Annotated in this window: 41 protein-coding genes and 1 pseudogene; 26 read left to right on the top strand and 16 right to left on the bottom strand. The window is 42.7% G+C overall.

What is annotated here, in order from left to right; all coding sequences use genetic code 11:
• Together AAC033_RS07955 and AAC033_RS07950 are read left to right on the top strand one after the other, a co-directional pair.
• Nucleotides 1–181, top strand: a 181-nt coding sequence (locus tag AAC033_RS07955; RefSeq protein WP_339736831.1) for a hypothetical protein, incomplete at its 5' end; no start/stop codon positions are given.
• 103 nt (nt 182–284) lie between these two features.
• A complete protein-coding gene (locus AAC033_RS07950) occupies nt 285–446 on the top strand; it encodes a hypothetical protein (protein WP_339736829.1) in 162 nt (53 codons plus the stop codon).
• Between the two features lie 345 nt (nt 447–791).
• Here the strand turns inward: AAC033_RS07950 and AAC033_RS07945 are convergent, their stop codons facing one another.
• From AAC033_RS07945 to AAC033_RS07925, 5 genes are all read right to left on the bottom strand, one after another.
• Entirely contained in the window at nt 792–1,256 is a 465-nt protein-coding gene (locus AAC033_RS07945) for a hypothetical protein (RefSeq protein ID WP_339736827.1), read from the bottom strand.
• A gap of 181 nt (nt 1,257–1,437) precedes the next feature.
• A complete protein-coding gene (gene metF, locus AAC033_RS07940; RefSeq protein ID WP_339736825.1) occupies nt 1,438–2,391 on the bottom strand; it encodes a methylenetetrahydrofolate reductase [NAD(P)H] in 954 nt (317 codons plus the stop codon).
• 21 nt (nt 2,392–2,412) lie between these two features.
• Nucleotides 2,413–3,561, bottom strand: coding sequence for an ATP-binding protein (locus tag AAC033_RS07935; RefSeq protein ID WP_339736823.1), 1,149 nt, complete (start codon nt 3,559–3,561; stop codon nt 2,413–2,415).
• Between the two features lie 254 nt (nt 3,562–3,815).
• On the bottom strand, nt 3,816–7,493 hold the full coding sequence (gene metH, locus AAC033_RS07930) for a methionine synthase (protein ID WP_339736821.1): 3,678 nt from the start codon (nt 7,491–7,493) through the stop codon (nt 3,816–3,818).
• Between the two features lie 54 nt (nt 7,494–7,547).
• The gene (locus AAC033_RS07925) at nt 7,548–8,291 is read right to left on the bottom strand and encodes a UPF0280 family protein (RefSeq protein ID WP_339736819.1); all 744 of its coding nucleotides are present in this window, start codon (nt 8,289–8,291) and stop codon (nt 7,548–7,550) included.
• A gap of 467 nt (nt 8,292–8,758) precedes the next feature.
• On the opposite strand from AAC033_RS07925, the gene AAC033_RS07920 reads away from it, so the two are divergent.
• From AAC033_RS07920 to selD, 3 genes are read left to right on the top strand one after another with little or no spacing between them, the layout of a single operon-like run.
• Nucleotides 8,759–9,541, top strand: coding sequence for a DUF1080 domain-containing protein (locus AAC033_RS07920; protein WP_339736817.1), 783 nt, complete (start codon nt 8,759–8,761; stop codon nt 9,539–9,541).
• A 42-nt stretch (nt 9,542–9,583) separates the two neighbouring features.
• Entirely contained in the window at nt 9,584–10,702 is a 1,119-nt protein-coding gene (gene mnmH, locus AAC033_RS07915; RefSeq protein WP_339736816.1) for a tRNA 2-selenouridine(34) synthase MnmH, read from the top strand.
• Nucleotides 10,641–11,705, top strand: a complete 1,065-nt coding sequence (gene selD, locus AAC033_RS07910) for a selenide, water dikinase SelD (protein WP_339736815.1) — start codon at nt 10,641–10,643, stop codon at nt 11,703–11,705. The genes mnmH and selD overlap by 62 nt, the downstream gene beginning before the upstream one ends.
• 41 nt (nt 11,706–11,746) lie before the next feature.
• Here the strand turns inward: selD and AAC033_RS07905 are convergent, their stop codons facing one another.
• The gene (locus AAC033_RS07905) at nt 11,747–13,153 is read right to left on the bottom strand and encodes a radical SAM protein (RefSeq protein ID WP_339736814.1); all 1,407 of its coding nucleotides are present in this window, start codon (nt 13,151–13,153) and stop codon (nt 11,747–11,749) included.
• A gap of 133 nt (nt 13,154–13,286) precedes the next feature.
• Between AAC033_RS07905 and fumC the strand changes: the two genes are divergently transcribed.
• The 3 genes from fumC to tdh all read left to right on the top strand — a co-directional run bounded on the left by fumC (nt 13,287) and on the right by tdh (nt 17,421).
• Nucleotides 13,287–14,687, top strand: a complete 1,401-nt coding sequence (fumC, locus tag AAC033_RS07900) for a class II fumarate hydratase (RefSeq protein ID WP_339736813.1) — start codon at nt 13,287–13,289, stop codon at nt 14,685–14,687.
• 164 nt (nt 14,688–14,851) lie between these two features.
• Entirely contained in the window at nt 14,852–16,324 is a 1,473-nt protein-coding gene (gene cysS, locus AAC033_RS07895; protein ID WP_339736812.1) for a cysteine--tRNA ligase, read from the top strand.
• 68 nt (nt 16,325–16,392) lie between these two features.
• Complete coding sequence (gene tdh / locus AAC033_RS07890) at nt 16,393–17,421, top strand: L-threonine 3-dehydrogenase (protein ID WP_339736811.1); 1,029 nt, start codon at nt 16,393–16,395, stop codon at nt 17,419–17,421.
• A gap of 91 nt (nt 17,422–17,512) precedes the next feature.
• Here tdh and AAC033_RS07885 read toward each other — a convergent pair whose 3' ends face one another.
• The gene (locus AAC033_RS07885) at nt 17,513–18,280 is read right to left on the bottom strand and encodes an exodeoxyribonuclease III (RefSeq protein WP_339736810.1); all 768 of its coding nucleotides are present in this window, start codon (nt 18,278–18,280) and stop codon (nt 17,513–17,515) included.
• A 70-nt stretch (nt 18,281–18,350) separates the two neighbouring features.
• Between AAC033_RS07885 and rsgA the strand changes: the two genes are divergently transcribed.
• Nucleotides 18,351–19,298: a ribosome small subunit-dependent GTPase A gene (gene rsgA / locus AAC033_RS07880; protein WP_339736809.1), complete on the top strand. Its 948-nt coding sequence runs from the start codon at nt 18,351–18,353 to the stop codon at nt 19,296–19,298.
• A gap of 64 nt (nt 19,299–19,362) precedes the next feature.
• Here the strand turns inward: rsgA and uvrC are convergent, their stop codons facing one another.
• The 6 genes from uvrC to AAC033_RS07850 all read right to left on the bottom strand — a co-directional run bounded on the left by uvrC (nt 19,363) and on the right by AAC033_RS07850 (nt 27,855).
• Nucleotides 19,363–21,183 (bottom strand): excinuclease ABC subunit UvrC, encoded by a 1,821-nt coding sequence (gene uvrC, locus AAC033_RS07875; RefSeq protein ID WP_339736808.1) that lies wholly within the window; start codon nt 21,181–21,183, stop codon nt 19,363–19,365.
• A 14-nt stretch (nt 21,184–21,197) separates the two neighbouring features.
• Nucleotides 21,198–21,716, bottom strand: a complete 519-nt coding sequence (locus tag AAC033_RS07870; RefSeq protein ID WP_339736807.1) for an adenine phosphoribosyltransferase — start codon at nt 21,714–21,716, stop codon at nt 21,198–21,200.
• A 33-nt stretch (nt 21,717–21,749) separates the two neighbouring features.
• The gene (mnmG, locus tag AAC033_RS07865; protein ID WP_339736806.1) at nt 21,750–23,633 is read right to left on the bottom strand and encodes a tRNA uridine-5-carboxymethylaminomethyl(34) synthesis enzyme MnmG; all 1,884 of its coding nucleotides are present in this window, start codon (nt 23,631–23,633) and stop codon (nt 21,750–21,752) included.
• A 139-nt stretch (nt 23,634–23,772) separates the two neighbouring features.
• Entirely contained in the window at nt 23,773–24,186 is a 414-nt protein-coding gene (gene ybeY / locus AAC033_RS07860) for an rRNA maturation RNase YbeY (protein WP_339736805.1), read from the bottom strand.
• Nucleotides 24,164–24,583 carry an ATP-binding protein gene (locus tag AAC033_RS07855; protein WP_339736804.1) on the bottom strand — a complete coding sequence of 140 codons (420 nt, stop codon included), beginning with the start codon at nt 24,581–24,583 and terminating at the stop codon, nt 24,164–24,166. The genes ybeY and AAC033_RS07855 overlap by 23 nt, the downstream gene beginning before the upstream one ends.
• Complete coding sequence (locus AAC033_RS07850) at nt 24,580–27,855, bottom strand: hypothetical protein (protein ID WP_339736803.1); 3,276 nt, start codon at nt 27,853–27,855, stop codon at nt 24,580–24,582. Before AAC033_RS07850 ends, AAC033_RS07855 begins: the two co-directional genes overlap by 4 nt.
• Before the next feature lie 522 nt (nt 27,856–28,377).
• Between AAC033_RS07850 and AAC033_RS07845 the strand changes: the two genes are divergently transcribed.
• Together AAC033_RS07845 and ruvB are read left to right on the top strand one after the other, a co-directional pair.
• Nucleotides 28,378–28,767 (top strand): response regulator, encoded by a 390-nt coding sequence (locus tag AAC033_RS07845; protein WP_339736802.1) that lies wholly within the window; start codon nt 28,378–28,380, stop codon nt 28,765–28,767.
• Nucleotides 28,768–28,827: 60 nt separating this feature from the next.
• Nucleotides 28,828–29,856 (top strand): Holliday junction branch migration DNA helicase RuvB, encoded by a 1,029-nt coding sequence (ruvB, locus tag AAC033_RS07840; RefSeq protein WP_339736801.1) that lies wholly within the window; start codon nt 28,828–28,830, stop codon nt 29,854–29,856.
• On the opposite strand, the gene AAC033_RS07835 is transcribed toward ruvB, so the two are convergent.
• Nucleotides 29,843–30,916 carry a glutaminyl-peptide cyclotransferase gene (locus AAC033_RS07835; RefSeq protein ID WP_339736800.1) on the bottom strand — a complete coding sequence of 358 codons (1,074 nt, stop codon included), beginning with the start codon at nt 30,914–30,916 and terminating at the stop codon, nt 29,843–29,845. The two genes, ruvB and AAC033_RS07835, sit on opposite strands and share 14 nt — an antisense overlap.
• Before the next feature lie 123 nt (nt 30,917–31,039).
• Here AAC033_RS07835 and AAC033_RS07830 point away from each other — a divergent pair, with 123 nt between their 5' ends.
• From AAC033_RS07830 to AAC033_RS07790, 9 genes are all read left to right on the top strand, one after another.
• Nucleotides 31,040–32,506, top strand: a complete 1,467-nt coding sequence (locus AAC033_RS07830; protein WP_339736799.1) for a polysaccharide biosynthesis C-terminal domain-containing protein — start codon at nt 31,040–31,042, stop codon at nt 32,504–32,506.
• A gap of 52 nt (nt 32,507–32,558) precedes the next feature.
• Entirely contained in the window at nt 32,559–32,999 is a 441-nt protein-coding gene (gene rpiB / locus AAC033_RS07825) for a ribose 5-phosphate isomerase B (protein WP_339736798.1), read from the top strand.
• Between the two features lie 3 nt (nt 33,000–33,002).
• Nucleotides 33,003–34,373, top strand: coding sequence for a lactate utilization protein B (locus AAC033_RS07820; protein WP_339736797.1), 1,371 nt, complete (start codon nt 33,003–33,005; stop codon nt 34,371–34,373).
• Between the two features lie 3 nt (nt 34,374–34,376).
• On the top strand, nt 34,377–34,823 hold the full coding sequence (locus tag AAC033_RS07815) for an Rrf2 family transcriptional regulator (RefSeq protein ID WP_339736796.1): 447 nt from the start codon (nt 34,377–34,379) through the stop codon (nt 34,821–34,823).
• A 51-nt stretch (nt 34,824–34,874) separates the two neighbouring features.
• Nucleotides 34,875–36,005 carry a radical SAM family heme chaperone HemW gene (hemW, locus tag AAC033_RS07810; RefSeq protein ID WP_339736795.1) on the top strand — a complete coding sequence of 377 codons (1,131 nt, stop codon included), beginning with the start codon at nt 34,875–34,877 and terminating at the stop codon, nt 36,003–36,005.
• Nucleotides 36,006–36,087: 82 nt separating this feature from the next.
• Nucleotides 36,088–36,522 (top strand): dUTP diphosphatase, encoded by a 435-nt coding sequence (dut, locus tag AAC033_RS07805; RefSeq protein WP_339736794.1) that lies wholly within the window; start codon nt 36,088–36,090, stop codon nt 36,520–36,522.
• 10 nt (nt 36,523–36,532) lie between these two features.
• Nucleotides 36,533–38,293 carry a tetratricopeptide repeat protein gene (locus AAC033_RS07800; protein ID WP_339736793.1) on the top strand — a complete coding sequence of 587 codons (1,761 nt, stop codon included), beginning with the start codon at nt 36,533–36,535 and terminating at the stop codon, nt 38,291–38,293.
• A gap of 77 nt (nt 38,294–38,370) precedes the next feature.
• Entirely contained in the window at nt 38,371–39,165 is a 795-nt protein-coding gene (locus AAC033_RS07795; protein ID WP_339736792.1) for a DUF4292 domain-containing protein, read from the top strand.
• An 11-nt stretch (nt 39,166–39,176) separates the two neighbouring features.
• Nucleotides 39,177–40,352 (top strand): peptidoglycan DD-metalloendopeptidase family protein, encoded by a 1,176-nt coding sequence (locus AAC033_RS07790; RefSeq protein ID WP_339736791.1) that lies wholly within the window; start codon nt 39,177–39,179, stop codon nt 40,350–40,352.
• A 29-nt stretch (nt 40,353–40,381) separates the two neighbouring features.
• Here AAC033_RS07790 and AAC033_RS07785 read toward each other — a convergent pair whose 3' ends face one another.
• Nucleotides 40,382–41,083 (bottom strand): Crp/Fnr family transcriptional regulator, encoded by a 702-nt coding sequence (locus AAC033_RS07785; RefSeq protein ID WP_339736790.1) that lies wholly within the window; start codon nt 41,081–41,083, stop codon nt 40,382–40,384.
• A gap of 152 nt (nt 41,084–41,235) precedes the next feature.
• Between AAC033_RS07785 and AAC033_RS07780 the strand changes: the two genes are divergently transcribed.
• The 4 genes from AAC033_RS07780 (at nt 41,236) to AAC033_RS07765 (ending at nt 43,945) form a co-directional block, all read left to right on the top strand.
• On the top strand, nt 41,236–41,652 hold the full coding sequence (locus tag AAC033_RS07780) for an OsmC family protein (RefSeq protein WP_339736789.1): 417 nt from the start codon (nt 41,236–41,238) through the stop codon (nt 41,650–41,652).
• 6 nt (nt 41,653–41,658) lie between these two features.
• Nucleotides 41,659–42,537 (top strand): helix-turn-helix domain-containing protein, encoded by an 879-nt coding sequence (locus AAC033_RS07775; RefSeq protein ID WP_339736788.1) that lies wholly within the window; start codon nt 41,659–41,661, stop codon nt 42,535–42,537.
• A gap of 80 nt (nt 42,538–42,617) precedes the next feature.
• Nucleotides 42,618–43,208, top strand: a complete 591-nt coding sequence (locus AAC033_RS07770; protein WP_339736787.1) for a YceI family protein — start codon at nt 42,618–42,620, stop codon at nt 43,206–43,208.
• A 20-nt stretch (nt 43,209–43,228) separates the two neighbouring features.
• Complete coding sequence (locus AAC033_RS07765; RefSeq protein WP_339736786.1) at nt 43,229–43,945, top strand: pirin family protein; 717 nt, start codon at nt 43,229–43,231, stop codon at nt 43,943–43,945.
• Nucleotides 43,946–43,994: 49 nt separating this feature from the next.
• Here AAC033_RS07765 and AAC033_RS07760 read toward each other — a convergent pair whose 3' ends face one another.
• Nucleotides 43,995–45,146, bottom strand: a complete 1,152-nt coding sequence (locus AAC033_RS07760) for a hypothetical protein (RefSeq protein WP_339736785.1) — start codon at nt 45,144–45,146, stop codon at nt 43,995–43,997.
• A 319-nt stretch (nt 45,147–45,465) separates the two neighbouring features.
• On the opposite strand from AAC033_RS07760, the gene AAC033_RS07755 reads away from it, so the two are divergent.
• Both AAC033_RS07755 and AAC033_RS07750 read left to right on the top strand, forming a co-directional pair.
• The gene (locus AAC033_RS07755; RefSeq protein WP_339736784.1) at nt 45,466–46,485 is read left to right on the top strand and encodes a PmoA family protein; all 1,020 of its coding nucleotides are present in this window, start codon (nt 45,466–45,468) and stop codon (nt 46,483–46,485) included.
• A gap of 29 nt (nt 46,486–46,514) precedes the next feature.
• Nucleotides 46,515–46,714 (top strand): annotated as a pseudogene (locus AAC033_RS07750) (hypothetical protein); the annotation flags it as partial.

Below are 46,714 nucleotides of genomic sequence, written 5' to 3'. Positions count from 1 at the left end.
GCTCGACCGGACAAACGAATATTTTCGTCTGGCGGCCTGCGATATGCAGGAACAAACAAAACTACCCTTAAGCAAGATTGCAGAAATTATGGGCCTTTCGGCGAGCAGTTTCCCACAATTCTCTCAAGCTTACCAGCACATCGAATCGTATCGCTGTGGCAGCCTTAAACAAAAAAACTAGAACGGGAGATACCACTTTCCATAAGCCTAATTGCTTAAAAACACCACCGAAAACAGAATACTCCTTAAATTCAACTCTTCGTCGGAAAAAATGGAATGACCCCATGATAACACCGTTTGTTACCAATTGCATCGACTATTTGGTAAAACCATTAACGAAAGAGCGGTTTGGTAAAACCATTGCCAAATTGGACCAGCGGAACGAAAACAGTTCAAAAATTGACACGGCCAAAACTGCGCCTATTCACAGAGATGAAAAAACATGAATTAGCTTTTATTCATATTACCAAAGGATTTACTATAAATCATATTGAAATGACAATCCGGCTAGATGCACCTGGATTTAATTCAACATGCTAACTAATCGAGTAGGAAGCCGCTGACTAAAAACAAAGGGAGAACCCTACGTCAATGGCACCAAAATAAGATCGGAGTCCTGGTCAACAGCCCGTAGATTTTCAACCAAAGGTTACAAGTCTTTATCAGCGGAGTTTATCGGCACATCGTGATAGTCCCATTTGATACGATCAATGCTTCTAAGTATAAAGTCCAGCGCGCGAAAGGCCAACATATATCGCAAATCAAATTTAATAAACCGTCGTATTCGGATGTTATTTTTTGGAGACTGCAATCATCTCAATATGTGCAACCTGCCCCTCCGATACATAACTATCAATGATTAATTCTGATCGATCCAGCTTGATGATCTCCCACCGTACTCCCGTAAAATCATAAGGTCCCAGAGATTTCACAGGAGAGATCTCCACAGAACTAAATTCTTGTGGAGGGAGGAAGATGTTATTTCCTTCGATGAAATAAGAATGCGTAATGGTGTCTATTTTTACGGGAACATTAACATTATCGATAACATCATAGGTGTATCCAATCACTGTAAGTAGATTATGATCGAAATGATATTGGAAGGTATCAACAGTCAGATCTTGTCTACTATAATCACGATACACAGGTGCAGCATAGTAGTAATGATCTAATAAGGATGTATCGAACACTTCTTCATCTTTACATCCAAAACAGCATATGATAGTAATGATTATTATTCCAAGGAGTTTCTTCATAGCAACGAATTCTTATTTCTAAAATTTCAAGAACGAACCTATTCCTACAATTACATCCAAAGATATAGCAATTCAAGTATCTAACGCCCCTAAAACTCCAAATAGAATACGCTTTATCATCAACAAAAAATCCGGCCCAAAAGACCGGATTCCTATTTTGTCATCTTTATTTTCTCACCTTTTAAAACACCGCTTTTACTATTTTCCGGGCATTGTCGGACACACCGTAGGTGTACATATGCAGGCTGGGCACATTGTGGGCTACCAGGTCCTTGGACTGGTAAATGGCCCATTCCGTTCCCACCACTTTGGCCTCCTGGTCGTCCTTGCATTTGTTCAGTTCGGTTGTCAGTTCCTGTGGCAAATCAATGCTGAAAATCTTGGGTAAAACCGTCAGCTGGTTCTTCAGGTTGATGGGTTTTATTCCAGGGATAATGGGCACAGAAATTCCGGCAGCCCGGCATTTATCTACAAAATTGTAGTACACCTCGTTGTTGAAAAACATTTGGGTGACAATGTAATCGGCTCCGGAATCCACCTTTCGTTTCAGAAACATCATGTCGGTATCGAAATTGGGGCATTCGAAATGCTTCTCCGGATAACCGGCCACACCAATGCAGAAGTCTAATGGCGCGTTGTTTTTCAGGTCGGGTTCCAGGTAAATACCTTTGCGCAGGTTCACAATCTGCTCCACCAACTGGTTGGCATTGGCATGCCCGTCGGGATTGGGACGGAACATGTTGTCGGTTTTCAGCCCATCGCCACGCAAAGCCAACACATTGCTGATCCCCATAAAATTGAGGTCAATCAGCACGTGTTCGGTTTCGCTTTTTGAAAAGCCGCCACACAAAATATGTGGCACCACAGGAATGCCGTATTTGTGCTGAATAGCCGCTGCAATGGCCACCGTACCCGGGCGCTTCCGGACGATCCGCTTTTCAATGGTTCCATCGGACAGTTCCTTAAAAACCATCTCATCGCGGTGGGTGGTGATGTTGATATACTTGGGATCGAATTCGATCAAACTTTCAATGGTCCGATAAATATTACCAGCATCATTCCCCTTCAAAGGAGGAAGCAATTCAAACGAAAAAACCGTTTTATCACTGTTGTTGATGATGTCAATTACTTTCATATTCTAATTCTTCATTGTCATTTAATTTTCAAAATCAATAGCTGTCAGTTGACTAACAGGCAAGAGCTTTATTTTTTCTTCCAGATCCAATCGATGTTTTCCCTGGTAGATGAGATACAAAACATCCAATTTTAAATCACTGATGGCCTGCCGCATGGATCGGGTAACCTGTGGCATGTCCGAGTATTTAATTTCAAAGCCATGCCGTTTTCCGTTCTTAAACACCAGCAGATCCAACTCAATTCCGGTGTGGGTACGCCAATAGTAATAATCGCGCGTGTTCATCTTTTGCAGAATCTGCTCAATAATAAAACCTTCCCACGAAGCTCCCACCTTGACATGATTCTGCACCTCGCTATTTGGCAAAGAAAGCAAAGCATGTAAAATACCGCTGTCGCGAATATAGATTTTAGGGGCTTTCACTTGCCGCTTTTTCAGGTTTTCGTGCCATGGCTGAATTTGCCTAACCAAATAGGTTCCCGACAAAATATCCAAGTACTTTTTTACCGTTGGTTCCGAAACGCCCATCGACCGTGCAAACTCCGAGCCTTTCCATATTTGCCCATGATAATGGGCCAGCATCACCCAAAAACGTCGCAAAGTCGCCGGTGGTATATTGAATCCCAACAAATTGATGTCACGCTCCAAAAAGGTACGGATAAAATCTGCTCTCCATTGGAAACTCAAGTCATCAGTTTCAGCCAAATAAGAGCGTGGAAAACCGCCGCGCAACCACAACGGCTGAAGATTCTCTGATCCTGTTTCTTCCAATTTAAAACCAGTCAAATCGATAAAACCAATTCGTCCAGCCAAGCTTTCCCACGTGTTCTTGATCAAATCAGGCGAAGCACTTCCGAGCAACAAAAACTTTCGTCCAGCTTTTTTTTGGGCTGCCAGCACACGCAAAATCGGAAACAATTCGGGCATCCGTTGTGCTTCGTCAATGACAACCAAGCCTTTTTGCTGTTCCAAAAATGCTTTTGGTGAAACAGATACTAGCTCAAAATCAGCCGGATCTTCTAGATCAATGAGTACCGAAGCGTATGATTCAGCAATCTTTCGGGCAATGGTGGTCTTCCCACATTGGCGTGGCCCCAAAATCGTTGTTATCGGATTATTCTGGATTGAATCTCTGATCTGCTGCTCAAAAACTTCCCGGTTTAAATACATTTTCCTGCTTATTTAAGCTACAAAAATAGTTCAAAACATTGAAATCCTAAAGTTCAAGTTTAGCTTTTCAATGTTTTTTCTCTCATATATCATGAAATCCTAAAATCTGAGTTTAGATTTTCCTTGTTTCCCCTGACGAATTCTTCATTATCATTTAATTTCTGTTCGTCATTGCGCGTGAAGCGAAGCAACCTGTTTGACGGTTTCTGGCAGATTGCTTCGTCGTACCTCCTCGCAATGACGGCTCATTTTACTTACACCCCTTTATAATTCAAATTGACCGGTAGAAATTGTTCCACTAAATCAACAGTCACCCCTTTGCGGCGCGCATAATCTTCTACCTGATCTTTGCCAATCTTTTCCAAACTGAAATAGCGCGACTCAGGATGGGCGAAAAACTGTCCGCACACTGCGGCCGTCGGATACATGGCAAAGTGCTCAGTCAGCGTAATCCCTATTTTTTCGGCACCCAAGACATCGAACAAGTTTCGCTTCTCGTGGTGCTCGGGGCAAGCCGGATAGCCCATCGCCGGGCGGATACCCTGATACTTCACTTTCAGAATGTCGTCCCAGCTCAGGTTTTCATCCGGCGCGTAAGCCCAGTATTCCTGACGCACTTTCTCGTGCAGCAATTCGGCAAAAGCCTCCGACAAGCGATCGGCAATGGCTTCGAGCATAATGGCTTTGTAATCATCGTGGTCGGCTTTATATTCGGCCATCCATTTCTCAATGCCTATTCCCGAAGTCACCGCAAAAGCCCCGCAATAGTCGGTTTTATTGATCTCCTTGGGTGCCACAAAATCGGACAGACAGAAGTTGGGCGAACCTTCGCGCTTCTTTTCCTGCTGGCGCAAATGATAAAAGCGGCCCAATTCCTTTTGGCGGGCTTCATCGTCAAACAACACAATGTCGTCGCCATCGGCATGTGCCGGCCAAATACCGTAAATACCATTAGCTTGAATCATCTTCTTTTCAACAATTTCATCCAGCAGCTTCTGGGCATCTTCATACACTTTCCGCGCTTGTTCACCCTGGCGTTGGTCTTCCAGAATATCGGGGAACCGGCCTTTCAGCTCCCAAACAAAGAAGAAAAAGTTCCAGTCGATGTACTTCCGAAGCTCTTCAATCGGATAGTCAATCAACTCGAAAATGCCGGTTTCCCTGGGCTTGTAGATTTCATCCCGATCCCAGTCAATCCGAAATTTATTGGCACGGGCCTCTTCCAGTGTCAAATATTCCTTCTGCTTCTTTTGTCCGTGAAACTGGCGAATCTTCGCGTATTCATCTTTCACTGATTGAATGTATTCCTTATTGTTGGCCACCAGGTTAGCGACCACATTCACCGTTCGGCTGGCGTCTTTTACATGAATAACCGGATGCGAATAATTTGGCTCAATTTTAACGGCCGTATGTATTTTTGAGGTGGTTGCCCCCCCAATCAACAGCGGCAAATGAAAATTCTGGCGTTCCATTTCGGAAGCCACGCTGGCCATAATTTCCAGTGATGGGGTGATCAGTCCACTCAATCCAATAATATCAACCTTCTCTTTTTTGGCCGTTTCCAGTATCTTTTCTGTTGGAACCATCACGCCCAGATCAATCACTTCGTAGTTGTTGCAAGCCAACACCACGCCCACAATGTTTTTACCTATGTCGTGCACATCGCCTTTCACGGTAGCCATCAGCACTTTTTTCTGCTCGGTGCGTTGCTGCTTGTATTTTTCCTTGTCTTTTTCGATGTAGGGAAGCAAAAAGGCCACGGCTTTTTTCATCACCCGGGCCGACTTAATGACCTGTGGCAGGAACATTTTTCCCGATCCAAACAAGTCGCCCACCACGTTCATGCCATCCATTAGCGGCCCTTCAATAATATTCAGCGTGGGTTGATAATGCGGCAAAGCTTCAGCCAAATCAATTTCAACATAGTCCGGAATTCCTTTTACCAAAGCGTGTTCCAGACGTTTTTCAAGCGGCAGCTCGCGCCACTCATCTTTCCGGACCACTTTGTTCGGATCGGCCTTCAAATCCTGCGCAAATTCCAGTAAACGCTCTGTCGCATCCGGACGGCGATTCATCACCAAATCCTCCACACGTTCCAGTAAATCTTTCGGAATCTCGTCGTAAATCTGCAACATGCCCGGATTCACAATTCCCATATCCAGCCCCGCTTTAATGGCATGAAACAGGAACACCGAATGGATGGCCTCGCGCACCAGGTCGTTTCCGCGGAACGAGAACGACACGTTGCTCACCCCGCCGCTTGTTTTGGCGTGTGGCAGACTGGCTTTGATCCAGCGAATTGTCTCAATAAAATCAACGGCGTAGTTGTTGTGCTCTTCCATGCCGGTTCCAATGGTCAGGATATTGGGGTCGAAAATGATATCTTCTGCCGGAAACCCAATTTTCTCGGTGAGAAGTTTGTAGGCCCGTTCACAAATTTCGATGCGCCGATCGAAGCTGTCGGCCTGCCCTTTTTCATCAAAAGCCATGACCACCACCGCGGCTCCGTAACGCTTAACCTTACTGGCCTGTTCCAGAAATTGCTCCTCGCCTTCTTTCATGCTGATGGAGTTCACAATCGCTTTTCCTTGCAGGCATTTCAAGCCAGCTTCCAGCACTTCCCATTTCGATGAATCCACCATCACGGGCAGCTTGGCAATATCGGGTTCGGCCATCAACAGGTTCAGGAAACGGACCATTTCCTTTTTTGCATCCAGCATAGCATCATCCAGGTTCACATCAATGATCTGGGCGCCATCTTCTACCTGATCGCGGGCTACAGCCAGTGCTTCTTCGAATTTCTCATCGCGAATCAGGCGGGCAAACTTGCGCGAGCCCGACACGTTGCATCGCTCGCCAATATTTACAAAATTAGTTTCGGGCGTGATCGTCACCGGCTCCAGCCCGCTAAAACGCGTCAATTCGTCGTTCTTTTGTTTAATATGCGGCTCGGAAGCAGCGGCAATCCCGGCAAACTTCCGGATATGGTCGGGTGTAGTTCCACAACAGCCACCTATGATGTTCACAAAGTGATTGTCCAGGAAATCTTTCACTTGCTCAGCCATTTCCTCTGGTGTTTCGTCGTATTCGCCAAACTGATTGGGTAAGCCGGCATTGGGATACGCGCTGATGTAGAAAGGTGCTTTTTGAGCCATTTCTTCCAAATAGGGCCGCATATCTTTGGCACCCAGCGAGCAGTTCAGCCCGATGCTCAGCAAATCAATATGTCGCATCGAATTCAGAAACGCTTCCACCGTTTGGCCCGATAAGGTTCGTCCGCTCGCATCGGTTATTGTGCCTGAAACCATCACCGGTAAACGGATGCCGCGTCTTTCCAGTTCCTCTTCAATGGCAAACAAAGCGGCTTTGGCGTTCAGCGTGTCGAAGATCGTTTCCACCAGCAGCAGGTCCACACCGCCATCGAGCAAACCTTCAATTTGTTCGCGGTAGGCCTCTTTCACGCTGTCGAAGGTAGCCGCACGATATCCCGGATCATTCACATCGGGAGACAAAGACAAAGTTTTATTTGTTGGCCCCAACGCACCCGCCACGTATCGCGGTTTATCCTGATTTTTTTTTGTGAACTCATCGGCCACTTCACGCGCCAATTCGGCCGATGCCTTGTTCATGGCATACACCCATTTTTCGGTGTGGTAATCGGCTTGCGAAATGCGGTTGGCGTTAAACGTGTTGGTTTCAAGAATATCTGAGCCTGCATCCAGAAAGGCAGCGTGAATCTCACGAATGATATCCGGCCGAGTCAACGAAAGAAAGTCGTTGTTGCCGAACAGCTCATTCTTCATCTCCGTCATTTCTTCACTTCTGAAATCTTCCTCGGTCAACTGGTATTGCTGAATCATGGTTCCCATGGCTCCATCCAGCACCAACACCCTGCTTTTCAACTCTTCGCGTATATCTTTTTTTTGTATCATTTTCATCTATTTTATAGTGATCGGATGACTACGATCCATCTGATCACTTCTATTTCAGCCTAATATCTTCAATTCAAACTCGCCGCGAACCCCAATCTGGTCACCACAAACCAAAACGGCAGCCAGTATCTCCGGAACAATCTCCGTTCGATTTAACACGTTTTCCACATCAGCGGGCTTTTTAATCCGGTTGGCAAAGCCCGTGGTTAATGCATCGGAAAGCGCTGCTTCCTTGCAAGCGATCATTACCGCATCGGCTTTCCCATACTCCATTGGCGAGCGGTCAGCCTGTGTGAACGTACCAATGCCAAGAGGTGTTTGTTCAGGCAGAATTTCCATCCCGCCCATACCCGACAAGGGCGATTCGCCGGCAAAAATACTCAGGACCAAAGGATTTTGAAGCTTCACAAACAATTTTCCGCCGTTCTCAACAACCAACTCCCCAAGGGAAAAGTTTTCTAAAAGTTCGCGCCCAACAGTTTCGCTCAGCAAACCACCAACGGCAGCCATTGGCCCAACGCCCGCCTTTTCGCCTGCAGCAGCCAGTTGCCGGATCGTTACAGGCGCGTCTTCCTCCACCGAACAAGGTTTCAGGCTTTTTTTGAAGATGGGATTTGCGGTTCCATAAGCTTCCAGTTCGTCCAAAATCGACTTCAGGATAGCTAAAGCCACGTCAGCCATTTCGTTCTGAAAAGCAGCCGGGTCAACACCAATCCATAAATCAGCTGTTTGATGCCGAATGACAAACGAATGAAAACGTTCGTTGGAAAAACTGTTACGGTATGTTCTGGGTTCCAATAGCATGCTGATTTCTACGATTATTTGAATACTGTTGTTTGTATTTCAGAAGTTTAAATCCTGAATACAGGATTCTTTCAATGATTAAAAAAAGGGGGGTTGGAGGGAAAGTTTTTTGCGCTTATCAGCGCATGCAGCTATTCGAAAAATATCGACAGCTTACCAGAAAAAGGGTACTGCTTTGTATGTTCACTCGTTCCATTTTTGTCAGTTATACCGGTGACTGAGCTTCCGGATTCATTTTAATCATCGCAAAAAAACAGGATTCATGGATGATTTGCTGCAAATGTAGTGTCAAAACTGATAAATATCAAGAATCTGGGCACTTTGAGTTAAAATCAGTTGAAATAACAAATCATTTCAACCAAATCATTTCAAAAAGCAAGCAATGAATTTTACATTTAGTGGTAAATTGGTACGACAAAAGATTCAACAATTAAGAACGAATAGCCAAAAAGAATATCGCTATGAACGTCCAAAAGCAAATACTAGTCAAGCTTTCTCTGCTGATTTTAATCAGTGCTACCACCTTCTCATGCGACAATCAAACGAAAAAGGAGGAATCGGACGATGAAGGTTTTGTTCCTGTTTTTGATGGCAAAACCCTTGATGGATGGCAAGGAGACTCCACCTATTGGCGAGTTGAAGATGGCAGTTTGGTCGGCGAAATTACACCATCAACAATTTTGAAGCGCAATACATTTGTCATATGGCAGGAAGGGTCGCCCGAGAATTTTGAGTTAAAACTGGAATACCGAATCAGCGAACGGGGAAACAGTGGCATAAACTACCGAAGCGAAGAAGTCGAAGGAGTTCCTTTTGCCTTGCGAGGTTACCAATTTGATCTGGATGGCACGAACCGCTACACAGGCCAAAACTACGAAGAACGTGGTAGAACAACCTTGGCATATCGTGGACAGATTGTCGTTTTAAACGAGTTGGAAGATTCTCTTTTGAACCAACCTTTAAGCGCCTTCATTGAAAACAATGTCTGGACAAAGTCGGAAGTAACCGGCTCACTCGGAAGTACGGATGAATTAAATGTCAACATTAAAAGTGGTGACTGGAATATGTGCCACCTGGTTGTGAACGGTAACCGCATGAAACATTACGTGAACGGGGTTCTGATGAGCGATGTCACCGATCATGACTCAAAAAACCGAAAGTTAAATGGGTTGATTGGCGTTCAGGTGCATGTTGGGCCACCCATGAAAGTCGAGTTCCGCAACATCCGGCTAAAAATCCTCTAAAATCGCGCTGCAAAACTTCCATCAAGATAAAATCACGCATGAATGGCTTTCCTGTGGATTTCATCATACAATTTCTTTCCTCATCGAAAATCTGCTACTTTTGCAGCCATGATTACCGAAATCAGTATCGATAGCTTTTATACCCAGCATCATCGACTTCCAATGATTGACGTGCGTTCGCCCGGTGAGTTTGAGAAAGGCCATATCACCGGAGCTACGAATATTCCTTTATTTTCGAATGAGGAGCGGGCCCATGTGGGGACGGTTTACGTGCAGCAGTCCAAAGAAAAAGCTGTTGAACTGGGTTACCGGTATGTCAATCCCAAGCTGGATCGGTTTATTGCTGAAAGTCGGAAAGTAGCGCCAAAATCAGCTGTTGCAGTCCATTGCTGGCGCGGAGGAATGCGAAGTCACGCCTTTGCGGAGCACCTTCACCAAAACGGTTTTCAGGAAGTGTATGTGATCACCGGGGGCTACAAGGCTTTTCGGAATCATGTACTTAGCTTCTTCGAACAGCCTTTCCGGTTAAGAATTTTGGGCGGCTACACCGGAAGCGGAAAGACCTTTGTTCTGAAACAACTGAAGAAACTGGGACAGCAGGTGATTGATCTGGAAGGAATTGCCCATCACAAAGGCTCGGCTTTTGGCTCCATTGGCGAAATGGAACAGCCTACAGTAGAGCAATTCGAGAACAGCCTATTTGAACAGTTTCGCCAGCTAAATCTACAGAACCCCATCTGGCTGGAGGATGAGAGCCACAACATTGGCCATGTAAAAATTCCGATGCCTCTCTTCCGGCAAATACGCCAGCAAGTCGTTTATTTCATTCAAATTCCAAAAGAACAGCGGGCACGACACCTGGTTAACGAATATGCTCCGTTTGGAAACGACCGACTGGCATGGGCCATTAACGGCATTGCCAAGCGCCTTGGTGGCCAAAATGTACAGCGGGCACACGAACTTTTAAGAGAAAACAATTTTTATGAAGTGGCTTTACTGGCCCTGCAATATTACGATAAAGCCTACACGCGTGGCGTGGAAGACCGCAATCCGGAGCTGGTCTTCAGAATTCCGCTGGCTGACATGAATCATCTAAAGAATGCCCAATCAATCATCAAATTTGTTGAAAAACATGAACAACATCAAACTCACACAATATAGTCACGGTGCGGGCTGTGGTTGCAAAATATCGCCCAAAGTACTCAGTTCCATTCTTCAAACCAACTTAGCTCCTTTTGAAAGCCGCAATTTACTGGTTGGCAACGACAGTCGCGATGATGCTGCGGTGTACGACATGCAGGACGGGACAGCCATCATTAGCACCACCGACTTTTTTATGCCCATTGTGGATGATCCTTTCACCTTTGGAAAGATTGCCGCAGCCAACGCCATCAGCGATGTGTATGCCATGGGTGGAAAACCGCTGCTGGCCATTGCTATTCTGGGATGGCCGATCAATAAACTGGCACCTGAGATTGCTCAACGAGTACTTGAAGGCGGGCGTGAAACCTGTATGGAAGCTGGTATTCCGCTGGCGGGAGGCCACAGCATCGACAGCCCCGAGCCCATTTTCGGACTTGCAGTCACCGGCCAGGTATCCATCAGTCAGTTAAAGCGAAACGACACCGCCACGGAAGGATGTGTTTTGTTGCTGACCAAGCCGCTGGGGGTGGGAATCCTTTCAACCGCTCAAAAAAATGGCAAACTTAAGGCTGAACACAACCACATTGCGCCCGAATCGATGATGAAACTAAATCAAGTTGGATTAGATCTGGCACCCATTTCGGGCGTAAAAGCCATGACCGATGTGACCGGATTTGGACTTTTGGGACATTTAACCGAGTTGTGCGAAGGCAGCAGACTTTCCGCTGAAATTGAACTGGAAAAGGTACCCCGCTTTGCCGAAGTACAGGAATACATTGACTTGGGTTGTATTCCTGGCGGAACGCACCGCAACTGGGACAGCTACGGAACAAAAATCAAGCTAAAAAACGATAGCGACAAATTACTTCTGTGCGACGCGCAAACCAGTGGCGGATTGCTTTTGGCTGTTGAAGTTGACGCATTGGCTCAAGTGACCGCAATTTTAGCAAAAAACAAGCTCAACACAACGGTTTTTGGGCGTTTAACTGTGCCAAAAGAGGAATTAATAAGGGTGGTTTGATTTGATCGATCAAGCGGTTGAAACCGCCAGATCGATAGCCACTAATAATACTCAGCCAAGCCTTCCGGAATCAATTCATAGGTCATCATCTGCTGAATGGCGTCGTCATAGGATTCCTCAAAGGCGACATCATTTTCGATGAACTGTTCAAGCAGGTCCAGTTTTTTTGCATCCAGTTCGATCGGCAAAGCCGCCGGACGACGTTCTACCACCACTTCCTTTTCATCGTTGAGCTGAATGGTTTGAAACACATTTAAACCGGTTTCCTGCGGAAAAATATGACTGACATGATATTCCAGCAGAATCGGTAAATCCAGTTCTTTCACTTCATCCAAAATGTAATGATGAAAACTCAGCTCCTGCCGCTGCTCGTCAAAAAAGGCGAGCTGTTGTTCAACCAACGACTCCATTTCGGATCGGATGGCTGTTTTTCTTTCAGAAGGAATTTTAACAAACAGCCTTCGGATGAAGCCATTATCCGTAATTCTCTCCCAGGGTTTTACCACGATTGGCGCGTGTTTCTTACGATTGGCCGATTTCTGGTGTCGGTTTTTATAAACAAACGAGCAATAGTTAACCGGCAGTTTCAGGCCTTCATCCAAGGCAAACTGAATCAAACGCAGAGCCGTTAGTTCCGAATCCAAAACCGTTACTTTTTCACCATGTGCATACGTGTAGTCGAATTCTACCAACTGGTTGAAATTGTATGGGGTAAGCCGCATTTGATGAAAATTGACATGGTCGACGCCCAGCTCATCCAGCTCGCGGAGTTTTCCTTTCAGAAGTTCTTCCTCATGCGGAACCGCTGGAATTTCAACTGTTACGACAGGAATTTGTCCAATGGCCAATCTGATTTTGCCGGTTTTATATTCAGTGGCACCAATATCAAACCGCATTTCATCCAATCCGGCCAGTTTGAAGGCTTCAACCTTTTCAGGAGTCAGCAAAATGCCATTGGTGTAGAGCCAAACATACACTTCATCTCCAAAAGCTGCTTTCACCGCCTGCACGAAAGCGAGGCTTTTTTCAAACGAAATGAGCGGTTCTCCACCTGATATGCTCACTCCTTTAAAGCCAAACTTACGAATGTAATCCACGTACGTTTTCGGCTCATCAAAAACGAGCGTATTGGTTTCGGGTTGGGCCAAATCAGTCTGCTGCGTGGGACAATAAAAGCACTTCCCGTTGCACAGGTTGTTGATAAAAAGACAAGACCACTGCCCTGCTCCACAAAGTTGACAACCCTTTGAAAGTTTTGTCACATCTACTTTAGTGTCATGAAATCCCCACTTGACCCTGCTTTCAATGGCCGACAAAATTGTCTGTCGTTCCTGCATAGCAGTCGCTGCTTCTTCCGGTGAAGGAAATTTCAAATAGTTGTATTTCACCTGGTACTCCTCCTGATTCCTCAGCAGGTGCCGCTCTTTTAAAGGCGTTAACCTATTCATTCAAAACATCAAATAACTGGCGGCAAATATAGTCTCAAAATGCATTGAAAAAACAAGCGATCGTGTTTTTATCTTCCCCTTATCAATCAAACAAATACCGCTTAAAATTGTCTGAGTAATAAAGCCTTTTAGGATGAATAGCATGCGTTTCAGAATTGAAAAAGACACCTTGGGTGAGATTCGTGTTCCTACAGATCGGTACTGGGGAGCCCAAACCCAACGGTCCATCATGAATTTCCCGATTGGTCCGGCAGCCAGTATGCCTATCGAAATCATTCACGCTTTCGGCTACCTGAAAAAAGCAGCGGCGATAACAAACCATCAGCTGGGTGTTCTTTCCGAAGAAAAGAAAAAACAAATTGTAGCGGTTTGCGACGAGATTATTACCGGCGAGCTAGATGATCAGTTTCCACTGGTGGTTTGGCAAACCGGATCTGGAACGCAGTCTAACATGAATGTCAATGAAGTGATTTCGAACCGGGCGCACGTTTTGGCCGGGAATCGGTTGGGCGAAGGAAAACCACACATTCATCCCAACGACGATGTCAACAAATCGCAATCATCAAACGACACCTTTCCTACCGCCATGCACATTGCAACATACAAAAACCTGGTGGAACACAGCATTCCGTCAATTGAACGACTTCGGGATACTTTGGAGGAAAAATCCACAGAAATGATGGAGGTGGTAAAAATTGGCCGGACCCACTGGATGGATGCGACACCGCTAACTTTGGGTCAGGAGTTTTCGGGCTATGTTTCGCAACTGAATCATGGGCTGAAGGCGCTAAAAAATACACTTCCGCATCTTTCGGAGTTGGCTTTGGGAGGTACCGCAGTTGGCACCGGATTAAACACCCCGGAAGGTTACGCAGAAAAAGTGGCCTCCACCATCGCCGAATTGACCGGATTGCCTTTTGTAACTGCGGAAAACAAATTTGAATCGCTTGCTGCACATGATGCCTTGGTTGAATCGCACGGCGCTTTAAAACAACTGGCTGTCAGCTTAATGAAAATTGCGAACGACATCCGATTGCTGGCGTCGGGGCCACGAAGCGGCATTGGAGAAATCACCATTCCTGCCAACGAGCCCGGCTCGTCCATCATGCCCGGAAAGGTGAACCCCACACAGGTGGAAGCACTGACGATGGTTTGCACGCAGGTGATGGGCAATGATACAACGATTTCGATAGCGGGCTCCAACGGGCACTTTGAGCTGAACGTTTTTAAGCCAGTCATGGTGAACGCATTTTTACAATCTGCCAACTTGTTGGGTGATGCCTGCAAATCTTTCCATGACAATTGTGTCATTGGAATCGAACCAAATTCGGCACGAATCGAAGACCATCTGAATAATTCGCTTATGCTCGTTACAGCACTGAATCCGCTACTGGGTTACGAAAACGCAGCGAAGATCGCCAAAAAGGCACATGCCGAAAATACAAGCTTAAAAACCGCTGCAATCAGTCTTGGCCTGTTGACTGAACAGCAGTTTGACGAGTGGGTGAACCCGAAAAAGATGGTGGGAAAGTAAGAATATTGAAAACCATAATGCTTGCGCGTAAGCAGGATATCCCGTATCAATCACTGATTAAAATGTTTTTGAAAGACCGCCTAAACGAAGAGCTGCGACACTCAAGATAAGACTTTCAGTTGTTGCAAAGAAATTTTCTACCTTTGCAAAAATTTCCCGAATCAATGGAAAATCAGCTACAGATCTACAATACATTAAGTCGCAAAAAAGAAGTTTTTAAACCGCTTCACCCGGGCAAGGTTGGCTTGTATGTTTGCGGCCCAACAGTTTATGGCAAAGCTCACCTTGGCCATGCCCGTCCTGCAGTGACTTATGACCTGCTGTTTCGCTATCTGAAACACATTGGTTACAAAGTTCGCTACGTGCGCAACATAACCGATGTGGGGCACCTGGCCAACGATTCGGATGAAGGCGAAGATAAAATTGCTAAAAGAGCCCGTTTGGAGGAACTGGAGCCGATGGAAATTGTTCAGATTTACACCAACGATTACCATAAAAACATGCAACAGCTCAATGTGCTTCCGCCCAGCATTGAGCCCCGCGCGACCGGACACATCATTGAACAGATTGAAACTGTTGAAAAAATTCTGGCTGCAGGCTACGCCTACGAAAGTAATGGTTCCGTTTATTTTGATGTGGAAAAATATGCCAAAGATTACCCGTATGGCGAACTCTCGGGGCGAAAAATTGACGATTTGCAAGCCAATACCCGCCAACTGGATGGGCAAGATGAAAAGCGTTCGTCGCTCGATTTTGCAATCTGGAAGAAAGCCGCACCAGAACACATCATGCGCTGGCCATCCAAATGGAGCGATGGTTTTCCGGGCTGGCACGTGGAATGTACTGCCATGAGCTGCAAGTACTTGGGCGAAACCTTTGACATTCACGGTGGTGGAATGGACCTGACTTTCCCGCATCACGAAGCAGAAATTGCCCAGGCTAAAGCGGCCCACGGGCACGATGCTGTGCGCTACTGGATGCACAACAACATGATTACCCTGAATGGCCAAAAGATGGGTAAGTCGCTTGGAAATGCCATTTCGCTCGATGATTTTTTCACCGGAAATCATCCCTTGCTCGAAAAAGCTTACCAGCCGATGACCATCCGGTTTTTTATGCTGATGGCCCATTACCGAAGTACGCTCGACTTTTCAAATGAAGCATTGCAAGCTGCTGAAAAAGGTATGGAACGCCTCTTGACTGCCATTAACACTTTGGAAAAACTGGAAACAAAGGATACATCATCAGTCGACATCAACGAACTGAAAACCAAGTGTTATCAGGCTATGGATGATGACTTGAACAGCCCCATTGCCATTGCCCACCTTTTTGACGGTGTGAGAATGATCAATTCCATTGCCGATGGAAAAGCCACCATCTCGAGTAAGGATTTGGAACAACTTAAAAATTTGTATTCCACTTTTCTGTTCGATTTATTTGGCCTTCATAAACACGATGAGCAATCGAATACGAATACTGAACCTTATAGGCATGCCATCGATTTATTGCTTCAACTGCGTCTGGAAGCCAAGTCCAATAAGGACTGGGCTACCGCGGATAAAATCCGTGACGAACTGGCTAAACTTGGATTTGTGGTGAAAGATACCAAAGATGGCTTTAGCTGGGAATTGAAATAAACATGATAATCATTCTTTCTTTTCGAATGAAATAGCTCTAAATTGCTTCTTCCAATTCAAAACAAATTATGAAGGCAATTGTAAAAAGCAAACCCGAACGTGGCCTTTGGATGGAGGAAGTTCCGATACCAAAAGTTGGTCACAACGATGTCTTAATTAAGATAAAAAAAGCCGCAGTTTGTGGTACCGATTTACACATTTACAAATGGGACGAATGGGCCCGTAACACCATCAAAACACCCGTAATTATTGGGCATGAATACATGGGCGAAGTGGTCGAAACCGGAATGGAAGTGGACCGGGTTCATGTGGGCGAACGGGTGACGGTTGAAGGTCATATTTCCTGCGGATTTTGCCGCAACTGCCGACGGGGCCGCCAACACATTTGCGATCACACGATAGGTATTGGAGTTCAGCGCGATGGCGGCTTCGCAGAATATATTGTGGTGCCGGCTAAAAACGTGCTGAAAGTTGACGCCCAAATTCCGGATGAGCTCATGGCCATTATGGATCCGCTAGGCAACGCCACGCACACAGCCCTCTCCTTTCCGCTTTTGGGCGAAGATGTGTTAATCACCGGCATTGGCGGCCCAATTGGAGCCATGGCCACCGCCGTTTGCAAATTTGCCGGAGCCCGCAACGTGGTGGGAACCGATTTAAGTCCCTTCCGTCGTGATTTGGCGCGCAAAATGGGAGCCACCAAGGTCATCGATCCCACCGAAGAAAGCGTCCGTGAAGCCATGGGCAGCCTCGGGATGGTTGCCGGATTTGATATTGGGCTGGAATGTAGCGGGTCGCCAATCGCCTTTAATGATATGGTTGAAAACATGTACAACGGCGGCAAAATTTCATTGCTTGGACTTCTTCCCAAAAACACACAAATCAATTGGAGTAAATTGATTTTCAAAGGGCTTACACTAAAAGGAATTTATGGCCGTGAAATGTACGAAACCTGGTATCATATGGAAATGATGCTCACTTCCGGCCTGAATATCATGCCTGTAATTACCCATCGTATGAAAGCCGAAAATTTTCAGGAAGCCTTCGACATTATGGAAGAAGGAAACTGCGGGAAGATTATTTTGGATTGGGAATAAAATTTGCTTGTCACCATTAAAAAGAGGATCGAATTTCAATTGAAATCCGATCCTCTTTTTTTCAGTAATTATTCCACGTGGAACGTTTCGCTCACACATCCAGTTCAACCCATACCGGACAATGATCTGAATGAACCACATCAGACAAAATGCCCGCGGCTACAACCTTTGATTTCAAAGGTTCGTTCAACATGTGATAATCAATTCGCCAGCCCTTATTCCTGGCACGCGATCCGGCGCGGTAGCTCCACCACGAATAATGATGCGGATCAGCAACAACTTCGCGAAAGCTGTCGCAATAACCATCGTCCACAAACTGCTGAAACCACTCCCGTTCTTCGGGCAGAAAGCCGGAGGTATTTTGCTGCTTTTCCGGGTTATGAATATCAATCCACAAACGACAAATGTTGTAATCGCCTGAAATAACCAAACTGGGCCGCTCTCTGCGTAGGTCGTTCAGATAAGCGTGAAAATCGGACAGAAAATCCATTTTAAACGCCTGTCTGGGCCCTCCGGTAGTTCCTGAGGGAAAATACACGCTGATAACGCTTAAATCCGCAAAATCAGCTCTTATCACCCTTCCTTCTGTATCATACTTGGTGTTACCCATGCCGTAGATTACCTGATCCGGCTTCTCCTTACTAAGAATAGCCACTCCACTATAGCCTCTTTTGATAGCCGAATGAGCATAAATCTGGTAGCCCATCGCTTGAAAAGCCTCCTCGCTCATCTGTCCAGGCTGTGCCTTGGTTTCCTGCAAGCACACAACATCTGGATTTTCCAATGATAACCAGTCAAGAAAGCCTTTACTTAAAGCGGCACGAATGCCATTAACATTATAACTTAAAATACGTTTCACTATTTTTTTCTTACTTTTGAATTAGAATACAGATCGAAAGATAAACATTCTTCACTCAAAAATTTAAGATTTGAACAAAGGAATCGTCATAAAATCTACCGGGAGCTGGTACTCGGTGAAGTCTGAAAACGGCGACATTGTGGCATGCACAATCAAAGGTAATTTTCGTTTAAAGGGCATAAAAAGTACCAATCCGATTGCCGTTGGCGATCATGTTGAATTTAGATTGGCTGAAAAGGAATCAGAAGACAACACAAATATTATCAATGGCCTGATAACTAACATTATAGAAAGAAAGAACTATATTATTCGGAAATCTCCAAACTTGTCTAAACAGTCGCACATTATTGCTTCAAATATTGATGAATCGTTTTTAGTGGTCACCATAAACTATCCCATTACCACCGCCACCTTCATCGATCGCTTTTTAGTGTCGGCTGAAGCATACCGCATTCCTTGCTCCTTAATTTTCAACAAAATCGATCGATACAATCACGAACAGACCAGACAAATGGATGCGATGATTGAATTGTATGAAAAGATTGGTTACCGTTGTCTGAAAACTTCAACCAAAAAAAATATTGGCATCAATACACTTAAAAGCTGGATGAAAAATAAAACCAATGTTTTTGCGGGTCACTCCGGTGTAGGAAAATCGACTTTGATTAATACAATTGAACCAGGACTAAATTTGAAAACGAAGGAGATCTCGGATTATCATCAAACCGGAAAACACACGACAACCTTTTCTGAAATGTTTGAACTGAGTTTCGGCGGTTACATTATTGACACACCCGGGATCAAAGGTTTTGGTGTTTTGGAGATGGAGAAAGAAGAGATTTCACATTATTTTCCTGAAATGTTCAAGCTTCTCGAAAAATGCCAGTACTACAATTGTACCCATACCCATGAACCAGGTTGTGAGGTGAAAAAATATGTCAATGAAGGAGAAATTGCCGACAGCCGTTATTTTTCGTACCTCGGCCTACTAAACACCGATGACAAGTATCGAAATTGAGCTAGATTGAATTGAACTTTGATGTCCCAAATTTCGCAAAATATCTTCCTCAAAAATCTGTTTTTCAGTGCTTTAATTTATAAAAATCGAATATTTTAACCGCCTTAGAATCGCCTATTTCGTTAGCCACCGTCTGGTAGGCTTGATTTTTTAAATTCTCAACGCTCTTAAATCGCTTCAGAAGCGTTTGAATGGTCTTCTCTCCTATTCCCGGAATTTCTTCCAACTCCGACTTGATAAAATTCTTCGATCGCAGCTGGCGGTGAAAAGTGATTCCAAATCTGTGCGCTTCGTCACGCGCAAACTGAATTACTTTTAGACTCTCCGAAGTTTTGTCGAGGTAAAGCGGCACCGAATCGCCTGGAAAAAATATTTCCTCGAGTTTTTTCGCAATTCCAATAATAGCGATTTTTCCACGGAGACTCAATTTTTCCAGCGCACTCAAAGCCATTCCTAATTGTCCTTTTCCCCCATCAATAATAATTAATTGCGGCAAGCTTTTGTCTTCTTCCAACAAACGTTTGTATCGGCGGTAAACAATTTCTTCCATGGAAGCGAAATCGTTGGGTCCTTCAACCGTTTTTACATGATAATGGCGATATTCCTTTTTTGCAGGCTTTCCATTTTTAAAAACTACACAAGCTGCAACAGGATTTGAGCCCTGCAGATTAGAGTTGTCAAAACATTCGATTTGAACCGGTAATTCCTTCAACTGAAGATCTCTCTTTAAAGTTTCCAAGATCCGCTTGGTGTTGTCTTTTGGCTTGGCTAAAATATGTTGCTTTTCTTTTTCAAGCCTAAAATATTTCGCATTCCGTAACGACAAGTCCAACAGTTTTTTCTTGTCTCCCCGCTCGGGCACTTTGAACTTCACATGTTCCAGTTCAAATTCGGGTTGAAAAGGAACCAGTAGTTCACGCGCGTTTGAGAAAATCTTTTGACGAATATCAACAATCGCGTATTGCAGCAATTCCTCTTTTGACTCATCCAAAGCTTTTCTGATTTCAGTAGTGTACGTTTGCACAATCGCCCCATTAATTACTTTCAGGTAATTGACAAAAGCCGCTTTCTCAACCATATCAATCGAAAACACATCCACATCGGTTATTGTCGAGCTCACAACAGTGGATCGGTTTTGAAATTTTTCGAGAATTTGCAGTTTTTCTTTTACCGAATTGGCATCTTCGAACTTAAATTTTTCGGCATATTGTTGCATCAAATCGCGCAAATATTTAATGACAATCGCGATATTTCCCTTCAAAATATCGCGTATTTCGAAAATGTATTCGTTATAATCCTCTTCCGTTTGGTTCCCCTCGCAAGGCCCCAGACAATTCCCGATGTGATATTCGAGACAGACTTTTGTCTTGCCAGCTTCAACATTCTCTTTTGAGAGATTGTATTTACACGTTCTGAGTTTATACAGTTTGCGAAACAAATCCAATAAAGTGCGCACGGTGACAACCGAAGTGTAAGGACCGAAATACTGCGACCCGTCTCGGATGACATTCCGGGTTAAAAAAACACGAGGAAAACGCTCATTTTTGATGACAATCCAAGGGTAAGTTTTATCGTCTTTTAATCGAATATTATACCTGGGTTGATACTTTTTAATCAGATTATTCTCCAACAAAAGTGCATCCTGCTCCGTCTCAACCACCAGGTGCTTGATGTCCGCAATGGATCGGACGAGCAAGGCAGTTTTTCGATTTTCATGGTTTTTTGAAAAATAGGAAGCAACCCTCTTCTTGAGATTTTTAGCTTTGCCAACGTAAATAATTTTACCCGCCTCATCAAAATACTGGTAAATTCCCGGCTTGCCTGGCAGGACTGAAACCTGCTTTTTTAATGCCTCGATATTCCTATTTACTGCTGAATATTTCAATTGAAAAAGCCAAGTTAATATTCAACCAAGGTGTGGGTTTCGTAGTTTGAAAGCAGTTCTTTCTTCCCGTTTTCGATGAATTTGAGGTCACAGATAAATGAGAAATAGACTTTCTTGACATTCATTTTTTCAACCAAATTAAGAGCCGCCAAAGCAGTTCCTCCAGTAGCTAAAAGATCATCATGAATCAATACCACATCATCTTCAGTCAAGGCGTCTTTATGTATCTCAATCGTATCTGATCCGTACTCCAGCTCATACGATTCGGCCACGGTTTCGGCAGGCAATTTTCCTTTTTTCCGAATGGGAACGAAGCCAGCATTCAATAAATATGCAGCAGCTCCACCCACAATAAATCCGCGCGATTCAAGGGAAACAATTTTTGTAATTCCCTTATTTTTGAAGTTTTCATGGACCTGATTTACCACTTCATTGAATGCACCAGGATCTTTCAGCAGAGTTGTAATATCTTTAAAACTAACTCCCTTTACCGGATAGTCCGGTACTTCTCTAATGATTTCTCTTAAATTCATAGTTGATTTTAATTTGTTGTTCCACGTGGAACATTAACGACCCAGCATCACCAAAAGCACATTAATATCCGACGGATTCACCCCGGAAATCCGACTCGCCTGCCCGATTGTCTTTGGTTTAATCTTAGTCAATTTCTGCCTCGCCTCCGTAGAAATCGTGTGTATCTTTTCGTAGTCAAACTTATCTTCGATGTTAATATCTTCGAGTCTCTTAAACTTATCGGCCATCAACTTTTCACGTTCAATATATCCAGAATATTTAATCAGAATTTCCGCCGATTCAATAATCTCTTCGTACCGATCTGCTGGTATTCTTTCAAGCATTTTCCTAAACGGCGTTACCGGCTCAATCACATCAAATATCGAAATTTGAGGCCGGGCAATAACATCTTTCAACTTCAACCCTTGCTTCAGCGGCGTTGTATTTTTCGAAACAAGCAATTCATTAATGTACTCTGGTTTGATCGAAAAATTTGAAACAAACTCTATAATATCATCGCGCAACTTGACCTTTTCTTCAAGCAATGACATCCGCTTTTGTGACGCCAATCCCAACTCAAATCCTCGTGGCGTTAACCTGGCATCAGCATCGTCCTGTCGCAACAAAATACGGTACTCAGCCCGCGAAGTGAACATCCTATAAGGCTCATCGACGCCTTTAGTGACCAAATCATCAATCAAAACTCCAATATAAGCCTCATCCCTGCCCAATACAAATTCAAGCCCGTCATGGGCCTTTAAATGCGCATTAATACCAGCTATTATTCCTTGCGCCGCCGCTTCTTCATACCCAGTCGTTCCGTTAATCTGTCCTCCGAAATAGAGATTTTTAATAAACTTGGTTTCCAGGGTATGAAACAGTTGTGTTGGATCGAAATAATCGTATTCGATCGCATAGCCCGGTCGATAGATTTTCGCATTCTCCAATCCTGAAATCAGCCGCAAAGCTTCGTACTGAACCTGCCACGGCAAAGAGGAAGAAAAACCGTTCAAATAATATTCATGAGTGGTTTCACCTTCCGGCTCCAGAAAAAGCTGGTGCTGCTGTTTCTCCGCAAATGTAATCAGTTTTGACTCTATACTTGGGCAATATCGCGGTCCCGTACTTTGAATCGTTCCATCATACATGGGAGATTCATCAAACCCTTGTTCCAAAACCTCGTGAACTTCCGGAGAAGTGTGCGTAATCCAGCAGCTGCGTTGCCTAAGTTCAGACTTCACATCTGGCAAATAGGAAAACTTATAGTGCCCCTCATCCCCTTTTTGCTCGATCAACTTTGAAAAATCGATTGACCTCCCATCTATACGGACCGGGGTACCAGTTTTCAGCCGCCCGGTTTTAAAGCCAGCAGCAGCTAACTGATCGCTGATGAAATAAGAAGCTGACTCCCCTATTCGACCGCCCTCCATTTTTGATTGCCCAATGTGCATCAAACCATTCAGAAAGGTACCATTTGTCAAAATCACGGTTTTAGATTGAAACTCCACACCAATCTTCGTCTTCACGCCCTTGACAACGCCATTTTCAATGATCAAATGAATGACTGCATCCTGCCAGAGATCCAAATTATCGGTATTCTCCAAAATTGTCCGCCAGTATTCTGAAAACCGAAAGCGATCATTTTGTACGCGCGGACTCCACATCGCTGGTCCTTTTGAGCGGTTCAACATTCGAAATTGAATGCCGGAACGATCAGCCACAATTCCGGTATGACCGCCTAGCGCATCAATCTCGCGCACAATTTGTCCTTTAGCAATCCCACCAATAGCAGGGTTGCAGGACATCTGTGCGTACTTGCCCATATCCATGGTTATTAATAAGGTTTTCGATCCCAATTTGGCAGCCGCCGTCGCAGCTTCGCAACCGGCATGACCTCCTCCCACAACAATTACATCATAAAACGGTAATATCATCATCAAAAAAATTAGAGGGCAAAATTAATAGAAAAGCTTAAAACAGAAAAACTTAAGGTCACCCAAACAAAAACCTTTTTCTCCGAACCTAATGACGGCGCGATATAACTCCGGAACACAAAATGCCCCGCCATATCTTCGTTCAATAATCAAGCAGATACGTGTCTTCTTTCGTAGTCATCAGCTCTTTTTCCTCAGGCTCCTTATCCTTATAGCCCAACAAATGTAAAACACCGTGAATAACAATTCTGTTTAGCTCGTTTAAAAAACTCACTCCAAAAGTAGCAGCGTTCTCCCTCACCCGATCAACACTAATAAAAATATCCCCAGATATCAGATCGCCTTCCACGTAATCAAAGGTGATGATATCCGTGTAATAATCATGATCTAAATATTGCCTATTAATTTCCAGCAGATAGTCATCACTGCAAAAAATAAACGTAATATCGCCGGGTTGACTCCCTTCTTTTGAAATTGTATTTTTAATCCATTTTTTGGATTTTGGTAGGTCCAGTTGAAATTCTTCAATTTCCTCAAAGTAAAAGTTGATGCTCACGACTCAGTTTAAATTTGATTTTTACCAACGATCCATTATTCACAAACTCAACATCATCTGCCAAATTCCTAATAATGAATATTCCCCTTCCTCTTTCATTTTTTATGTTACCTGCTTCAGTCGGGTCTGGTATCTCATGCACATCAAAACCAACGCCTTCATCTTCGATTTCAATACAAATGCTATTTCTATCATACTCCACCCTAATTTCCACCAATTTGTTAATATCATGCCCATTTCCATGTGAAATCGCATTATTAGTTGACTCACAAACACTTAAAATAACAGCTCCAAATACCGTTTCAGGAAGCCCTGCGTCGGCCAAAAATGAATGCATGAACCGCTCAACATCATACAAGTAGGTTAGATGAGATGGTATAGTGAGTCTTCTTTTCAATTTTCCTTTCTTAAATTATTGATATAATCGCGATACTTCCGATCGTAAAAAATTCTAAGTTGGTAATTATTTCTTTCAATAACATCCATGAATTCTTTTTCTTGCTGTTTATACTCAAAAAACTCAATTGGGTTACTGTAAAAAGTCTCATCAACCGTCCTCGACTCCCGTTCATCTTCCACATCTCGCTCCATCTCAGCCATCTCCGCCTGAAGTAATTTGTTGAGTATTAAATTATGCCGACTAATCATCGCACTTGTGATTTCCTTATTGGCCAAATCCACGTTATTTTGCTCAAGCAATTGATTAATTTGTTTCAATTGCTCTTTGGCCGAGCTCCCCACACCAGAATTCATCATCAACTCCCTAACCATTTGTTGCATCATCTCCTGCTGTGCCAAGGTTTTGCCAATCTGTTCACTCATCCGCCCGGATTCTCCATTCTTCATTTGCTCGATCATCTGCTGCAACTGTTCTTTCAAATTTTTTTGAGCATCTTTAAGCATATTTAAACTACTTCCTTCACCCGGTTTATCGCATTGTTGATCGCCGGGCATTGAACTAGCCATTTGCTTCTGCAGGTTCTCCAACGCTTCGTTTAAAAACAAAGCCATATTATTTGCCGCAGTCATTGCCATTTGCTGATGACTTACCGCAGTGCCAAATCTACTTTCCACGAGTTCACTTAAAGCCCGGTCCATCGAAAAATCGAGCTTTTCCAATTCCTTTATAACCACGTTTCCAATCTCCGGCGTCCGTTTAGCTACCGCGTACAAAGAATCCTTAACAACACCACTTTGCTTTATGAGCCGATCTTGATCTACACGAACCCTTGACAATCGCGGGTCACTTTCACTGATGCCACGAATTTCATCATGCAGCATTTCCTGCCTTAACGACAAGTAAACCAGGTTATCCAAAATCTGTTGCAAATCGCGGATGTTTTCCATGCTCTGCCTCTGCTGATTCATGGCTAACATTTGGTTTAAACCAAAGGACGCGTTCTCCAAACTTTTCGCGTTATGATCTATTTGTTCTACCGATCTATTTTTTCGCCGATCATTAAGCAACTCCTCAATCTCTTCATAATTCGAATCAATCTCTTCAAACTCATCGCCCATAGGATGCAAATTCATCGGCTTATCAAGCGACTCATTCAATTGCAAAGCGTCTCTCAAATCATCGCTGATCAACTTAAAATCTCCCCTATTCTCACGCTCCTTTTCCCTTGTCTCTTCAAATATTCGACTCTCATCGAGTTGACGCGCGTTCAATTCCTCCTTTTCCGCCAAATTAGCTAATCCATCGATCACATTCTCAATCTCTTGCTCTACTTTCATTCGTTTCAACATCTGAAGGTTCCGCTCCAACTGATTAGACAAATCATCCATCGACATATCTGAACGCTGAGACAATTCGTCAAATTTTGATTGATCAAACTCCTCAGCCAGATCATTAAATTCCTCGAAAAGCTTTTTCAATTCGTCATCAAAAACGTCTTGCAACAGACCTTCAATCTGCTTTTGTTTCTCAATCAATTCCGCCTTTTCTTCAGAAAAGGAATTTTTAAAACTATTCATATCAGCATTTTTCTGCTGAACCTTTTTTAGAATCTCTTCCAAACGATTCTTCTTATTTACAATCTCAGAAACCAATTGCTGCTTTTCCCAGCTCGAAGAGTTCTCACTTAAACTCCTAAACTTTAAATCTTCAATGCCCTTTTGAATTTCATTGGTTAACTCCATGCTTTCAACCATCAAATTTTCCAACGACCTAAAATTTTTATCGTCCAACTCCTCCAATTCCTCTCTCGAAGGAAACTTAAAATGGAACGTCTCAGAAACGGCTTCTTTATAATGATGAAAATAATCGTTGTCGCTAACTGAAAAATAATAATCTACCTGATCAGCAACACCCGCCAAGTCCTTAAAGTCATAGGTAAAATAAAAGTCTTGCTGATGTAAATTGTTCACCACGGGCAGTTCTATCAAACTATCGTTTTGATTGATAACCAAGTGATAAGCCAACTTATGAAAACCATAATCATCAGCAATGCTTCCTTTAAAGAAAAACCGGGTAAATTCAGCTGAATCACGTAACTGAACCACCTTAATTTCAGGGTACAAATCGGGAATGATCTCAATTGAAAAACTCAACAAATCCTCGTAATTAAAATGATCATTCTTTATTGATATTGAATAACTTAAATTAGTCTTAGCTACCGCATTAACCTGAAATTCATCCCCATCTTCGTCAACTTTAACTGGTTTTCCATCCACCCTAAAAATAAGCGAATCCGTATCAATCGCATGAAATACCCAGTTGATTTGAGAACCAAACGGAACCTCCAAATCACCTAACATACGTTCTTTTCTGGTATCGAATCCCGTATAGGAGGGAGGAACAATCGTCACGGTGTAATCCAAAATCACCGGGGCCGCTAAAACCTCCACCAAATAACGCTCTGATTGATAGTCTAAGTCAGTAAAATAAACCGAAAATCCGCTATTAATATGCTCAAATTCATATGAATATAAGTTTTCCTGCTTATTCATCAAATAATTGGAGCCACCTATATTTACATAGAGTACATCCGGAATCTGCCTACCTTGACACTTTACTGACAAGGTTAGCCGATCTCCCCTTTTTACCAGCAAACTGTCGTTTACAAGGACAAAACTAAATGGCGCCGGTTTTACAAATGTTTGTTCAAACGCCAGCAAGCGTTTCGATGCCTCAGTAAAAACACCAGGCACCACCATGGAAAGAATCACACCAAACGCGCCAAGTGCAAATAAAAGAGAAACACTCTTTTTTAATTTTCTGAACGATACAGCCTTTGAAAAATCAAACAGCTTAATTTGATCAATTTTTTGATCGATACTCGCCCAAACCAAAGACTGATCCGTTTCCTTTTCAAGTTTCGCCAGCTCTATAATATTAAGCAAGCGGTCTTCAATTCCAGTAAAGCGTGCCGAAATTATTTCAGCAGCTCTCTCATAATTCATCGTTTTCAACAAGCCAAGCAACCGAAATAATGGGATAATAAAATAAACAACACCGATAATCGCAAAAAGAAAAATAGTAAAATAAAACAAAACACTACGAACCGCAGAAGACATGTAGCTGAAATACTCAATCAATGAAATCAGAATAATATAACTGATTACCAGTACAATAAAAAGCATAAGACCTTTAATCATCTGATAAAAGTTGTACTTTCTGATGTAAGAATTGAGCTTATCAACAAGATGTTTATAGCTTTTCGTCATAGTTTTTAAATCACTCCCTGTGAAGAATTTAAGAAATCGCTCATTTGTTAATTACTTTTCCTTTGCTGTTGATTGATAACAAATAAAAACCCAAAATTATATTTTATAATTCGGAATCTAATTTCGAATACCTTTTTTTAATGAAAATATCAAGGATTCTTTTTTAAAAGTCATACGCAACAAATCAACAATGAAACAGGTAAATTCATCAAATAAATTTTAAAAATGAACCGCTATCAACAATTGTTGATTAAACTTAGATCGATTTGATTTACAGCATGAAAATATGTGCACAACTCGTGAATAAATCTCCAACAACAATATTCTTTTAAAGAATGCAACAAATTAGCCCAAAAATTATACATCCAATCAACAGGCTATTATAATATTCATCTTTAAATTTCATTAAAACAATAAATAATAAATAGGTGTTAGACATGTTCAATTAAAAATTATTCGAATAATAGGGTTTCCTTTTGTCTTTTTTAAGGATTAACTTTACAAAGCTTAATGTATTCGTGGATGGAGGAGAAACTTTCAATATTGCTCGTAGAAGATAATGTGCTGAATCAGAGGATAGTAACATTTAGCTTAAAGAAGTACAATCACAATGTTACCATTGCCAACAACGGATTGGAGGCTTTGGACAGGTTTAGAGAAAGCCAGTTTGATGTCATTTTGATGGATTTAATGATGCCTGAAATGGATGGACTGGAGGCAACTGTGAAAATAAGGGAGCTGGAAACACAGAACAACTTAAATACCCGAACGCCTATCATCGCTCTTACCGCAAACACAATGGATAATGACCGTGACAAATGCATTTCTTATGGAATGGATGAATTTATGGCTAAGCCTTTCGATATCGAAAAGCTAAAGCAGATTTTCCAGGATCTGGAGATTGTAAAATAGCAGGCAGCCAACTCTTCATGAAATAAAGCTATATTTGTTCGCTAAGAAAAGTACAGTTTTATGTCTGACCCAATAGATCTTCACGACGATTCATTTTCTGCGAAAGATGTGGATTTCGATAAACAGTTGCGGCCACTGACCTTTGATGATTTTAAAGGTCAAAAGCAGATTATCGAAAACCTCAAGGTCTTTGTTCAAGCTGCAAATATGCGCGGCGAAGCCTTAGATCATGTTTTGCTGCATGGTCCGCCCGGATTGGGAAAAACCACCCTATCAAACATTATTGCCAATGAATTGGGTGTGAATTTGAAACTGACATCCGGTCCGGTATTGGATAAACCAGGCGATTTGGCCGGCTTGCTGACTAATCTCGAGATAAGTGATGTGCTATTTATAGACGAGATTCACCGTTTGAGCCCCATAGTCGAAGAATATTTGTATTCGGCTATGGAGGACTATAAAATCGATATTTTAATTGATAAAGGTCCCAGTGCACGCTCAATTCAATTGGAGCTAAATCCTTTTACATTGATAGGAGCAACTACAAGGTCAGGATTACTAACCAGTCCGCTTCGGGCACGCTTCGGAATCAATGCCCATTTTGAATATTATGATTTGAATATTTTAACTGGTATAGTGAAGCGATCGGCTAAAATATTAAATGTGGAAATTAAAGATCAGGCGGCCGTTGAAATTGCGTCGAGAAGCCGTGGTACACCCCGTATTGTGAATGCTCTACTTCGTCGGGTACGCGATTTCGCCCAGGTGAAAGGAAATGGAAAAATTGATTTGGAAATTACGCGTTATTCGCTTGAAGCCTTGAATATTGATCAGCACGGTTTGGATGAAATGGATAACAAGATATTAACCACAATCATCGATAAATTTAACGGTGGACCAGTTGGTATCTCTACCATTTCAACAGCAGTGGGTGAAGATTCGGGGACTATCGAAGAAGTGTACGAACCTTTTCTGATAAAGGAAGGTTTTATCAAACGCACGCCTCGAGGACGCGAAGTTACCGAGCGCGCATACAAACACTTGGGGAAGATAAACTACGGAGGCGGACAAGCCCCTACTCTTTTTTAATCAGTTTTACTTCGTATAAATGAGGCCAAAGTTTTCCTGTAATGTACATTTTTCCATTGTCAGGATGAATGGCAATTCCATTTAGTACGTCAATTGGTTTATCGGGGTTGTAAAGCACGGAAAGCAGTCCGTCGAAGTTTATTTTAGCCAATACTTTTCCGGTGTTGGGATCAATTTTTACTGCGTTATTGGTCGTCCAGATGTTGGCGTAAAGTTCACCGTGGTAAAATTCAAGTTCATTCAAAAATTTCACCGGCCCTTTTTCATCGTACACTTGAATTTTCTTTTCGACCTGATAGTTTTCCGGGTCAATAAAATGTAAGAATTCTGAACCGTCGGTTTTGATTAAATGTGTTCCATCATGTGCCAATCCCCAACCTTCAGGCGTGTCAAAAGTGAATGAATCAATTCGTGCAAAGGTGTTTAAATCGTACACAAAACCTTTCTGCGCTTTATAGGTCAATTGGTAAATTTTATCGTTGAAAATGGTAATTCCTTCACCAAAATACTGGTCTTCCATTTTAAAGGATTTCAAAATATTTCCGGATTTCAAATCAAACTGGTAAATACCTGATTTGCCTTTTTCTCCGGTGCTTTCGTAAAAATTATTATTATGAATTTCAAGTCCTTGTGTGAAATGTTCGACACTATGAGGATAGGTGTTCACCACTTCGTAGCCATAATATTCGGGCCTGACATCGGAAACTACTTCGTACGACTGAAAGGTAACACCCTCTACCCCATCTGTTTTGGTTGCCAACACTTTAATACTGTGTTTTCCTAAAGCATTCAAATTTGCAATTGAATATTTGAATTCCAAATTGTTGCTGCTTGAAACCAATTCGTTGTTAATGTAAAGTTTTGAGTCTTTCAGTTCGCCATCTTTATTTTTAACAGCAATTGAAATGGTAATTGAATCACCAAATTCATACTTGTTTTTTTTTGGGTGAATCGTAATTTTAGCAACGGGCTTTCGAGACCTTTGCGACTTATTTGAGCATGAAATAAAACCAACGAAAAACGATGCTACCAGTAATAAAAGGAATATTTTAAACTTCATTTTTTAATTCGGTTTGTCTTGAGGGAATAAAAATACACAAACTTTAAAAGACTGAAACCAAACAAAATCTTTTTGGATGAAAAAAAACAGGCTGAATCCCTATCTTTGAAAAAATTTTGAACATTGAACACATTTAAGAAACTGGCGGGAGAAACAGCTATTTATGGCATGAGTAGCATCGTTGGACGCTTTATCAACTGGTGGCTGGTTCCGTATTATTCCTTTATTTTTTTGACGGCCGAGTATGGAGTGGTTACGAACTTATATTCGTACATGGCTTTTTTGCTGGTTTTTTTAACCTACGGCATGGAAACGGGCTTTTTTCGTTTTGCTTCGAAAAAGGAAAACAAAGAAAAGGCTTATTCCAGTGCCTTAATTTCGTTGTTTTCGACCTCTCTTGTATTTTTACTTTTGGTGCTCGCTTTTTCCGATACCATCGCTGGCTGGATCGACTATCAAGAACACCCTGAGTACATTCGGTGGGTAGCCCTGATTGTTGTACTCGATGCCTTGGCAGCGATTCCTTTCGCCAAATTACGTATTGAGTCGAAGGCAGTGAAGTTTGCTGTTTTGAAATTCATTGGCATTTTCGTGACCATTTTTTTGAATATTTTCTTTTTGAGTATTTGTCCGGCCTTGTTGAAATCAAGTCCGGAAAGTTGGGTTAAGCTGGTTTACTCTCCTGAAATAGGTGTTGGCTACGTCTTTATTTCCAACCTGATAGCTTCCGGTATCGCCTTGGTTTTGCTGGTTCCCGAAATGATAGTGAAACTAAGACTCGACCGCAAGTTACTGAAAGAAATGGTTTGGTATTCCTTCCCCATTCTCATCGTGGGAATTGGCGGTATGGTCACGCAAAATATAGATAAAATATTGATTCCTAAGTTGCTCCCTGAAAGTCAGGATCCCATGTCGCAGCTGGGAATTTACGGAGCCAATTTTAAGTTGGCGGTCATTCTGAACATGTTTATCCAAGCTTTTCGCTATGCCTTCGAGCCCTTTTTCTTTTCCCAGGTCAAGTCTGATGACAACAAGCGAGGGTATGCCATTATCATGAAATACTTTGTGATTTTTGGCTTGATCATTTTTCTGGGCATTTGTTTGTACATCGACCTGGTGAAACTGATCGTCGATTCAAAGTATCATTCCGGTTTGAATGTGGTGCCGATTATTTTGATGGCGAATCTCTTTCTAGGGATTTATTACACCCTTTCGCTTTGGTATAAACTAACCGATAAAACTCGTTTTGGAGCTTATTTTGCCTTGGTTGGTGCTGGCATTAGTTTGATATTGAATGTTATATTCATACCAAAGTTTGGCTATACCGCTTCGGCCTGGTCGATGCTAGTTTGTTTCATTACCATGGTGGTTCTATCGTATATTTTTGGACAGAAGTATTTTCCGGTCAGCTATCCTCTTAAGCGAATTGGGCTCTATTTTGTGACTGCTTTGTCTGTATTTTTTGCAGCGGAAATATTAAGTATCACACCTTCTGTGTGGATGTACATGGTTCATACATTGCTGATTGGCTTGTTTTTGTTGTTGGCCTTTGTGTTAGAGCGGAAAGAAATTTATAGGTTTATTAAGTAAGAAATTCTGAATAAATACTTTTAAGTATTATTTTTGACTATTTTTAGTGAAAATGAATAAGATGAAGATTGCGTTGGCTTCCGATCATGCTGGATATGAAAAAAAGCAGGTGATTGTGGATTTTTTGAAAGAACAGGGTATCGAATTTAAGGATTTTGGCGCCTATTCCGCTGAAAGCTCCGACTATCCGGATTACGCTCATCCCATGGCAAAAGCGGTTGAAGATGGCGACTTTGAACTGGGTATTTCCCTATGTGGAAGTGGAAACGGGATTAGCATGACGTCGAACAAACATCAGGAAATAAGGTCCGCAATTTGCTGGAAACCTGAAATAGCTGCTTTGGCCCGACTTCACAATGATGCAAATATTTGTGCTTTGCCGGCACGTTTTGTTACCGATGAGGAAGCAATTATGATCGTCAAGACCTTTCTCTCAACCGATTTTGAAGGCGGACGACATCTTCGAAGAATTAATAAAATGCCATTGGGCTAAATTATGTCACAAGAAAAGAAACAATTCATAAAAGATTCGGAAAATATTGCCTTCGATAAACGGCATCGGGCAACCATTAAATTCAACATTTCAAAGTACGATGCTGCGGTGGACCGGGGTAGAAAAAGATACGCCAACCTGGAGCTGGCAAAGGACAGGGCTTCTTATATTAAAAGCGATGCTATTGTTAAGTTGCCTCAGTATCTGCTCGAATTTGAAAAGAATAGCCAAGCCAATGGTGCAGAAGTAATCTGGGCCGAGGATGCTGCCGAAGCCATTCAATCTGTTCAGCGAATTTTGAAGGATAACCAGGCGAACTTGTTGGTGAAAAGTAAATCAATGACTACCGAGGAAATCGAACTGAACGAACATGTTGAAGCGATCGGCGTGGAGTCCCTGGAAACAGATCTGGGCGAGTATATTGTCCAAATAGCTGGTGAAAAGCCGTATCACATTGTAACGCCAGCCATGCACAAATCGAAAGAAGATATTTCTGAACTCTTTCATGAAAAATTTGATACACCTGAAAAAAGTACTCCTCAATATTTAACCAATTTTGTTCGGGGTTTGCTTCGCGAAAAGTTTACCCAAGCCGACATTGGCGTAACAGGTGCAAATTTCTTAATAGCCGATAAAGGAGCGATTGCACTGACTGAAAATGAAGGTAATGCCATGATGACTTTTTCGTTTCCGAAGATTCACATTGTGATTGCCGGAATTGAAAAAGTGATTCCAAAAATGAAGGATTTGGGCTTGATGTGGCCTCTGTTGGCTGCACATGGCACCGGACAGCAAATCACCGTTTACAACTCCATCGTCTCGGGCCCCAAAAGGAGCGCTGAAGCAGATGGCCCGGAAAAAATGTATGTGATTTTGCTGGATAATAGGCGTAGTGAATTGTACGAGAAAGATGACCAGTTTGAGGCACTAAAATGTATCCGTTGTGGTGCTTGTTTGAATGCCTGCCCCATTTATAAAAATGTGGGTGGTTATACCTACGATGCGACGTATAGCGGCCCCATTGGCTCAATAATCACCCCGTTCTACAAGGGATTTTCTGAATATAATCACCTGAGTTCGGCCTGTTCGGTCTGCGGCAAATGTACTGAAGTTTGTCCGGTCAGGATTCCATTGCACAACATGCTGTTATACAACCGCCGTGATGCAGTGAGAAACGGCGATACGCCGATGGGCTGGAATCTGGGCATGAAGGCTTTTGAATATGCATTTATGAAACGGAAACGTTTGGACTTGCTGGGTGGCAACATGAAAAATAAGCTTGGAAAAGTGAAAAAAGATGCGTTGGGCGATAAAAAGTCCCTGCCAACATTTGCAAAGGAATCATTTAGTAAACAATGGAAAAATAAACACTAAATTATGCTGTCTAATACTTGTAAATACGCGATCCGGGCCTTGATTTATCTCGGAAAATTTGGCGACGGAAAAGGAACGAAAATCGGAATTAAAAAAATTTCAAGTGAATTGGATATTCCAACTCCTTTTCTTGGGAAAATACTACAAAACCTGGTGAAGCAAAAAGTACTTGTTTCAACCAAAGGTCCCAATGGGGGGTTTGGTTTGGGAAAGCCAAAAGATGAAATTTCATTGTATGACATTGTGAGTATTATTGATGGCGAGGATTTTTTCAAAAACTGCCTGATTAGCATGGAACCTTGTTCCACTCATCATGAAAAAGGACAACCTTGCCCGGTTCACAAGAGCTTTTCTGAGGTTCGCGAAAAGCTGTATAAGTTTTATTGTGAAACAACCTTGGCTACGGTGATTAATGATATGGAAGGTCACGAAGACCTAATTAAAATGTAAACCGATTGGTTTCCGGCAGGCCGTCGGACAAAGACAGAGGAGGACTGGTTTATGGCCGGAATTTATATTCACATACCATTTTGTAAGACCAAGTGTCACTACTGCGATTTCTACAAATCAACGGATTTTGGCGCGAAAACGGATTTTCTTTCAGCCTTGAAAAAGGAAATAGACTGGCGCAAACATGAGTTAGATGGAGAAAGCATAGCCAGTATTTATTTCGGAGGCGGAACACCTTCGGTTTTGAAAATTGACGAAATTAATGAGATTTTACATTTGATCGACACTGGTTACCAACAGGAAGAAGACATTGAAGTTACGCTTGAAGCCAACCCTGACGATTTAACTGAGTTGTTTTTAGATCGTTTAAATACAACCCGTATTAATCGATTGAGCATTGGAACCCAATCGTTCAACGATCATGATTTGAAAAGCATGAACCGGCGCCACAACAGCCGGCAAGCGATAAACTCCATTAAAGGGGCACAACAGGCTGGTGTTCAGAATATCAGTATCGATTTGATTTATGGACTGCCCAACCAAACACTGGCCGACTGGGAAACCAACGTAGAACAGGCCATCGCCTTGGATGTACAGCACATTTCGGCCTATCACCTCACCTACCACGAAGACACGGTATTTTACGATTATCTGAAGAGCGGGAAAATCAAAGAGCTTCCTGATGAGCTGAGCTTAGACCAGTTTAAATTGCTGCTTAACCGGTTGAAAAGTGCCGGATTTGAGCAATATGAAATATCGAATTTTGCCCGGAACGAATGCTATTCGCGCCACAACAAAGCGTATTGGGAACGAAAAAAATACCTGGGGTTCGGACCGTCAGCACATTCGTTCGACCATAAAACCAGGCGTTGGAATGTATCAAGCCTGAGAAAATACCTTCAAGCTATTGAAAGCAAAACAAGCTTTTCGGAAACTGAAATCCTGTCGGAACAAGATCAGTACAATGATTACATGATTACTTCATTAAGAACGAAATGGGGAATTTCAGGACCTTACCTGAAAGAGAATTTCGACCCCAAATTCCGCCGGTTTTTCCAAAAGCAAGCCGAAAAATACTTAACAAGCAAACACCTGCGTTATGCAGACGATGTTTACCGTCTGTCAACCGAAGGCTTATTTATTTCGGATAAAATAATGGAAGAATTGTTCTTTATCGAATAGCCTTAAATATTGTTAATTGAACCATACTGGGAAGGAGAATAGTGATATTTAGCTATCTTTGCAGATTGAAAAAAAGCAACTTATGGAAGTGAAAATTGTTAATCAGTCGAGAAATGAATTGCCAGCATACAGTACCGCTTTATCAGCTGGCATGGACCTGCGTGCTGATTTAGACGAACCGATTGTTTTAAAACCGCTGGAACGTGCTTTGGTACCAACGGGCTTATTGATTGAATTGCCAGTTGGATATGAAGCACAAATCAGGCCTCGCAGCGGACTGGCGATAAAAAAAGGGGTCACCGTATTGAACTCACCCGGAACAATTGATGCCGATTACCGTGGCGAGATTAAGGTCATTCTGGTTAACTTATCCAACGAAGAATTTGTGATTAACCACGGCGAAAGGATTTGCCAGATGGTGATTGCCAAACACGAAACCGTTGCCTGGAAAACCGTTGAAATTTTGGAAGAAACCGAACGTGGTGCGGGAGGTTTTGGGCATACCGGTAAAAACTAGAAGGGAAAAAATGACATTAAAGAAACTGACATATTTTTTATTCGCAGCCATCTTTTTGACTTCTTGTTCAGCAACGCAACAACAGTTGGTGGCCGAACCAGCCAGAAATGCGCCTGTAGAAACAGAACTGTCACAAGATCAGCAAAATGAGTTTGAGTATTTGTTTATTGAAGGATTGAAGCAAAAGAAATTGGGCGATATTCAAAAGGCAGTTTCCATTTTTTCACGTTGCCTCGAAATCGATGCCAATTCGTCCGTAGCGATGTACGAAATGGCCAGCATTCACTATGCCAACAAGGATCTCACAAGTGCTTCACTTTTGCTGGAAAAGGCTATCAGCATCAATTCAGAAAATAAGTGGTACAAGTTACTGCTGGCCGAAATTTATCGGCAGCGGCAACAATTCCAGGAAGCAGCGGCCATCTACACCCGGTTGAGCAAAGGTGAGCCTGATAATTTGGAATACCTCTATTACAATGCGACGCTTTTGGGAATGGCCGAACAATACGAAGAAGCCATTGAGGCCTACAATCGACTGGAACAGAAAACCGGACTAAATGAGCAGATTTCGGTGGCCAAGCAACAAATCTACCTCGCCTGGGATAAGCCAGATGAGGCTTTCGATGAAATTAACCGCTTAATAGAATCCGATCCGGAAGAAACTCAATACTATGGTTTGCTGGCTGAACTCTATCAGCAGGTGGGCGATGAAAAAAATGCCATCAAAAACTTCAATAAAATACTCGAAATTGATCCGGAAAACGGCTTTGTACATTTCTCACTTGCTAGCTATTATATCGAACAAGGAGACAAGGAAAAGGCCTATGAACACATCAAAAATGCCTTTGCCAACCAAGAGTTGGATGCCGACACCAAGATTCAGTATTACATGCTGCAAACCTCTGATGCCGAAGCTTCCGAATGGACGCATGAGGAGATGAATGAACTGCTCGATATTCTGCAGGAAACGCATCCCGATGACAACCGTATGTACACCATTTATGCCGAGCATTTAATGCGGCAAAATAAGCTTGACGAAGCCAGGGATTATCTGAAACAATACCTGGAAACCGACAAGGATAACTTCATTATTTGGCAGCAATTGTTGTTTATGGATAACGATTTGCTGGATTTTGAAGGCTTGTACAGCAACAGTGAGCAAGCCATCGAATTGTTTCCGAATCAGGCCGTTTTGTATGCACTGCACGCTGTTGCCGCCCTTCAACTTGAAAAATATGACGAAGTATTGGAAACGCTTGAAGAGGGTGAAGTTTATGTGCTCGATAACCAGTCGCTTAAAGTTCAATTTGAATTGTATAAAGCTGAAGCCTATTACAAGCTAAATCAAGTTGAAAAGGCTTTCAAGGCATTTGACGAGGTCATCAAACTGAACCCGGACAATCATATGGCCATGAACAACTATGCTTATTACCTTTCAATTCGTGGCGAGCAGCTTGAAAAAGCCGAACGCATGAGCGGACGGGTAGTTCAGGCAAATCCCGAGAACCCAACCTACCTGGATACTTATGCCTGGGTTCTATTTAAGCGTAAAAATTACGAGTTGGCCAAATTCTATATAGAATCGGCCATTAGCAATGGAGGCGAGGCCAATGGAGTATTACTGGAGCACTATGGCGATATCCTCTACAAGCTGGGCGAAAAAGACAAAGCACTCGAGAACTGGAAAAAGGCGAAAGAGCTTGGTGAAGGGACCGAGGTATTGGAACAAAAAATTAAGGAATCACGATTTATTGAAATTTTAGTCCCTTGAAAACACCTTCACCACATCATGTTATTGTTCTCATTTTTTTCGTGTTTTTAGGTATCTCATCCTGCAAAACCAGTAAGATGGTAACCACTGAAAAAATTAGGCCAATCAGCACCAATCGACTGATTCGAAAGGTGGAAGACAAATCGTTTGATTACGATATGCTGGCCATTAAGCGGATTGTGTGCCAGTACGAAGGACCAGATGAAAAAGCCTCGTTTCGGGCCAATCTGAAGTCAGAAAAAGACAAGCAAATTTTACTCACCATTAGCAAGATCAATATTCCGTTGGCGCGTTTGCTTTTAACGCCCGACAGTGTGAAAATGGTGAATTACCTGAAGAAGGAATACCTGGAAGAAGCGTACGATTACTTGAGTGATTTGGTCGACATGGAACTCAATTTTGAATTAATTCAGTCCATTATCAGCAACGAGGCATTTTCATACCGCGACGATCCGCGCGACAATGATTTCAGAGAATTTATATCCTACGCAGATTCGGGGATGTATATTTTGCAATCGATTAAAGATCGGAAACTCGATAAAATTGAACAGAAGGGTAAAGAGGACAAGATTGATCGCTATTTGAATAAACTCGGGGAAGATGACTTTATCGTTCAGCATTTATATATTGATCCCAAAACCTTTAAGATCAGGAAAATTGTTTTGAATGATCAATCAAATTCCCGTAAGGTAACCGTTGATTTTTCTGATTTTGAAAAAGTGGACCGCCAACTTTATCCGGGCAATATCGATATTCTATTTGCCAGCCCCGAAAAAGATTTGTCGATGAAAATTAAACTCAGTAAATTTTCCACGGAAAAAGACCAGTCGTTTAATTTCAACATACCGGATAAATATGACCGGATACAATAGCCAATGATCCCATGAAAAGCCTTTTTTTGAGCTTGTTTTTCCTTCTCGCCGTATTGTCCGTACAGGGACAGTCGCTGACGGATTTACGCGCTAAAAAGGTCAATACAACGCAAGTTATTCAGTACACATCTACGTTGCTTCAGGAAGCTCAAAAGAATGAGAAAGCCACGCTGAGCAAATTGCAGCTGCTTAATTCTCAGATACAGAACCGGAACCAGTTGATTCAGAGTATCAATGATGAAATCAACGTGTTTGAACGCTATATTGATGAGAATACGCAAGTTTCAGAGTTGTTGAAATCGGATTTGGAGGTCCTCAAGAAGGAATATGCATCGATGATTCGGTTTGCACAAAAGAATAAGAACAGCTACGATATGCTGATTTTTTTATTGTCGTCCGAGAATCTGAACCAGGCTTACAAACGGATGCTGTACCTAAGGCAATATGCCAAGTACCGGAAGTCACAGGCCGAAGTTATTCAGTCCATCAGTAGTTTATTGGATCAAAAGGTTGCAGAGCTGGAGGAACAGAAGCAGGAAAAAGCCCGGCTGTTGGCCAGTAAAAACCAAGAGGCCCGGCAGTTGGTGGGTGAAAAAAACCAACAGAGCCGGCAGGTGCAAAGCTTGCAGCAGCAACAGCGTGATTTGCGCAAAAAGCTTCGGGAACAACAGCAGGAACAGGAAAAGCTGGATCGTGAAATTGAGCGCCTGCTCGCTGAGGAAGCGAAAAAGGCGCGCGAAACGGGGGAGTTTGAGATGACTCCGGAGCAGAAATTGCTGGCTGCAGATTTTGAGAATAACAGGGGTCGTATTCCCTGGCCGGTTGAGCGAGGTGTCATTACCGAGCGGTTTGGTGTGCATACCCACCCAGTATTAAAAAATATCCAGGTTAAAAGCAATGGAATTGAAATTACAACTCAAGCCGGGTCTGAAGTCCGGGCCGTATTTGATGGGCAGGTGAGCCGCGTATTTGCCATTTCGGGCGGAAACATGGCTGTAATTATTCGCCATGGCAGCTTTTTGAGTGTGTATTCCAACTTGAAGGAGGTTAACGTCGTTGCTGGCCAGCAGGTAAAAACCAAGCAAAGAATTGGCGCCATTTTTTCTGATGAAAACAAAACAGCGCTCAAATTTCAGGTTTGGCGCGAAAATGAAAAAATGAACCCGGAAGATTGGATCACCAAATAAAGTTGACGGCTTAAGTTACCAGTCAATCGCTACAGATTAGCCACCCGGGTCAATGCTTTAATATTCAGTAATTTAATTTTCCTTCCTTGTAACTCAATCAGTTTATCTTGTTTAAACTCTGACAACAGGCGAATAACGCTTTCCGTTGCGGTACCTACAATGTTGGCGAGTTCTTCACGGGTCAGCGAAATTTGCAGCGTGTTTGAGTTGTCGAGCTCAAAGCTGTCCTTCAGCAACAGCAACACTTCGGCTAAGCGCTCACGAACAGTCTTTTGGGCAATATCTGTAATGTAATCGTTGGCCTCGCGCAGTTCCTTGCAGACAATTTGCAGCATGTGGTGAGAAAACTGCCAGTTGCTTTGAATCAAAAACTGCAATGTTTGATAGGGGATGTGACACAAAACAGCCTCTTCTATGACTTTTGCCGTGGTACATGCCAGTTCTTCACTCAGCAATGAACGGTAGGCGATAATTTCGCCCTTTTTGGCAAAGCGGATAATCTGTTCTTTTCCGTCAATTCCCGTCTTAAAAACCTTAACAATACCTTTTGTCACACAGTAAAAACCCGTCAACCGGCTTCCTTCTCGGTAGATAATGCTTCCCTTTTTATACAGCGAGCAGGTTTTATCATAATTCAACTGTGTGAACTCTTGTTCGGTTAATTTTTTAAATAATTGAAAACCTGAAAGTTCACATTCTTCTTCTGAGGGTCTGTTTATTGAACTTCTCATGTATTGCTATTTATTAAGAATGAATTAATAAAAATGAAAATCGGACTTAAATATACAAGTAACATTTATATTTGTAAAACTATTTATTTAGATATTTTCATACCTGAGTTGCCGGGAAATGTATATCGTTAACTGTTTAAAATCCAATTATTATGAAACACATCGTCGATTTGGCCTGGAAAGAAAATATGGCTTTTGAAACCGAACAAGATGGACATAAGCTGATCATTGACGCCGGAACGGAAAGCGGAGGCAATGACTTGGGCCCACGCCCCAAGAAGCTGATGTTAACTGCATTAGCTGGTTGTACGGGAATTGATGTCATCTCCATTCTGAAAAAAATGAAGGTAGTTCCCGATGCTTTTCGGGTAGTGGTGGAAGGTGACGTAACCGAGGAGCATCCCAAAAAGTATGCTGAAGTGAAAGTGATTTACGAGTTTAAAGGTAAGGATTTACCACTCGACAAACTGGAAAAAGCCGTGAATCTTTCCGAAGAAAAATATTGCGGTGTGAGCGCTGTTTACCGCGAATCGATGAAAATGAGCAGCGAAATCCGCGTGATTGAATAGCATCGAATGAATCAAGTGAATCTTTTTAATGGCGGAAACGAAGACCGGATTTTCAAGATCATGAAAATCTGTGAGTTGAAAGATGAGGAACGAAAAGAGAACCAGCTGCCTCATCTTCATAGCTTCTATTCCATTTTTTGGATTCAAAGTGGCCAGGCGGTTCATGCCACTGATTTCGTGGAATATGTCATCGAAAAAGACACCGTGCTTTTTGTTCCTCCGGGTTTGAAGCACCGCATGATTTTAGACCATATTGCCGGAGGCTATTCAATTCTATTCAACGAAGAGTTTGCCCGTTACAACCGGAAAAACTACACACCATTTAAAGAGTATGAGCTGTTTAGTAATCCCGAGTTCAAGAGTATCATTAAGGTTGAAGGCACGGTAAAAGACCAGCTGAACAACCTGGTGGGGTTAATGATTGACGAAGTTCAACAACCGGATAAGCACAGTCCGGATGCGGTTTTGAATTTGCTGCACTTGTTTCTGTTGAAGTCCATCCGGATTTTTGAAGCACAATACGAGCCGGCGAGTTCTGATGCCGGACAATCCGATAGCTTTTCCATCATTCGGTTTAAAGAGCTAATAGAAGAATACTATACCAGCGAAAAAAGCGTTTCTGCCTATGCCGATATGTTAAGCATGAATCCAACTTGTTTGAATGAAGTCACCAAAAAGTCGGCTGGAATTACTGCCGGCGAAATGATCCGCAACCGGATTATTGAAGAAGCCAAACAAAAATTGTTTGCCACCGACATGAGTGGAAAGGAGATAGCCTACCTGCTCGGATTTGACGACCCGTCCTATTTTAGCCGCTTCTTTAAGAAGTATACTGGACTTACCATCAAAGACTTTCGGGATAATAGCAGAAAAAAGTACCAGTAAATCTTATTTTTGTCCATTTTTTGAACATATAGCATGATGTATTTTTGTAACTGAATATTAACATTTAAAACAAGACAGTTATGAAAACAAGAGGAATTGAGAAATGGGCAGTTTTAAGCCTGGCATTATTGGTAAGTTCAGCCGTTTTTGCTGGTAACTATGTAGTTGATGCTTCAAATAGCACGGTAGGCTGGCATGGTAAAAAAGTAACCGGAGAACATTACGGGACGATTGATATTAAGGAAGGATCGCTGGAAGTTGTTGATGGTGAGATTAAAGGAGGAACGGTTTCCATTGATATGCAATCGATCTCCAATGAAGATATCACCGATGCAGAGATGAACGGAAAATTGGTGGGTCACCTTAAATCAGACGATTTCTTTTCGGTTGAAACTCATCCGACAGCGACCTTGGTTTTAACGGATGTTAAAAAATCAGGACCAAACTACACCTTTACGGGTGACTTAACCATTAAAGGAACCACTAAACCGGTTAGTTTTCAGGCGAGTTCAACAACTGAAGGCGATGCCGTGAAAGTAGAGGGAGAATTAGTTATTGACCGTTCAGATTACGACGTACGCTACGGATCAAAATCATTCTTTGATAATTTAGGTGATAAGATGATTTACGACGATTTCACGCTTAATTTCGTTGTGGTAGCAAAAAAATAATTAAAAGAAAGGAGGGAACAATGTCTATTGTTCTTTACAGATCAGAAAGCAGGGGAGCGGCAGATCATGGTTGGTTGAAGAGCCGGCACACGTTCAGCTTTGCCAACTATTACTGCCCTTCGCGTTTAAATTTTGGGGTCTTGCGGGTGTTGAACGACGACTGGGTTCAGCCCAAAATGGGTTTTGGAACCCACCCGCACGATAACATGGAAATCATTTCCATTGTTTTGGATGGACAGTTGGAACACCGGGATAGCATGGGAACCGGATCGACGATTAGCCAAGGCGAAGTCCAGGTGATGTCGGCTGGTTCGGGAGTGACGCACTCGGAGTTTAATCCGTCGCAGGATGAACCGGTAAGCTTTTTCCAAATCTGGCTTTTTCCCAACAAAAAGAATGTTCAGCCGCGATATGATCAAGCTTATTTTGATCCGGCCCGGCTGGAAAACACCTGGGAGATGATTATTTCGCCCGATGGTGAAAACCAGTCCATGTGGATTCACCAGGATGCCTGGTTGCATTTAGGGAATTTTGATGAGGGGCGGGAAGTAGAATACCAAATGAAAGATTCAAAAAATGGGGTGTTTCTTATGGTTATTGAAGGCGAAGTTACGTTGGACGAATACGAGCTCTCAAAACGCGATGCTGCCGGTCTAACGGAAGTAGGAGAGAGGCTGGCCATCAAATTAAAAAAACAAAGCAAACTTTTGTTGTTGGAAGTTCCAATGACGGTTTAGCTTTTTTGAATGGAGAAAGAAGAAAACCTGGGTGAAAGCCTGGGTTTTTTTATGGCCAGATTTCTGCAATATCGTTGGGTAAAGCATCAATCCGGATGAGTCGAATGTCGAAATCAGTCCGGTTTTCGCCTTTCACCTCGAATACAGCTTTAAAGTTGGTCGTACTCAATTCATCTAGCTTTTTAGAGAAGTCTCTCATCCGGTCTTCGTCCGTAAAGAACTTAATTAGCGCCATGTTCCCAATATCAAGGTCACAAAGAAAAAATAGCACTCGTCGTCCGTCAGGAACTGAGAAATGAGCTACGGTAGCATGTTCATAGCTCAAATACGGCGTCGAACGGTTGTCAAAAGTAAGGCTCGAATCAGCGGTCTGGTACTCTAGCAGCGTTTTTTCAATCTGGTAAACCAGCCCTAATTTCTCCACCGTATTCTTCAATTGTTGCAGGGTTTTAAACGATCCGATGAACAACAGATTCCGCTTCCGGAAATCGTCTACGCTCGTGCGGGATGAGTAGTCCATTTCAAGATCAAAATCGCCGCTCCCAAAAAGCTGCATCAGGTAAAACAAGCCCAGTGGAGCCTGGTTGTTGATGTAGGTGAGGCTGGTCTTTTCCATTTGCTCCATCAGTTCGGGATGCAGCTTCATGTAATCATCAAAATCACCATCCGAATTAATGTGGCTATCCCGCATGGTTACCGTTTTGCCCGAAGGCAGGTTTCCCCGGTAAAAATAATGGTCGCCAAGGACCAGGCGAGTTGGAAAACCATTGGACAGAAAACGATTCCAAAAGCCAATTTTAACCTCATTGAAAGGAAAAAAGAGATGAAAAAGCAGTAGGCTGAGTAAGACAATGAGGCTTGCCACAAAGAGCATGGGAGAAAACCGGTAAACCTTTTTTTTCAATGATTTGACCGGAGAATGGTTGAAATCGATGGCGTACTGCCCTTTTGGGAGTTCGAAGACCAATTCATCATCCTGGCCTTCGTACAAATAATATTCCTTCAGTTTCTTGCGAAGGTTATGGATATAAACCCGCACATTGACCTCTTTTTCAGCATCAAACTTTTTTCCGAAAACATCCGATGCGATCTGATACTCTTTTGGTTTATGACCCTTGACAGAAGAATGGGTAAGGTATTTCAAAAGTTCCCGGTTTACAGGTGATTTTGAAAACACCTGGCTGTTTGCAATTTTATCCAAAAAATGGTCGATATGTTTTTTGTTGTTTATCAAGTGATTGAAATTCAATTGTGTAAAATTAATTTTTAACGTTGACTTTACCGATTTAATTGTGTATTTTTTTCAAAAATAACAAGAACCGAATATCTTTCATAAGAGAAGTTCATAATTGCAGAAGTTTTAATGAAAAATAGCAATTCAACCGAACGGATATGAAACGAGCATGTAAAAGTCGTTATACAGGAGTGGTCCCGACCGGTCTCTCTCGGAGGAGCATCATTGGTAAGATGGCAGATCGTGAGTTACATCGAATACCGCTAAAAATTAAAAATGCAATGAGATGAAACCTTCAGTTTTTACTGTCATTGTTTTGCTTCTGTCCGTGAATCTGGCAGGCGCCTCAGAACGTCCAAAAGTGGAATTTAAGACTAGCGTAAATGAACGGAAGCTGGAAGTGTTTATTGATGGGAAGTTTTTTACGGCATTGATCTATCCCGATGATATGGAAAAGCCAGCGCTTTATCCAATTCTCACTGCTTCGGGAAAAATTATTACACGGGGTTTTCCACTTGATCCCCGTCCGTTTGAAAGAGCCGATCATCCCCATCATGTTGGTTTGTGGTTCAATTTTGGAGATGTAAACGGACTCGATTTCTGGAACAATTCGTTTGCTGTTAAACCCGAAAATGAATCTAAATATGGATCGATACGATTTAAGGAGATCCTTGCTGAAAATCCACAGAAAGGCCAACTTGTAACCAGTTCTGCCTGGGTTGATCAGGAAGAGAACATCCTTTTGAATGAAGAAACAACATTTATCTTTTCTGGCAAGGAGAACTTAAGGACGATTGAACGTATAAGCAAACTAACAGCAGCTATGCAGGTCGTCTTTACTGAAAACAAGGAAGGCCTCTTGGGACTTCGTGTTGACCGCGCCTTTGAGGAGCCGGCAACCAAGGCCGCCAATTTCTTGGATGCGAATGGAACGCTTACAGAAACTCCGCTTTTGAATAATGATGGGGTAAATGGTGTTTATCGAAACGCCGAAGGAGTACAGGGTGATAAGGTGTGGGGGAAACGGAGTCCGTGGGTTGCCCTGCGTGCTGAAAAGGAAGGTGAACCAATCACCATCGTTTTGCTTGATCATCCCGGAAATGAAAACTATCCGGCATGGTCGCATGCCCGTGGCTATGGGCTTTTTGCTATGAATAACCTGGCCGGCCGCAGCGTTGACAGGCGTGCTGAACCTGTAAAAGTGGTTTTAAAGCCTGGCGAATGGATTACCTTTAAGCATAAGGTTGTCATTGGCGGTGAGCTTACGGATGCGGAGATTGATAAAATAGCAGACGATTTCAAGTAACTAAATTCAAATCAGCTAAACGTGTAAACATGGAAAAGACGAAGGGTAATTCAAGGCGATCATTCCTCAGGACAGCTGCAACCGGGGCCATCTTTGCGGCCGTGACGCCAGTTGCTATGGGGGGTGAAAAAGTTATGCCAACAGTTGTTCCGGCTAGTGCGAAGGGAGCGAACGACCGAATTCGCGTTGCCGTTTTGGGCGTCAATGGCCGGGGAAAAGATCATATTGA

This window comes from uncultured Sunxiuqinia sp. (genome assembly GCF_963974515.1).
Lineage (GTDB): Bacteria > Bacteroidota > Bacteroidia > Bacteroidales > Prolixibacteraceae > Sunxiuqinia.
Note: the sequence above shows the minus strand (reverse complement) of the source record. Positions and strands in the feature narration are given on the sequence as shown.

Excerpts from the sequence above, each read along its gene's own strand:
- AAC033_RS07780 (WP_339736789.1), top strand. The coding sequence starts at position 41,236 with ATGAAACACATCGTCGATTTGGCCTGGAAAGAAAATATGGCTTTTGAA.
- AAC033_RS07905 (WP_339736814.1), bottom strand. The coding sequence starts at position 13,153 with ATGAATAGGTTAACGCCTTTAAAAGAGCGGCACCTGCTGAGGAATCAG.
- metF (WP_339736825.1), bottom strand. The coding sequence starts at position 2,391 with ATGAAAGTAATTGACATCATCAACAACAGTGATAAAACGGTTTTTTCG.
- AAC033_RS07765 (WP_339736786.1), top strand. The coding sequence starts at position 43,229 with ATGTCTATTGTTCTTTACAGATCAGAAAGCAGGGGAGCGGCAGATCAT.
- selD (WP_339736815.1), top strand. The coding sequence starts at position 10,641 with ATGCCCAATCAATCATCAAATTTGTTGAAAAACATGAACAACATCAAA.
- AAC033_RS07755 (WP_339736784.1), top strand. The coding sequence starts at position 45,466 with ATGAAACCTTCAGTTTTTACTGTCATTGTTTTGCTTCTGTCCGTGAAT.
- AAC033_RS07835 (WP_339736800.1), bottom strand. The coding sequence starts at position 30,916 with ATGAAGTTTAAAATATTCCTTTTATTACTGGTAGCATCGTTTTTCGTT.
- AAC033_RS07950 (WP_339736829.1), top strand. The coding sequence starts at position 285 with ATGATAACACCGTTTGTTACCAATTGCATCGACTATTTGGTAAAACCA.
- AAC033_RS07795 (WP_339736792.1), top strand. The coding sequence starts at position 38,371 with ATGGTAACCACTGAAAAAATTAGGCCAATCAGCACCAATCGACTGATT.
- ruvB (WP_339736801.1), top strand. The coding sequence starts at position 28,828 with ATGTCTGACCCAATAGATCTTCACGACGATTCATTTTCTGCGAAAGAT.
- AAC033_RS07945 (WP_339736827.1), bottom strand. The coding sequence starts at position 1,256 with ATGAAGAAACTCCTTGGAATAATAATCATTACTATCATATGCTGTTTT.
- AAC033_RS07845 (WP_339736802.1), top strand. The coding sequence starts at position 28,378 with ATGGAGGAGAAACTTTCAATATTGCTCGTAGAAGATAATGTGCTGAAT.
- AAC033_RS07820 (WP_339736797.1), top strand. The coding sequence starts at position 33,003 with ATGTCACAAGAAAAGAAACAATTCATAAAAGATTCGGAAAATATTGCC.
- AAC033_RS07815 (WP_339736796.1), top strand. The coding sequence starts at position 34,377 with ATGCTGTCTAATACTTGTAAATACGCGATCCGGGCCTTGATTTATCTC.
- fumC (WP_339736813.1), top strand. The coding sequence starts at position 13,287 with ATGAATAGCATGCGTTTCAGAATTGAAAAAGACACCTTGGGTGAGATT.
- dut (WP_339736794.1), top strand. The coding sequence starts at position 36,088 with ATGGAAGTGAAAATTGTTAATCAGTCGAGAAATGAATTGCCAGCATAC.
- mnmG (WP_339736806.1), bottom strand. The coding sequence starts at position 23,633 with ATGATGATATTACCGTTTTATGATGTAATTGTTGTGGGAGGAGGTCAT.
- AAC033_RS07775 (WP_339736788.1), top strand. The coding sequence starts at position 41,659 with ATGAATCAAGTGAATCTTTTTAATGGCGGAAACGAAGACCGGATTTTC.
- tdh (WP_339736811.1), top strand. The coding sequence starts at position 16,393 with ATGAAGGCAATTGTAAAAAGCAAACCCGAACGTGGCCTTTGGATGGAG.
- hemW (WP_339736795.1), top strand. The coding sequence starts at position 34,875 with ATGGCCGGAATTTATATTCACATACCATTTTGTAAGACCAAGTGTCAC.
- mnmH (WP_339736816.1), top strand. The coding sequence starts at position 9,584 with ATGGCTTTCCTGTGGATTTCATCATACAATTTCTTTCCTCATCGAAAA.
- AAC033_RS07920 (WP_339736817.1), top strand. The coding sequence starts at position 8,759 with ATGAACGTCCAAAAGCAAATACTAGTCAAGCTTTCTCTGCTGATTTTA.
- AAC033_RS07785 (WP_339736790.1), bottom strand. The coding sequence starts at position 41,083 with ATGAGAAGTTCAATAAACAGACCCTCAGAAGAAGAATGTGAACTTTCA.
- AAC033_RS07850 (WP_339736803.1), bottom strand. The coding sequence starts at position 27,855 with ATGACGAAAAGCTATAAACATCTTGTTGATAAGCTCAATTCTTACATC.
- AAC033_RS07770 (WP_339736787.1), top strand. The coding sequence starts at position 42,618 with ATGAAAACAAGAGGAATTGAGAAATGGGCAGTTTTAAGCCTGGCATTA.
- rpiB (WP_339736798.1), top strand. The coding sequence starts at position 32,559 with ATGAATAAGATGAAGATTGCGTTGGCTTCCGATCATGCTGGATATGAA.
- metH (WP_339736821.1), bottom strand. The coding sequence starts at position 7,493 with ATGATACAAAAAAAAGATATACGCGAAGAGTTGAAAAGCAGGGTGTTG.
- AAC033_RS07935 (WP_339736823.1), bottom strand. The coding sequence starts at position 3,561 with ATGTATTTAAACCGGGAAGTTTTTGAGCAGCAGATCAGAGATTCAATC.
- AAC033_RS07870 (WP_339736807.1), bottom strand. The coding sequence starts at position 21,716 with ATGAATTTAAGAGAAATCATTAGAGAAGTACCGGACTATCCGGTAAAG.
- AAC033_RS07790 (WP_339736791.1), top strand. The coding sequence starts at position 39,177 with ATGAAAAGCCTTTTTTTGAGCTTGTTTTTCCTTCTCGCCGTATTGTCC.
- AAC033_RS07800 (WP_339736793.1), top strand. The coding sequence starts at position 36,533 with ATGACATTAAAGAAACTGACATATTTTTTATTCGCAGCCATCTTTTTG.
- cysS (WP_339736812.1), top strand. The coding sequence starts at position 14,852 with ATGGAAAATCAGCTACAGATCTACAATACATTAAGTCGCAAAAAAGAA.